This is a genomic window from Gilliamella sp. LMG 34362, assembly GCF_984569125.1.
This window is the reverse complement of sequence record NZ_OZ474902.1, coordinates 806,066-863,736: the sequence shown is the minus strand read 5'-3', so window position 1 is coordinate 863,736 and position 57,671 is coordinate 806,066. Positions and strand designations below refer to the sequence as shown.

At 34.7% G+C, this 57,671-nt stretch carries 57 protein-coding genes and 1 pseudogene (2 of these 58 running past the window's edge); 32 read left to right on the top strand and 26 right to left on the bottom strand.

Features of this window, described 5'->3' with window-relative positions:
* From ubiB to ribH, 6 genes are all read right to left on the bottom strand, one after another.
* Window positions 1-1,447 carry the 5' portion of a ubiquinone biosynthesis regulatory protein kinase UbiB gene (gene ubiB, locus AC5LWZ_RS04080; RefSeq protein WP_493464014.1) on the bottom strand. 95 nt of this gene lie to the left of the window's left edge, so only the first 1,447 of its 1,542 coding nucleotides appear in the window; its start codon is at window positions 1,445-1,447; the stop codon falls past the left edge of the window.
* Between the two features lie 14 nt (window positions 1,448-1,461).
* The gene (gene ubiE, locus AC5LWZ_RS04075) at window positions 1,462-2,238 is read right to left on the bottom strand and encodes a bifunctional demethylmenaquinone methyltransferase/2-methoxy-6-polyprenyl-1,4-benzoquinol methylase UbiE (RefSeq protein WP_493464013.1); all 777 of its coding nucleotides are present in this window, start codon (window positions 2,236-2,238) and stop codon (window positions 1,462-1,464) included.
* Window positions 2,239-2,300: 62 nt separating this feature from the next.
* The gene (gene nadR / locus AC5LWZ_RS04070; protein WP_493464012.1) at window positions 2,301-3,236 is read right to left on the bottom strand and encodes a multifunctional transcriptional regulator/nicotinamide-nucleotide adenylyltransferase/ribosylnicotinamide kinase NadR; all 936 of its coding nucleotides are present in this window, start codon (window positions 3,234-3,236) and stop codon (window positions 2,301-2,303) included.
* A 145-nt stretch (window positions 3,237-3,381) separates the two neighbouring features.
* Window positions 3,382-4,422, bottom strand: a complete 1,041-nt coding sequence (locus AC5LWZ_RS04065) for a TrmH family RNA methyltransferase (protein ID WP_493464011.1) — start codon at window positions 4,420-4,422, stop codon at window positions 3,382-3,384.
* Window positions 4,423-4,443: 21 nt separating this feature from the next.
* A complete protein-coding gene (gene nusB, locus AC5LWZ_RS04060) occupies window positions 4,444-4,863 on the bottom strand; it encodes a transcription antitermination factor NusB (RefSeq protein WP_493464010.1) in 420 nt (139 codons plus the stop codon).
* Window positions 4,864-4,867: 4 nt separating this feature from the next.
* Window positions 4,868-5,338: a 6,7-dimethyl-8-ribityllumazine synthase gene (ribH, locus tag AC5LWZ_RS04055; protein WP_065613982.1), complete on the bottom strand. Its 471-nt coding sequence runs from the start codon at window positions 5,336-5,338 to the stop codon at window positions 4,868-4,870.
* Window positions 5,339-5,697: 359 nt separating this feature from the next.
* On the opposite strand from ribH, the gene lpcA reads away from it, so the two are divergent.
* Window positions 5,698-6,273 (top strand): D-sedoheptulose 7-phosphate isomerase, encoded by a 576-nt coding sequence (lpcA, locus tag AC5LWZ_RS04050; protein WP_110448410.1) that lies wholly within the window; start codon window positions 5,698-5,700, stop codon window positions 6,271-6,273.
* A gap of 1 nt (window position 6,274) precedes the next feature.
* A complete protein-coding gene (locus tag AC5LWZ_RS04045) occupies window positions 6,275-7,054 on the top strand; it encodes a class II glutamine amidotransferase (protein ID WP_086358665.1) in 780 nt (259 codons plus the stop codon).
* Window positions 7,055-7,060: 6 nt separating this feature from the next.
* On the opposite strand, the gene mdtH is transcribed toward AC5LWZ_RS04045, so the two are convergent.
* The 6 genes from mdtH to pncB form a co-directional block, all read right to left on the bottom strand.
* Complete coding sequence (gene mdtH / locus AC5LWZ_RS04040) at window positions 7,061-8,242, bottom strand: multidrug efflux MFS transporter MdtH (RefSeq protein ID WP_493464009.1); 1,182 nt, start codon at window positions 8,240-8,242, stop codon at window positions 7,061-7,063.
* Entirely contained in the window at window positions 8,243-8,701 is a 459-nt protein-coding gene (locus AC5LWZ_RS04035) for a methylglyoxal synthase (RefSeq protein WP_086358663.1), read from the bottom strand.
* A 140-nt stretch (window positions 8,702-8,841) separates the two neighbouring features.
* Entirely contained in the window at window positions 8,842-9,987 is a 1,146-nt protein-coding gene (locus tag AC5LWZ_RS04030; RefSeq protein WP_198247943.1) for a porin, read from the bottom strand.
* A gap of 311 nt (window positions 9,988-10,298) precedes the next feature.
* On the bottom strand, window positions 10,299-11,468 hold the full coding sequence (locus AC5LWZ_RS04025; RefSeq protein ID WP_493464008.1) for a porin: 1,170 nt from the start codon (window positions 11,466-11,468) through the stop codon (window positions 10,299-10,301).
* Window positions 11,469-11,771: 303 nt separating this feature from the next.
* A complete protein-coding gene (gene asnS, locus AC5LWZ_RS04020; protein ID WP_086358660.1) occupies window positions 11,772-13,175 on the bottom strand; it encodes an asparagine--tRNA ligase in 1,404 nt (467 codons plus the stop codon).
* 167 nt (window positions 13,176-13,342) lie between these two features.
* A complete protein-coding gene (pncB, locus tag AC5LWZ_RS04015; RefSeq protein ID WP_144189027.1) occupies window positions 13,343-14,536 on the bottom strand; it encodes a nicotinate phosphoribosyltransferase in 1,194 nt (397 codons plus the stop codon).
* A 273-nt stretch (window positions 14,537-14,809) separates the two neighbouring features.
* On the opposite strand from pncB, the gene pepN reads away from it, so the two are divergent.
* Both pepN and AC5LWZ_RS04005 read left to right on the top strand, forming a co-directional pair.
* Complete coding sequence (gene pepN, locus AC5LWZ_RS04010; protein ID WP_493464007.1) at window positions 14,810-17,443, top strand: aminopeptidase N; 2,634 nt, start codon at window positions 14,810-14,812, stop codon at window positions 17,441-17,443.
* Between the two features lie 151 nt (window positions 17,444-17,594).
* Entirely contained in the window at window positions 17,595-17,927 is a 333-nt protein-coding gene (locus tag AC5LWZ_RS04005) for a rhodanese-like domain-containing protein (protein ID WP_086358657.1), read from the top strand.
* A gap of 28 nt (window positions 17,928-17,955) precedes the next feature.
* Here the strand turns inward: AC5LWZ_RS04005 and AC5LWZ_RS04000 are convergent, their stop codons facing one another.
* Window positions 17,956-18,804 (bottom strand): MetQ/NlpA family ABC transporter substrate-binding protein, encoded by an 849-nt coding sequence (locus AC5LWZ_RS04000; RefSeq protein ID WP_493464006.1) that lies wholly within the window; start codon window positions 18,802-18,804, stop codon window positions 17,956-17,958.
* Window positions 18,805-18,987: 183 nt separating this feature from the next.
* Here AC5LWZ_RS04000 and AC5LWZ_RS03995 point away from each other — a divergent pair, with 183 nt between their 5' ends.
* From AC5LWZ_RS03995 to citG, 16 genes are all read left to right on the top strand, one after another.
* A complete protein-coding gene (locus tag AC5LWZ_RS03995; RefSeq protein ID WP_294892773.1) occupies window positions 18,988-20,124 on the top strand; it encodes an amidohydrolase in 1,137 nt (378 codons plus the stop codon).
* A gap of 13 nt (window positions 20,125-20,137) precedes the next feature.
* Window positions 20,138-21,181 (top strand): methionine ABC transporter ATP-binding protein, encoded by a 1,044-nt coding sequence (locus AC5LWZ_RS03990; RefSeq protein ID WP_198201235.1) that lies wholly within the window; start codon window positions 20,138-20,140, stop codon window positions 21,179-21,181.
* Between the two features lie 98 nt (window positions 21,182-21,279).
* Window positions 21,280-21,879, top strand: coding sequence for a methionine ABC transporter permease (locus tag AC5LWZ_RS03985; protein WP_363317459.1), 600 nt, complete (start codon window positions 21,280-21,282; stop codon window positions 21,877-21,879).
* 299 nt (window positions 21,880-22,178) lie between these two features.
* Window positions 22,179-22,952 (top strand): phospholipid ABC transporter ATP-binding protein MlaF, encoded by a 774-nt coding sequence (gene mlaF, locus AC5LWZ_RS03980; protein WP_198201466.1) that lies wholly within the window; start codon window positions 22,179-22,181, stop codon window positions 22,950-22,952.
* Window positions 22,952-23,731, top strand: coding sequence for a lipid asymmetry maintenance ABC transporter permease subunit MlaE (gene mlaE / locus AC5LWZ_RS03975; RefSeq protein ID WP_086362848.1), 780 nt, complete (start codon window positions 22,952-22,954; stop codon window positions 23,729-23,731). The genes mlaF and mlaE overlap by 1 nt, the downstream gene beginning before the upstream one ends.
* An 11-nt stretch (window positions 23,732-23,742) precedes the next feature.
* A complete protein-coding gene (gene mlaD, locus AC5LWZ_RS03970) occupies window positions 23,743-24,327 on the top strand; it encodes an outer membrane lipid asymmetry maintenance protein MlaD (RefSeq protein WP_110448421.1) in 585 nt (194 codons plus the stop codon).
* Window positions 24,328-24,329: 2 nt separating this feature from the next.
* A complete protein-coding gene (mlaC, locus tag AC5LWZ_RS03965; RefSeq protein WP_110448422.1) occupies window positions 24,330-24,974 on the top strand; it encodes a phospholipid-binding protein MlaC in 645 nt (214 codons plus the stop codon).
* Between the two features lie 6 nt (window positions 24,975-24,980).
* Entirely contained in the window at window positions 24,981-25,253 is a 273-nt protein-coding gene (locus AC5LWZ_RS03960; protein ID WP_198222239.1) for an STAS domain-containing protein, read from the top strand.
* Between the two features lie 84 nt (window positions 25,254-25,337).
* On the top strand, window positions 25,338-25,595 hold the full coding sequence (locus tag AC5LWZ_RS03955; RefSeq protein ID WP_065613967.1) for a BolA family protein: 258 nt from the start codon (window positions 25,338-25,340) through the stop codon (window positions 25,593-25,595).
* A gap of 95 nt (window positions 25,596-25,690) precedes the next feature.
* A complete protein-coding gene (prlC, locus tag AC5LWZ_RS03950; protein ID WP_493464005.1) occupies window positions 25,691-27,718 on the top strand; it encodes an oligopeptidase A in 2,028 nt (675 codons plus the stop codon).
* Complete coding sequence (locus AC5LWZ_RS03945) at window positions 27,705-28,442, top strand: class I SAM-dependent methyltransferase (RefSeq protein ID WP_198201240.1); 738 nt, start codon at window positions 27,705-27,707, stop codon at window positions 28,440-28,442. The genes prlC and AC5LWZ_RS03945 overlap by 14 nt, the downstream gene beginning before the upstream one ends.
* A 15-nt stretch (window positions 28,443-28,457) precedes the next feature.
* On the top strand, window positions 28,458-29,147 hold the full coding sequence (gene rsuA, locus AC5LWZ_RS03940) for a 16S rRNA pseudouridine(516) synthase RsuA (protein ID WP_493464004.1): 690 nt from the start codon (window positions 28,458-28,460) through the stop codon (window positions 29,145-29,147).
* A 141-nt stretch (window positions 29,148-29,288) separates the two neighbouring features.
* A complete protein-coding gene (locus tag AC5LWZ_RS03935) occupies window positions 29,289-30,461 on the top strand; it encodes a Bcr/CflA family multidrug efflux MFS transporter (protein ID WP_493464172.1) in 1,173 nt (390 codons plus the stop codon).
* Window positions 30,458-30,988, top strand: a complete 531-nt coding sequence (locus tag AC5LWZ_RS03930) for a gamma carbonic anhydrase family protein (RefSeq protein ID WP_294892769.1) — start codon at window positions 30,458-30,460, stop codon at window positions 30,986-30,988. The genes AC5LWZ_RS03935 and AC5LWZ_RS03930 overlap by 4 nt, the downstream gene beginning before the upstream one ends.
* Before the next feature lie 91 nt (window positions 30,989-31,079).
* Window positions 31,080-34,055 carry a DNA translocase FtsK 4TM domain-containing protein gene (locus AC5LWZ_RS03925; protein ID WP_493464003.1) on the top strand — a complete coding sequence of 992 codons (2,976 nt, stop codon included), beginning with the start codon at window positions 31,080-31,082 and terminating at the stop codon, window positions 34,053-34,055.
* A gap of 26 nt (window positions 34,056-34,081) precedes the next feature.
* Window positions 34,082-34,981, top strand: coding sequence for a triphosphoribosyl-dephospho-CoA synthase CitG (citG, locus tag AC5LWZ_RS03920; RefSeq protein ID WP_198201248.1), 900 nt, complete (start codon window positions 34,082-34,084; stop codon window positions 34,979-34,981).
* Between the two features lie 38 nt (window positions 34,982-35,019).
* Here citG and AC5LWZ_RS03915 read toward each other — a convergent pair whose 3' ends face one another.
* On the bottom strand, window positions 35,020-35,154 hold the full coding sequence (locus tag AC5LWZ_RS03915; protein WP_255518885.1) for a hypothetical protein: 135 nt from the start codon (window positions 35,152-35,154) through the stop codon (window positions 35,020-35,022).
* 660 nt (window positions 35,155-35,814) lie between these two features.
* Here AC5LWZ_RS03915 and AC5LWZ_RS03910 point away from each other — a divergent pair.
* A complete protein-coding gene (locus tag AC5LWZ_RS03910; protein ID WP_493464002.1) occupies window positions 35,815-37,674 on the top strand; it encodes a beta-glucoside-specific PTS transporter subunit IIABC in 1,860 nt (619 codons plus the stop codon).
* 10 nt (window positions 37,675-37,684) lie between these two features.
* Window positions 37,685-39,085, top strand: coding sequence for a glycoside hydrolase family 1 protein (locus tag AC5LWZ_RS03905; RefSeq protein WP_493464001.1), 1,401 nt, complete (start codon window positions 37,685-37,687; stop codon window positions 39,083-39,085).
* Between the two features lie 59 nt (window positions 39,086-39,144).
* On the opposite strand, the gene AC5LWZ_RS03900 is transcribed toward AC5LWZ_RS03905, so the two are convergent.
* Together AC5LWZ_RS03900 and AC5LWZ_RS03895 are read right to left on the bottom strand one after the other, a co-directional pair.
* Window positions 39,145-40,284, bottom strand: a complete 1,140-nt coding sequence (locus AC5LWZ_RS03900) for an AAA family ATPase (RefSeq protein WP_294882644.1) — start codon at window positions 40,282-40,284, stop codon at window positions 39,145-39,147.
* Window positions 40,281-41,144 (bottom strand): RNA ligase family protein, encoded by an 864-nt coding sequence (locus tag AC5LWZ_RS03895; protein ID WP_173795297.1) that lies wholly within the window; start codon window positions 41,142-41,144, stop codon window positions 40,281-40,283. The genes AC5LWZ_RS03900 and AC5LWZ_RS03895 overlap by 4 nt, the downstream gene beginning before the upstream one ends.
* Window positions 41,145-41,446: 302 nt before the next feature.
* Here AC5LWZ_RS03895 and AC5LWZ_RS03890 point away from each other — a divergent pair, with 302 nt between their 5' ends.
* Both AC5LWZ_RS03890 and AC5LWZ_RS03885 read left to right on the top strand, forming a co-directional pair.
* A complete protein-coding gene (locus AC5LWZ_RS03890; RefSeq protein ID WP_493464000.1) occupies window positions 41,447-41,695 on the top strand; it encodes a GyrI-like domain-containing protein in 249 nt (82 codons plus the stop codon).
* Window positions 41,647-41,913 (top strand): GyrI-like domain-containing protein, encoded by a 267-nt coding sequence (locus tag AC5LWZ_RS03885; protein WP_493463999.1) that lies wholly within the window; start codon window positions 41,647-41,649, stop codon window positions 41,911-41,913. The genes AC5LWZ_RS03890 and AC5LWZ_RS03885 overlap by 49 nt, the downstream gene beginning before the upstream one ends.
* 6 nt (window positions 41,914-41,919) lie before the next feature.
* Here AC5LWZ_RS03885 and AC5LWZ_RS03880 read toward each other — a convergent pair whose 3' ends face one another.
* From AC5LWZ_RS03880 to AC5LWZ_RS03850, 7 genes are all read right to left on the bottom strand, one after another.
* Window positions 41,920-42,741 (bottom strand): transporter substrate-binding domain-containing protein, encoded by an 822-nt coding sequence (locus AC5LWZ_RS03880; protein ID WP_493463998.1) that lies wholly within the window; start codon window positions 42,739-42,741, stop codon window positions 41,920-41,922.
* Window positions 42,742-42,803: 62 nt separating this feature from the next.
* Window positions 42,804-43,229, bottom strand: coding sequence for a GNAT family N-acetyltransferase (locus AC5LWZ_RS03875; RefSeq protein WP_493463997.1), 426 nt, complete (start codon window positions 43,227-43,229; stop codon window positions 42,804-42,806).
* Between the two features lie 18 nt (window positions 43,230-43,247).
* Entirely contained in the window at window positions 43,248-44,006 is a 759-nt protein-coding gene (locus tag AC5LWZ_RS03870) for an amino acid ABC transporter ATP-binding protein (protein WP_198201259.1), read from the bottom strand.
* A complete protein-coding gene (locus AC5LWZ_RS03865) occupies window positions 44,003-44,743 on the bottom strand; it encodes an amino acid ABC transporter permease (protein WP_065613951.1) in 741 nt (246 codons plus the stop codon). Before AC5LWZ_RS03865 ends, AC5LWZ_RS03870 begins: the two co-directional genes overlap by 4 nt.
* Before the next feature lie 26 nt (window positions 44,744-44,769).
* Window positions 44,770-45,726, bottom strand: a complete 957-nt coding sequence (locus AC5LWZ_RS03860) for a glutathione S-transferase family protein (RefSeq protein ID WP_493463996.1) — start codon at window positions 45,724-45,726, stop codon at window positions 44,770-44,772.
* A 159-nt stretch (window positions 45,727-45,885) separates the two neighbouring features.
* Window positions 45,886-46,587 carry a response regulator gene (locus AC5LWZ_RS03855; RefSeq protein WP_173795327.1) on the bottom strand — a complete coding sequence of 234 codons (702 nt, stop codon included), beginning with the start codon at window positions 46,585-46,587 and terminating at the stop codon, window positions 45,886-45,888.
* Between the two features lie 20 nt (window positions 46,588-46,607).
* Window positions 46,608-48,197, bottom strand: a complete 1,590-nt coding sequence (locus AC5LWZ_RS03850; RefSeq protein ID WP_110448437.1) for an ATP-binding protein — start codon at window positions 48,195-48,197, stop codon at window positions 46,608-46,610.
* Window positions 48,198-48,478: 281 nt separating this feature from the next.
* Here AC5LWZ_RS03850 and AC5LWZ_RS03845 point away from each other — a divergent pair.
* From AC5LWZ_RS03845 to citX, 7 genes and pseudogenes are all read left to right on the top strand, one after another.
* Window positions 48,479-49,768, top strand: a pseudogene (locus tag AC5LWZ_RS03845) (2-hydroxycarboxylate transporter family protein); the annotation flags it as partial.
* Between the two features lie 84 nt (window positions 49,769-49,852).
* On the top strand, window positions 49,853-50,698 hold the full coding sequence (locus AC5LWZ_RS03840; protein ID WP_493463995.1) for a fumarylacetoacetate hydrolase family protein: 846 nt from the start codon (window positions 49,853-49,855) through the stop codon (window positions 50,696-50,698).
* 4 nt (window positions 50,699-50,702) lie between these two features.
* Window positions 50,703-51,737: a [citrate (pro-3S)-lyase] ligase gene (gene citC, locus AC5LWZ_RS03835; protein ID WP_493463994.1), complete on the top strand. Its 1,035-nt coding sequence runs from the start codon at window positions 50,703-50,705 to the stop codon at window positions 51,735-51,737.
* A gap of 21 nt (window positions 51,738-51,758) precedes the next feature.
* The gene (citD, locus tag AC5LWZ_RS03830; protein WP_198201266.1) at window positions 51,759-52,049 is read left to right on the top strand and encodes a citrate lyase acyl carrier protein; all 291 of its coding nucleotides are present in this window, start codon (window positions 51,759-51,761) and stop codon (window positions 52,047-52,049) included.
* On the top strand, window positions 52,046-52,933 hold the full coding sequence (citE, locus tag AC5LWZ_RS03825) for a citrate (pro-3S)-lyase subunit beta (RefSeq protein ID WP_065577565.1): 888 nt from the start codon (window positions 52,046-52,048) through the stop codon (window positions 52,931-52,933). Before citD ends, citE begins: the two co-directional genes overlap by 4 nt.
* Before the next feature lie 12 nt (window positions 52,934-52,945).
* Complete coding sequence (gene citF / locus AC5LWZ_RS03820) at window positions 52,946-54,475, top strand: citrate lyase subunit alpha (protein ID WP_081298768.1); 1,530 nt, start codon at window positions 52,946-52,948, stop codon at window positions 54,473-54,475.
* Window positions 54,476-54,515: 40 nt separating this feature from the next.
* Window positions 54,516-55,085 (top strand): citrate lyase holo-[acyl-carrier protein] synthase, encoded by a 570-nt coding sequence (citX, locus tag AC5LWZ_RS03815; RefSeq protein WP_198247960.1) that lies wholly within the window; start codon window positions 54,516-54,518, stop codon window positions 55,083-55,085.
* 82 nt (window positions 55,086-55,167) lie between these two features.
* On the opposite strand, the gene metB is transcribed toward citX, so the two are convergent.
* Window positions 55,168-56,334 carry a cystathionine gamma-synthase gene (gene metB, locus AC5LWZ_RS03810; protein WP_493463993.1) on the bottom strand — a complete coding sequence of 389 codons (1,167 nt, stop codon included), beginning with the start codon at window positions 56,332-56,334 and terminating at the stop codon, window positions 55,168-55,170.
* 179 nt (window positions 56,335-56,513) lie between these two features.
* Here metB and metJ point away from each other — a divergent pair, with 179 nt between their 5' ends.
* Entirely contained in the window at window positions 56,514-56,831 is a 318-nt protein-coding gene (gene metJ / locus AC5LWZ_RS03805) for a met regulon transcriptional regulator MetJ (protein ID WP_034904598.1), read from the top strand.
* A gap of 62 nt (window positions 56,832-56,893) precedes the next feature.
* Here metJ and rpmE read toward each other — a convergent pair whose 3' ends face one another.
* Together rpmE and degS are read right to left on the bottom strand one after the other, a co-directional pair.
* A complete protein-coding gene (gene rpmE / locus AC5LWZ_RS03800; protein ID WP_110448444.1) occupies window positions 56,894-57,109 on the bottom strand; it encodes a 50S ribosomal protein L31 in 216 nt (71 codons plus the stop codon).
* 141 nt (window positions 57,110-57,250) lie between these two features.
* Window positions 57,251-57,671, bottom strand: partial view of an outer membrane-stress sensor serine endopeptidase DegS gene (gene degS, locus AC5LWZ_RS03795; RefSeq protein WP_110448445.1) — the 3' end only. The gene runs 632 nt beyond the window's last position; 421 of the gene's 1,053 nt are visible here — the last part of the coding sequence; its start codon lies beyond the right edge, outside the window; it ends in the stop codon at window positions 57,251-57,253.

Below are 57,671 nucleotides of genomic sequence, written 5' to 3'. Positions count from 1 at the left end.
GATTAATTTGTTTTAATTGGTTACGCATCTGTTTAGTCATACGAGCCTGATCACCTAATCTTACTGGCAGATCAACTAGGATGTTTTTCCATTCTGGTAACGAGGACCATACTTGCTGAAATAACGTTTTAACACTGTACTTATCTTCATACCATTTTTCAAGAAATGGCTTAGCCGTTTGCCATAAGTCGAGTTCTGGATATAGCTGACGTCCTAATCCTTCTATATAAAATAAGGTTTTTTCAAGTAATGTTAATTGCGGCTGAATATCCATTTCAAATTGACGAGCAACTTGAAATAAAGCTAATAAAATTTGAGAAAATGAAATTTCACCTAATGGTTTGGCAAATGCAGGTTCACACACACTACGCATAGCCATTTCTAATGCCGTTGCATCCGTTGTTTCTGGCACCCAACCAGAAGCAATATAAATTTGTGCAATTCGTCGATAATCTTGATTGAAAAAGGCGAGAAAATTTTCAGCTAAATAACGCTGATCATCTTCAGTTAGTACACCAACAATTGCACAGTCTATGCCAATATAACGGGGATTTTGCGGTTCAGAAATATCAACAAAGATATTACCTGGATGCATATCAGCATGGAAAAAATTATCCCGAAACACCTGTGTAAAGAAAGCTTGAACACCACGTTCGGCGAGCAATTTCATATTGACACTATTTCGTTTAAGTTCATCAATATTAGCTATTGGTGTACCATAAATTCGTTCTTCTACTAAAATATTTGTTCGACAAAGATCTTGATAAACATAAGGAATATACAAAATCTCACTATTTATGAAATTATCCCGTAAACGAGCAGTATTATAAGCTTCTTTTTGTAGATCAAGCTCTTTCAAAAGTGTATTTTCATAATCACTAACAATTTCAACCGCACGTAACTTTTCACCAAATTTAATCCGTTTAGTAAATTGATTAGCAGCCCAATACATCAAGCGAATATCGGATTTAATTATAGGTAAAATATTCGGGCGTAAGACTTTAATCACAACTTGGGCGTGGCTGCTTTTTAAAGTTGCAGTATGCACCTGAGCAATAGAAGCAGAAGCTAATGGTTTTTCCTCAAAATCGGTAAAATAATCATCTATAGAACAACCAAGAGCTGATTCAATAATTTGTCTGGCAATATGTCCATCAAAAGGAGCTACTTGATCTTGTAATTTGGCTAATGCATCAGCGAGATATTTCGGTAATACATCTCGCCTTGTTGACACCATTTGTCCAAACTTTATCCAAACCGGACCTAACTCTTGTAAGGCTAGACGCAATCTTTCACCAACATCTTGTTTTTTTGCTTTAGATCTAACCCAAAATAGACTAATCAACAACAATTTAAACCATGTTGAGGTTCGATGTTTTGGTAATAGTTCATTTAATCGATAAGCTCGAAATACCGTTAAGATTTTATAAATTCGAAGAAATGTCATTCTTTTTTATCACATTAAAATTTAAAACCAGTATGTAAAGCCACAATGCCACCTGTCATATTGTGATATTTCACATCGACAAATCCAGCATCCTCCATCATTTTTTTTAAGGTTTTTTGATCTGGATGCATTCTGATAGATTCAGCTAAATATCGGTAACTATCAGCATCATTCGCGACAATTTTGCCCATCAACGGTAACATAGTAAATGAGTATAGGTCATAAGCTTTATTTAAAATCTGGTATTGCGGTTTAGAAAACTCAAGTATTAATAAGCGTCCACCAGGTTTTAACACTCTCCACATAGATTGCAATGCTTTTTGCTTATCAGTGACATTGCGTAAACCAAATGAGATAGTAATACAATCGAAATAGTTATCAGCAAATGGCAGTTCTTCTGCATTAGCTTGTACATATTCAATATTATTAAATAGACCTTTGTCTCGAAGCTTATCTCTACCAACTTTTAGCATAGATTCATTGATATCAGCTAATACAACTAAGCCATCATCACCGACAATTTGTGAGAATTTAGCCGTCAAATCGCCAGTACCACCGGCAAGATCCAAAACTTTTTGACCTTTACGAACACTACTATACTCAATAGTGATTTTTTTCCAGATACGATGAATACCAAATGACATAAGGTCATTCATAACATCATATTTATCAGCAACAGAATGAAAAACTTCTGCTACCCGTTTTACTTTATCTTGCTTTAAAACTTGAGTGTAACCAAAATCAATTTTATCTTGATTTTCATCATTTTGCTGTGAAGATGAGTGAGACATAAAAATTTACCTATCATAAATAGTTAGCTTATTTTAGCATAAGCTAACCTAAATGTGATGGACTAAATTAATAACGATTCAACCATTTGAGAAACAATTTCGAAATGTTGTAATGGTGTGGAGTTTGCTGGCAAGTCATTTTCGTGAATGACCAGATCAAACTGATAACTATTTTTTAAACCATTTAATACTTCATTAGATTTAGCAAAAATTTGATTATAGTAATTAGCCAATGTATCAAAATCAATCGATGTAAAGATTAATTTATTAGCATCTTCAACAGCTTTGGACATACGTTCTACTTGCAACATGGCTATCCTAAGATAATCATTTTCACTCAAATAACGTTTATTTTCAGCTGTAGATATTTCTCGTTTAATATAGTTAATATAACCATTTGAAACATATTGTGTGTTATAAATATTAGCTAATTGTATCGGCAATTCATTAAATTTATCATGTCCTATAATCGCTACTTTTTTAACAAAAAAAGGTTTCGCTGCCTTAGCAATATAAGACCAGTTTTGATAAGGGTTTTCTCGAATTTGTGTCGCACTAATGTTAACAAAATCACGATCAGCATCAACAATAACTACAGGGCAACCAAAATAGCGTTCATGCTGTTTTACATCTTGAGATTCACTAGTAAACACCACCGTAGGTTCGATTTTATGTTCCAATAAAATACGTTTTATACTATCACTCCAATCTTGCCAACCATTGGGATAATAGTTAATACCAGCTTCATCAGCGATATGAATGTGAATATTATGTCTATCTTTAAAGGTTTCTTTTAACCATGAGAAGCGATCACTTACTTGAGGCTGTCTAGGCAGGCGACTTTTTTCAAACAGTTGTTTATCACGTATTGCTTCACACCCCAACATGACATGCAGTTCATCAACTTGGGTCAATGCTTTTTCAATAAGATAAATATGACCACTATGTAACGGATAGAACTTACCAAAAATTAAACCAACTCGATGTTTAGATGACATAATCATTACCAATCAATTTCAAAACTGGATACTAATGTACAGAAAAAACAACCATTTTCTAACCAATTGATGCTATTTAATATGATAAAATTACAAAAGTGTTAACTTCATCAATTAAATTCATCAATTGTTAGAATCATACCAATTAAGATTGATATTTTATAGCCGATAACACAATCCCTGTTGCTACAGAAATATTTAAAGCCGACATATTATCATTGCCTTGCAAATGGACAATGTTATCAGCACAGTTAATTAATTTGTTATTAATTTGTTGAAATATGACTAAGGCAATTTTCTTGGTAAATTTGAGTTGTGATAACTCTGTTGATGAAATCGATTTTAATTGACATGGTAATAACGCAATAACTTGATAACCATGTTGTTTTAACAGATCAATAGATGCTATAAAATCATCACTTTTAATAGATTCAATTGCTTCAATGCCACCTTCAGCAACACGCATTGCGGCACCACTATCGAGTAAGTTTGTTTGCCGTAAAATTACGCCATTAACGCCAAAAAAAGCTGCACTACGCATCAACCCACCTAAGTTATGCGGATTATTCACATCATCAACAGCAATAATGCAATTCTGAACCTGATCATCATATTCATCTAAATAATCAAGCAAAGTGAGTGGAATGCGTTTTTTAACAATTAAACAAACACCACCATGATGTGGAGTTTGTGTGATTTTAGTAATTTGCTCTGTTGAAACAACATCATAACCAAGACGTTGTTTGACTAACCAATTAATTAATTCTTTAAATTGATAAGTCATTTCTTGGGTAATAAATAATTTAACAATAGCCAAACGTCGGTGCTTAAATACCGCTTTACAACTATTTTCGCTGTAAACTAATGTCTCTTCCTTTTTTTGACGGTAGCCATCATAACCGAATGTTGGTACTTGTTCATTATCTCGAACTTTTTTTTGCCATGGGGAATCATGCTCATCTGCTAAATCAAACTGTGCTTTAGCTTGTTTTACCGTTTTATTAAATTTTTTTGGTTTAAAGGTTTCGATCCGGTCATGTTTTGCTTTCGAATTAGACTGAAAACCATCATTATTACGTTTATTTTTATAATCACCACGTTCTTTGGCTGAACGGTTTTTTACTCTTGCTTCGCTATTTTTAGCATAAAAAATAGTGGGCTTACTTTTTTCACTAGTATCGTTCATATTATTCCCAATTAAAGACAGTTATCGTGTACGAATGGTTGGTGCAACTTTATCTAATACACCATTAACAAATTTATGGCTATCTTCTGCGCCAAAGGTTTTAGTAAGATCGATAGCTTCATTGATAACAACTTTATAAGGGACATCATGTCGCTTCATTAATTCATATATAGCAATTCTTAATACGGCTAATTCAATTTGACCTAGCTCTTCAACAGTTCTTTCTGTTAAATAAGGGGTCATCTTCTCATCTAATTCTGTGGTATTTTTGGCAACACCATGCAGTAATTCTCTAAAATATTTGGTGTCGACACCTTTCATACCTTGTTCAGCCATGAAGCTGCTCTCAACATCAGCAAGATCATTTCTAGAAATTTGCCAAGAGTAAATAGCTTGAACTGCACACTCTCTTGCTCGACGACGAGGATTAACTAACGCCACTAAATTACTCCTTAATTGTTTTAATCACATTTAACATTTCAAGTGCGGTTAGTGCCGCTTCAGCACCTTTATTGCCCGCTTTAGTTCCTGCTCGTTCAATGGCTTGTTCGATACTTTCAGTTGTTAAAATACCAAAACCAACTGGTATCGAAAAGTCTAAACTCGCATTTAATAGCCCTGAACTTGATTCGCCAGCGACAAAATCAAAATGAGCGGTACTACCACGGATAACCGTACCCAATGCAACAATTGCATCATATTTTTTTGACTGTGCAGCAACTTTAGCTGCTAAAGGAATTTCATAAGCGCCCGGCACCCAAATAACGGTAATATTGTTATCGTCTACTTCACCGATACGAGTAAGTGCATCTACGGCACCATTAACTAAACTTTCATTAATAAATTGGTTAAAACGCGCCACAATAATCGCTACTTTGGCTTCAGGTGCAGCAACTTTACCTTTAATTGTTTGCATATTCATTCCTTACCGATTGATTCTTGATGCAATTTTATAATCTCTTTTAGAGATAAAAATTATTAGGCAATTATACCACAAATTAAAGGCTTATCCTATTAGCAAAAGAGGATTTAATCTTTTTAATACTAGCTTTAATTAAAATAGTTATTAACTATTTATTGTATGAAAATAGTTAATTTATCAAAGGTTATTTTTGCATTTATCCATAATTATTTTTTAGATAACTATCCTATTATTTGTTTGTAGAAAATTGAAATATTTTACATATTATAAAAAATTTATTGTTATTGCTTGCAAGCTGTTATTAACGAATTACAATGGTTATGGAAAAGCTTTTTATTAAAGAGGTATTATTAATGTACATTAACACCATTCGTGATGAATTAAATCAGGCAATTGACGTATTGGCCAATTTCGTTGCAAACGATGAAAATTTAAAAAAAATCCAGCAAGCCGCCGTTTTAATTGCAGACTCATTTAAACAAGGTGGAAAAGTACTTTCATGCGGTAATGGTGGATCGCATTGTGATGCGATGCATTTTGCTGAAGAATTAACCGGACGTTTCCGTGACAATCGTCCTTCATATCCAGCCATTGCCATATCTGATGTTAGTCACATCTCGTGCGTGGGCAATGATTATGGTTTCGATTACATATTTTCTCGTTACGTTGAAGGCGTTGGACAAAAAGGTGATGTATTATTAGGCATTTCAACTTCAGGGAATTCAGCTAATGTACTTAAAGCAATTGAAGCCGCTAAACAAAAAGGTATGAAAATTATCACACTGACAGGTAAAGATGGCGGGAAAATGAATGGATTAGCGGATGTTGATATTCGCGTACCACATTTTGGCTATGCAGATCGTGTTCAAGAAATCCATATCAAAGTAATTCATATTTTGATTCTACTTATTGAAAAAGAGATGGCTTAATATGTGCGAATTATTGGGTATGAGTGCCAATGTGCCGACCGATATTTGTTTTAGTTTTACCAGCTTAATCAAACGTGGGGGCGATAAAGGTCCTCATAAAGATGGCTGGGGCATAACCTTCTATGAAGGTAAAGGATGTCGAACGTTTAAAGATCCGCAACCATGTAGTTTTTCACCCATTGCTAAATTGGTTCAACAATACCCAATAAAATCAACTGCTGTTATTGCTCATATTCGCCAAGCTAATCGCGGTGGTGTTGCACTAGAAAACACTCATCCTTTTACTCGAGAACTATGGGGTAAAAATTGGACTTTTGCACACAATGGACAATTAACTGATTATGAAAAATTAGATACAGGAATATTTCAACCGGTTGGATTAACTGATAGTGAATATGCTTTTTGCTATTTAATAAATGAATTACATAAAAAATACCCACAGCAACCAACCAATAATATTGAACTTTTTGAATATATTAGAGAGTGTGCTATTAAATTAACCCAATTAGGTATTTTTAATATGCTACTGTCAGATGGTGAATATGTGTTTGCCTACTGTTCAACTAATCTACACTGGATCACCCGAAAAGCACCATTTGGAAAAGCCAAGTTAATTGACGAAGATGTTGAGATAGATTTTCAAAAACATACGACACCAAATGATGTTGTAACAATAATTTCAACCATGCCGTTAACTTCGAACGAAATATGGACTAAATTAGCTAGTGGTGAAGCAATTTTATTTAAAAATGGCGAAATTAGCCAATCTTTCTCATCTTGACCTTAGTCATAGGTGCTCGTTTTTGAATAAATATTCTAAATATCCAAAAGTTAATAGACCGACTAAAGTTAAGATTACCCATGGTAAATGCGGTAAACCGATTTGGATGGCCACATCATAAAGCCAACCAGCACCGGTATAACCAATAAAGCCACCTAATGCCAATCCCAACCGACTAAACCCCATATAGCTACCTTTAGCTTTAGGGTTTGTTAAAACAGTTGCTAATGTTTCTCTAGCTGGTTCAGCAATAATCGCACCAAAATAAAACAATGCTATAAGAGAGAGTAGAATCGATAATTGTGATGTAAAGCCAATAATAATAAAAGCAAAAGACATCAACAATAATCCAAATTTAAGACGTTGATCTAATCTAAAATATTTTTCACTTATTCGAGCAAGAGGATAAAGCAAACATAGCGATATTGTTGCTTGGATAGCATACATCCATTTTACATAGCTAGGACTACCTGACACATTGGTAATGGTTAAAGGTAACATCAACATGATTTGCACCCACAGCACATAATAACCGGTTAAAGTAAGTACATAATGAGTAAATTTTCTATCTTTAAGAACCATTTTCATTCCGTTAATAATCGGAGCTTTACCAATTGCGATATGATAGGCCGGTAAGTACATCAGATTAAAGATACCACATAAGAAGAAGATAAAAGCGCCACACCAACACACTAATTGAAAATCATAATCGATTAGAATGCCACCGATAAGAGCGCCAATAACTGCGCCTGCATTATCTTGTATCATTAGTAGAGAAATAAACTTGCCTCGTTCATGAGGACGAGTAAATTTGATAGTTAATCCCATTCTAGGGGGATCAAATAGCAAACCGCCCAATGCCGAAAGTAAACAAGATATTAATAATAACCAATGTTCTGTTGCTAGTGCCATTGAGATAAATCCAATTGATCGCAAAAACATACCAGTTATTATCATTGGTTTAGCACCAAAGCGATCTGCGATTGCCCCACCAATCAAACCAAATCCTTGCTGAACAAATTGACGAAAACCTAAAGCAAAACCAACAAATAACGCACTCCACCCAACTTGACTAACAAAGTGAGTAGAGACCAATGGAAATACTACATAAAATCCCAACACAATAAACAAATTATCTAACAATAATATGTATCGACCTGTTTTACGAACTTGTGAAGGAATTGGCATCTATTTTACTCTTTCGTTTAAATAACCTTGATAATCAGGAATTTCAATTTCCACTTCTTGAGTAAATATTGAGGATTGTATTAAAGCGTTAGCGGTAGCTTGATTAGTGGCTACTGGAATATTCCAAACTGTTGATAAGCGTAATAGAGCTTTTACATCTGGATCATGTGGTACAGCATTAAGTGGATCCCAGAAAAAGATCAGAATATCAATTTTACCTTCAGCAATTAAAGCTCCGATTTGTTGATCCCCCCCCATTGGACCACTGAGCATAGGCGTTATAGTTAATCCCGTTTCTTTCTTAATTAATGTTCCGGTTGTTCCTGTACCACACAGGTTGTGATGCGAAAGTTCTTGTCGATTTTTTTTGCACCAATTTAATAATGCTTCTTTTAAGTGATCATGTGCCACTAAAGCAATATTTTTTTTTGCAGGTAATTTTCGAGTAATGTACTGCATCAATATAGTCCTAATTGATTATTATTTCATTATTTTTATCAGACTTATTATTAAAGCGCAAGCGGTATTTATTGAAAAATAGATAACAAAAAAGGCACCTAAGTGCCTTTTATTTAATCTTAAGAAAAAGATAAAGATAATTAGAATTGATAAATTAATCCTAATGCTACAGTATCTTTAGCTGTTGCTTTAATTTGTGATTTAGTGAATGTACCATCTTCGTATAAACCTCGACGAGCACCAATATCATCTTTATCTAACAAGTTAATTTTATAATCAACAATTGCTGATAAGTTTTTATTAAAGTCATAGGTTAAACCAACATCGACATATTTAGCTAAATCATTACCTTTAAGACCCGCATCACCACTTCTTGAGAAGTTTGATGCATCTTGTACTTTATGTTGAATATAAGCAACAGAAGGAGTTAAACGACCCACTTCAAAGTCAATACCGTATTGAGCAACTAATTCAAACCCTTTAGTTTTCAAATCAGAGGTGTTTTCTGTAGTTGATGCTTTTTCCCAACCGTATTTTTGTTTACCTTGAATATAAAGCGCAGCTAAATATAGATTATCATTATCATATTTAACACCAGCTGACCATGCTTTAGCATCTTTATGACCACCCGTTTGTGCATAGCCGGCACCAATTGATAAACCTGTATCAAGCACGTCCCAATCAATTACTGAACCCCAAGCTTCAGCACTATCATGGCCAGTACGGTCGTGATTATTTAGATATTTAGTTGAACTATTATCACCATTATCGGCATATTGCACAGCAAAACGTAAACCGTTAACTAAACCAAAGAAATCTGAGTTACGATAAGTAGCCACTGCTTTGGTTCTTGCTGTTAATGCATAGATATCATTATTTGATGCATCGCCACCAAACTCAGGTAGAACATCAGTATATGAAGTTAAGGTTTTTAATACACCGTCGTTACGGCCATAATCAAATGAACCAAAATCACCAAAATTTAGACCTGCATAAGCATAACGAGTTTCGTTATCAGCATCAGCTCCTGTTTTAGCTTCATATTCCCAGCGACCATAACCACTCAAACCATCAGTGATTTGTGTTTGTCCTGACATCCCTAAACGAGCAGTGGTTTTGTCACCTTCACCAGTTTGATTATTACGATCAGTAATATAGTTTAAGGCATAAACTCGACCATAAAAGTCAACTTTATTACCATCTTTGTTCCACACTTCAATTGAAGCGCTTGCTGTACCTGCAACTAATAGAGCAGGAATAGCGATTGCTAATAGATTACGTTTCATTTAGTTACCCTCTTAGGTATTTTATTATTAAAGATACAAAATATTTTGTTCTTGATTTAATAAATAGCTGCTGTTAATTAGCAACTAAGTTATTACTGGGATATCTATTATTATTGTTAAATACTAGATTTTTATTGCAAACATTATGGATTAATAACGTTTGTAAGATATTATTCTGCGAATTGAGTCTATTCTATGACTTAAAATAATATTTTTTTAAGCATAAAATGTTTTTTTAGATAACATGACGTTCAAGAGATGAAAAAAAAGGCACCTAAGTGCCTTTTATTGATATTTAAGATATCAAGAAATTAGAATTGGTAAATTAAACCAACACCTAATACATCTTTAGTACCTGGTTTATTTAAGTGACGATCACGTTGAGTTTCAGTATTTAACGCTGCACCAATGTCTTTACGATCTAACAAGTTGAATTTATATTCAACAATCGCACTGAAGTTTTTGTTAAGATCATAAGTCGCACCTAAAGATACATATTTAGCTAAAGGTGAACTAACTTTATGACCGATATAACGGACATTACCAACAACGTCATTCACTGAATCAAGTTTAGCTTTATGTTGAACATAAGCTAATGATGGAGTGATACGACCAACTGGTAAGTCAATTCCGTATTGAGCTACTAATTCAAAACCTCTAATTTTTGCATCAACATCTTTTTCATATACTACACGGTCAGCATCATCTAACCATTGACGTGTCACACCTTCTTTAAATTTAGATTGGAAATAAGTAGCTGCTAAATATAAGTTATAATTATCATATTTAAGACCAGTAGCCCAAGTACTTTGACGATTATAACTATTTGAAGTTTGAGCATAACCCGCACCAGCAGTTAAACCAGTATCAAAAATACGCCATTGGATATTTGCGCCATAAGCTTCACGAGATACATCATCATGTTTGATAGAATCAGTCCAATTTTTATTAGAGTTATCACCATTATCAGCATATTGTAATGCAAAGCTTAAGTCATCACTTAAACCGAAGAAGTTGTTGTTACGGTAAGTCGCAACAGCTTTAGTACGAGCTGAAAGTACGTTCCAATCGTTGTTTGCTGCGTCACCACCGAATTCTGGTAATACGTCAGTATAAGCAGTAATCGCTTTTAACACACCGTCGTTACGACCATAGTCGAATGAACCTAAGTCACCAAAGTTTAAACCAGCAAATGCATAACGAACTTCGTTATTTGAATTTTTACCAGCTTTAGCTTCATATTCCCAACGACCATAACCAGTAATACCGTCAGTGATTTGAGTTTGACCAGACATACCTAAACGAGCTGAAGTATCATCACCTTCATCTGCTTGACCACGGTCAGTAATGTGGTTAGCGGCTTTTACTCGGCCATAAAAGTCAACTTTATTACCGTCTTTGTTCCATACTTCGATAGAAGCATTTGCACCAGCTGCAACTAAAAGAGCAGGGATAGCGATTGCTAATAGATTACGTTTCATTTCTTACCCTCATGGTTATTTCTATAAAAAGACACGCCTTTGGGTTGTGTCAATTTTTACAATGATTATTCATCCAAAAATAATGTTTATAACTAACGTTTTTAACTATTATTTTCATCTTACTTTTTACAGTAGTGTAAATTATGTATAAAAATTTATTAAAATCAAGTGAACTTTTAGTTAAACGTGATGTCTAAGCTTAAAACAGCGTCTGTTTGATTATTTTTTAATCATTTGTAAAGTTTTGTTAATTCAATATTTGCTATCAACTGACCAAAAGTCAGTTGATAATTTGTACAAATTTTAGAAATTTGCATTACGTGGAGTTCTAGGGAAAGGGATCACATCACGAACATTCTGGACGCCAGTGACATAAACAATAAGACGTTCAAAACCTAATCCAAAACCTGAGTGAGGTACAGTACCATAACGACGTAAATCTCGGTACCACCAATAATCTTCTTTTTTAAGACCTAATTCATCCATACGTTTATCTAACATATCCAAACGTTCTTCACGTTGTGAACCACCAATGATTTCACCAATGCCCGGTGCTAATACATCCATTGCCGCAACAGTTTTACCATCATCATTCATACGCATATAAAACGCTTTAATATCTTTAGGATAATTTTTGACAACGACTGGCGCTTTAAAATGTTGTTCAGCTAAATAACGTTCATGTTCAGACGCCAAATCAATACCCCAGCTTACTGGATTTTCAAATTTAGCATCACAGTTTTGTAAGATAGTAATAGCATCAGTGTAGTCCACTTGGGCAAAATCAGCATTAATAAAGCTTTCAAGACGATTAATAGCATCTTTATCAATGTGCTGTGCGAAAAACTGCATATCATCAGCTCGTTTTTCAAGAACTGTTTTAAAGACATATTTCAACATATCTTCAGCAAGTTTGGCATTATCGTTAAGATCAGCAAACGCCACTTCTGGCTCCATCATCCAAAATTCAGCTAAATGGCGTGTAGTATTTGAGTTTTCAGCTCTAAAAGTGGGACCAAAGGTATAGACTTTTGAAAGTGCACATGCATAAGTTTCTGCATTAAGTTGCCCAGAAACAGTTAAAAAAGCTTCTTTACCAAAAAAGTCTTTATCAAAATCAACCTTACCATTATCTGTTTTAGGTAGATTTAACATATCCAGTGTTGAAACGCGGAACATTTCACCGGCACCTTCAGTATCAGAGGCAGTAATAATTGGTGTTGAAAGCCAGAAAAAACCTCGTTCATCAAAAAACTGGTGAATAGCTTGTGCTAAGGTATGTCGTACACGAGTAATCGCACCAACAATATTGGTTCTTGCGCGTAAATGAGCAACTTCGCGAAGATACTCTATTGAGTGACGTTTAGCGGCCATTGGATAAGTTTCAGGATCATCAACAAAACCATAAACTTCAACTTGCGTTGCTTGTAGTTCATATTTTTGTCCTTGACCTGGAGATTCAACAACTTTACCAGTCACTTTTACTGAACAACCAGCAGTTAAACGCAAAATATCTTGTTCATAATTTGGTAAGTCTTTTTCAATTACCGCTTGAATTGGATCAAAACAAGAACCATCATACACAGCCAAAAATGAGATACCGGCTTTAGAATCACGGCGAGTTCTTACCCAACCTTGAACTGAAATGGTGCTACCAACAGCAATTTTACCTTGTAGCACGTCAACAATAGGAGCAACAGAATTCATTTTAATTATCCATCTCTATTTATTATTTATATAGTAAGTAATCTTAAAAGTAATATATAAGCTGAGTTTTAATATTCATTTAAGTATTATCAAAAATTGATAGTACAGATTATTTATAAGACTATATCACTTTGTTTAATTATTAATATTAATCATCAATATGATTATTAATGATTGACTTTAAATGTTCTTTTTAATTCGTCAATAAAAGCCAAATCTTGTGAAATTGTTTTACCAGGACTATCAGATAATTTAGCTACAGCTTGATTATTACATTCCGTTAGTTTTAATACAATGTTTAACGATTTGGTATTTACTTCTGTAGACGGAATATCACAAGCAAGAAAACCACCGATACCAAAGGATAATTTCACTCGATGATTAAAGTGTCGATAAATTTTCAGCGCTTTATCAAAGTTTAGACTATCAGAGAACACCAGTAATTTTGTTTTAGGATCAATTCCTAATTGCTGATAATGGCTAATCGCTTTTTCACCCCATTCAATCGGATCGCCCGAATCATGGCGTAGTCCTTGATAATGAGATGCAAAATAGTAGTCAAAATCACGTAAAAAAGCATCCATAGTAATACAATCTGTCAACGCAACACCCAGATCATCAGGATATTCATCTAACCAAACTTGCAAGGCCGTTTTTTGGCAATCATGCAAATTAGGGCTTAATCGTTGATGGGCTTGGAACCATTCATGGGCTTGCGTGCCAACTGGAGTTAACCCTAAACGATATGCCAATAAATAATTACTAGTACTATGAAAATTGCTGAAATGGTTTTGTAAATAACTTACAACGGCCTCTTGGACAGCAAAAGAGTAACGTCTCCGTGTACCAAAATCCAGCAAATTAAAACCAGACATATCAAGATCATTAGTTTGCTCATCAAATCTGGCTAATTTATCTTTAAGCCTTGCTAATGCTTGTTCAACGCCGATATTTGGCGAACGATCTTTGTGAACTATTTCGCTAATAACCGCCAGCAATGGCACTTCCCACAAAATAACATCAACCCATTTGCCTTCAATTTGAATCACCAGCAAACCATCTTCGTTTTTAATGGTTAATAACTGACTATTAAAACGCCAGTTTTTTAACCAGTTTAAATAATCAGATTTAAAAAAGGTAATACCAGATAAATAGGCGAACTCATCATCGGTAAGTGTTAAAGACTCCATTAATTTAACTTGATGAGCAATTTGATCGGCATATTGACCAAGTAGATCATCACTACGACAGCGAAACTGAGCAACGACAGTCGCGTCAGGATAATGATGAAAAACGGCCTGCTGCATATGCAACTTATAAGCATCAGTATCTAATATTGATGTAATTATTGCGGGTAACATGTCTATCTATTATCAGTTCTTTAAAGAAAATTCTGATGATTATAGCAGAATAATAATTAAGATATAAATTAATTATCTAATAAGATTATTTTTAATAGGCTATAATAGTTCATATAGACATTTTGGTAAAATTAATCGAAATTCATTCCAAAATGATAAATAAATATAATTCATTCTATTTTAGAAAAATAATCATAGATACTGATGGGTATTAACCCCGTTTTGATTAATTTGAATACATAATTAGCACACCACTTACAAAGGTATATAAACATGAGTACAACGACAACTGATATACAACCGACTGCTAAATATCGTCATGACTATAAAACTCCAGACTTTACTATTACTGACATCGATCTTGATTTCGATTTAGCGGCAGAAACAACGACAGTTATCGCCCGTAGTCATATCATCAAAAAAAATTCTCAAGTTAACGATTTAGTATTAGATGGCGAAGAACTTAAATTAGTTTCGGTAAATATTGACGAACAACCTTGGTCTGATTATCAAATCACCAAAACGGGATTAACAATTAAAAATGTCCCTTCCGAATTTAGCTTAACTATCGTTAATCAAATTAAGCCTATCGATAATACTGCACTAGAAGGATTATATGTTTCTGGTGATGCTTTATGCACGCAATGTGAAGCAGAAGGTTTCCGCCACATTACTTACTACCTCGATAGACCTGATGTTCTAGCACGATTTTCAACTAGAATTACTGCTAATAAACAACAATATCCTTATTTATTATCTAATGGTAATCGCATTGCACAAGGAGAACTTTCCGACGGTAGACACTGGGTGCAATGGCAAGATCCATTTCCTAAACCGGCCTATTTATTCGCATTAGTAGCCGGTGATTTTGATATTTTAAAAGATCACTTTATCACTCGTTCTAATCGAAAAATTGATCTTGAAATTTATGTCGATAAAGGCAATTTAGATCGTTCACAATGGGCGATGACCAGTTTAAAAAATGCCATGCGCTGGGATGAAAGCCGTTTTGATTTAGAATATGATTTAGATATCTTTATGATTGTAGCAGTTGATTTTTTCAACATGGGAGCAATGGAAAATAAAGGCCTTAACATTTTCAATTCTAAATATGTCCTTGCTAAACCACAAACTGCCACTGATGATGATTATATCGGTATTGAATCAGTAATTGGTCACGAATATTTTCATAATTGGACCGGTAACCGAGTCACTTGTCGTGATTGGTTCCAACTTAGCCTAAAAGAAGGATTAACAGTATTTAGAGATCAAGAATTCACTTCTGATCAAGGACTCAGATCGGTAAAACGCATTGCTGATGTCAAACTGTTACGCACAGTACAATTTGCTGAAGACGCAAGCCCGATGTCTCATCCTATTCGTCCTGAACAAGTAATTGAAATGAATAATTTCTACACAGTTACCGTATACGAAAAAGGTGCAGAAGTGATTCGTATGATGCATACATTATTAGGTGAAGCTAACTTTCAGGCTGGTATGAAACTTTATTTTGAACGCCATGATGGTAGTGCAGCAACTTGTGATGATTTTGTTGCAGCTATGCAAGATGCATCGGGAATTGATTTAACTCAGTTTAAATTATGGTATAGTCAGTCAGGCACACCAGTGTTAACAGTGACTGACAGTTACAATTCACAAAATCAACAATATACATTAACTGTTGAGCAACATACGCCGGCAACGCAAGATCAAAGCCAAAAACAGGCGCTACATATTCCATTAGATATCGAACTTTATCAGCAAAATGGTGATGTGATTGCATTGCAATATCAAAATAAACCTATTCATCACGTACTAAATGTAACCCAATCCAAACAAGAATTTGTTTTTGATCATGTTTCAGAAAAACCAATTGTTTCACTATTAAGAGATTTTTCAGCTCCAGTAAAACTCAATTACAATTATCAAGATCACGATCTTATATTCTTAATGCAACATGCCAGCAATGCTTTTAGTCGTTACGATGCAGCGCAAATGTTATTAGCAAAATATGTGCGTATGAATGTAAATAATTATCATCAGAATTTATCAATGACAATTCCTGAGCCAGTATTAGATGCTTTTAGAGGAATATTACTATCAGATACCGCTGAACCAGCACTTATAGCACAAATACTGACTTTACCTTCGGAAAATGAATTGGCAAATCTATTTGATATCGTTGATCCGATGGCTATTTATCAAGTTCGTCAATTCTTATTAGGTATCTTTGCTAATGAACTCTATGATGAACTAACTGCGGTTTATCATCATAATCAAACTGCACAATATCAGATTGAACATGCTGACATTGGTAAACGCATGTTGAAAAACTGCTGTTTATCATTATTAGCTTATGCTGACGATAAATCGCTAGCGAATACTTTAGTTGAACAACAATATCAACAAGCCAATAATATGACAGATTCATTAGCGGCGCTTACCACAGCAGTAAAAGCGCAATTAACATGTCGACATACATTACTCTCCGATTTCGATGATAAATGGTATCAAGATGGTTTAGTAATGGATAAGTGGTTGGCTTTAAATGCGACAAGTCCAGAGCAAAATGTATTATCAACAGTGAAAAAATTGCTTAATCATCGCTCTTTTTCACTCAATAATCCAAATCGAATAAGAAGTCTAATTGGTGCTTTTGTTAACAATAACCCTGTTGCTTTTCATGCTGAAGATGGCAGTGGCTACCATTTCTTAGTTGAAATATTAATGGAACTAAACCAGAAAAACCCACAAGTGGCATCAAGACTTATTGATCCACTTATTCGATTAAAACGTTATGACGAAAATCGTCAGAAAAAAATGACAGCTGCTTTAGAAAGCTTATTAAAACTAGATAACTTATCTAAAGATCTGTATGAAAAAATCACTAAAGCGTTAGCTGCATAATAAATTAACAGCATTATAAGGAGCAAAATCCCACCTTGTTATTGATCAATAAGATTTAGTTAAGGTGGGATTTTTAATTAAACAACAGCAAATTTGCTACCAAAAACCCCGTTCCTCAAAATTTTTGCCGAAATTAAAATGAGTTTGAAAAATGACAATGATAAAAGAAATTAGCCCATTACAACTAAAACAAAAAATCGAGAGTAAAGCACCACTCTATTTACTTGATGTCCGAGAAGCTAATGAAGTCGCTATTTGTATGCTTAACGGCGCCAACCATATTCCAATGAATTTAATACCACTTTATTTAGATAAAATTCCTGACGAAGTAGATATTGTGATTTATTGCCATCATGGCGTAAGAAGCCTCAATGTAGCTAACTATTTAGTCGAAAATGGTTTTGATAGTGATTTTCTATATAATTTAACTGGTGGCATTGACGCATGGGCACAACTCATTGATACCAGTATGCCTAAATATTAAATAGCCCGTATTTAAACGGGCAAACTTATTATTCTTGAGGCATGACCCAATAACCATTTTGGTTGTGTTCTTTCATATATTCTTTAAATTGCTGCGACTGATAAATACGCTTTATATCTTTTGCCCACTGGCTATTTTCATTACCACCATTAACCACCACCATGATTTCTAAATCAGGGATAATTGTTTCTGATAACAGCGCTCTTTTCGAATCTATATTGGCAGAATAAACGATACTTCCAGGAATAACAGCAAAGTCTAACTCATTTAAGACTCTTGGAATATTGGCAGAATCCATTTCAACAATATCCACACCAGCAATATTTTCGGCAATATCATTTTTGCTAACAATAATTGGATTAGTATTTGGTTTTAACTTAATCCAACCGGCTTTTTCCAATAAATTATATGAGCGAGCCGCATTTGAGGCATCTTGAGGAATACCAATTTTAGCACCAGAAAAGACATTTTTGATTGAAGTATATTTATTAGAAAATATTGCCGCAGGCACTGAAGGTACATGCACTACCGGTTTTAAATTTGCTTTACGTTGACTATTAAAGACATCCATATAAGCAGTATGTTGAGCAACAGTTAAATCAATACTTCCTTCGCTTAATGCTACATCAGATTCTAATAAATGAGGAAAATTAACTAATTTAACTTTATAACCTTCAGCTTCAAGTATTGGTTTAACAGCATCTTTGAACAGATCATTATACGGCCCTGGTGATACGCCCATACTGATCTCTTTTTTAGTTTGATTATCAACCTTAGATGATGAGTTATCACATGCAGTAATTAAAAAAATAGAACTAAATAATGCTAATAGTGCAACATTGTTAACAAATTTTTGTTTGATAAAACTTATTTTCATTTGAACTATCCTCAGTGAAATGTAAATTTAACAAACACTCTAACATAGAAATAACAATTCATTTATTCCATGTACTTCTATCTTATAACTTTTTGGAATAAGTTATAAAAAACGATTATTAGAGCAAAAAAATCAGCTGTGTTACCGTAAAAGTATCAAAAATTGATATCTATTGGATATGCCATGACTGACACGATTGCCCCTATTATTGAGCAACTTTTTCTGGATTTACATAAAAATCCAGAACTTTCCAATCAAGAATTTGAAACAACAAAAAAGTTAAGAAATTGCTTAGAACAAGCTAATATTCGTATTTTAGAACTGGGGGCAAAAACAGGCGTTATCGCCGAAATTGGCTCAGGAAGCCCTGTTGTTGCCTTACGAGCAGATATTGATGCCCTACCCATAGATGAACAATCTGATTGTCAATACCGTTCAACCAAACAAGGCGTTATGCATGCTTGTGGTCATGACTTGCATACATCAGTGTTAATGGGAGCTGCTTATTTATTAAAAGCTAATGAACAGCAACTAAAAGGAACAGTCCGGTTACTTTTTCAGCCCGCCGAAGAAAATTTTAGTGGTGCATTACATTTTATCGAAATCGGTGCACTCAATGGGGTTGATGCCATTTTTGGTATGCATAATAATCCTAACTTAACCACTAAGCAAATGGCTTCACGAGCAGGCCCATTTTCGGCTAATGTAGACCGTATTGAAATTACGGTAAAGGGAATTGGAGCACACGCTGCAAGACCTGAATCAGGTATTGATCCAATTGTCATTGGTGCACAGATTGTTAATGCGATACAAACAATTTCCAGTCGTACCATAAGTGGGCTCGACCCCGTAGTGGTTAGCATTACCAAATTCTTAGGTGGAAACACTTGGAATGTGATCCCTGAAATAGTTGAAATGGAAGGTACCGTAAGGACACTTACCCCCGATATAAGGCTAAAGGTCAAGCAACAACTAACTAGCATTGTCGAAAATATTGCCTTTAGTATGGGCGCTGAAGCCGAGTTAAGATGGTTTGATGGACCACCATCAATTATAAACGTGGCTAAATGGGTCGAGTTTTGCCAAAACATTGCAAAACAGGAAGGTTATGAGGTTGTTGACTTTCAACCACAACTCGGCGGTGAAGATTTTGCTCACTACTTATATCATGTTCCCGGTGCATTTATCAATCTTGGCTCGCAAAGCCCCTATGCACTACACCATCCTAAATTTTTAGTTAATCGCAATATGATAATGCCAGCAGCTAATTATCTCGCAAATCTTGCGCAACTCGGATTGATTGAATTAGCCAAACATTGATAGGTATAACATAATGATAAAATTTGAAAATGTATCGAAACAATATGAACGCAATGGAATTACGACTCAAGCATTACAAAATATCAATTTAACCATCCAAAAAGGCGATATTTACGGCATTATTGGCTATAGTGGTGCAGGAAAAAGTACACTTGTACGTCTTATAAATTTTCTGGAAAAACCGACACAAGGCAATGTTATTATTCAAAACCAATCATTAAATCAATTATCAAATCCACAACTACGACAAGTACGTCGTAAAATTGGTATGATTTTTCAGCATTTCAATCTACTTGAATCGAAAACTGTATATGAAAACATTGCTATCCCTTTAGTATTAATCAAAAAAAACAAACAAGCGATTAAACAAAAAGTCTATGAACTGCTTGAGTTTGTTGGCTTAAGTGATAAAGCCGATAGCTACCCTAAAGAGCTATCAGGCGGCCAAAAACAACGTATTGGCATCGCTAGGGCTTTGGCCAATGATCCCGATATTTTACTTTGTGATGAAGCTACATCAGCACTCGATCCACAAACCACGCAATCAATTTTGGAATTAATCAAAAAAATTAATGATCAATATAAAATTACCGTGGTATTAATTACCCATGAAATGCATGTTATAGAACAGGTTTGTCATAAAGTCGCGGTGATGGAAAAAGGTAAAATTATTGAACATGGCAATGTACTTGATGTGTTTGGTCATCCCAAACATAAAACCACACAAAATTTTGTTAGCTCAGTAATTAATGATCAAATCCCAGCGGGAGTGGTTGAAAATCTCTTAGAGATAGAAGGAGATAAAAACAATATAAAATTGTTTAAGCTTGAATTTCTGGGTCGTTCAGCCTCAGAACCTGTTATGAATTCGTTAATATTACAACAAAAAGTTGTCGTCAATATTTTGTTTGCCCATATGTCAGAAATTGAAAAAACTGTATTGGGCAGCATGTTTGTTCAACTAAAAGGTAGTGATAGTAATATCGAACAATCGGTACATTTTCTTCGTGAACATGGGGTAAACGTTACAGAAATCCAACATTGGGAGAGCAACTAATGGAAATAGTAAATGATATTATAAATTATTTAAGCACAACTTTTGCAACCAACGTAACTAGTGCACAATTTGCTCAAGCATCTTATGAAACTTTGTATATGGTAGTTTTTGCTTTAACATTAGGATCATTAATTGGCGTGCCATTGGGTATTTGTTTAGTCACTACTCGACCGTCTGGATTGCTTGAAAATAAAAAGATTTATCAGATAATTAATCCAATTATCAATCTCGTTCGCTCATTACCTTTTATTATCTTGCTAGTGGCAATTCTCCCCTTAACCAAATTAATAGTTGGTAGTTCAATAGGCACAACTGCAGCAATTGTGCCATTAACCTTCTATGTAGCACCATATATTTCTCGATTAGTCGAAAACTCATTGCTCGATGTAAATAGTGGTATTATTGAAGCAGCTGAATCAATGGGCGCAACGCCAATACAAATTATTTGGCATTTTATGCTACCAGAGGCATTTAGCTCTTTAATTTTAACCCTAACTACTGCGACAATTGGTTTAATTGGTGCAACTGCGATGGCTGGAGCCATCGGTGCTGGCGGTATTGGTGATCTAGCCGTTTCATACGGTTATCAACGATTCGATACAACGGTTACCTACATTTGTGTCGTGATTTTAGTTATTGCAATTCAGTTTGTACAAAGTACTGGTAATTATTTGGCTCGTAAAGCTCGACATGAGTAATAACAACAACCAATAATAAATTGATAATAGTGGGTACTCTAATAACAGTACCACTATGAAATTTAAATAAAGCTCCAATTACGTAAACTAACATTAAGTTTTTAAGATAAAGTATTAGCATAAAAAGATGAACAATAAAATTCCTTATGTTTTATACTTATTATTGCTAAAATTACCAATTCATTTAACGCATTTGTTTATTTACAATAATCAAGTAGAATACTCAAAATTCAATTATAGTAGTGTAGGAACTCATTGTGACTGACACATTACAGCAAAATTTGGTCGAAATTCACGATATGTCTTTTTATCGTGGTACTCGGCCTATTTACAAAAATATGAACCTAACGGTACCCAAAGGCAAAGTCACCGCTATCATGGGGCCATCAGGCATAGGTAAAACTACGCTATTAAGACTTATTGGTGGGCAATTAAAACCACAAGCTGGTCAAATTTTATTTGATGGTGAAGATGTGCCTAGTATGACACGCTCACGGCTATATGAAGTCCGTAAACGCATGAGCATGCTATTTCAATCAGGTGCATTATTCACTGACTTATCGGTATTTGATAATGTTGCTTATCCATTACGTGAGCATCTAAATTTACCTGAGCCAGTTTTACATAATTTAGTCTTGATGAAACTACAATCAGTAGGCCTTCGTGGCGCTGCCAATATGATGCCTTCCGAATTATCTGGAGGTATGGCTCGGCGTGCCGCGTTAGCCAGAGCTATCGCTCTCGATCCGGATCTCATTATGTTTGATGAACCATTCGCTGGACAGGATCCGATATCAATGGGAGTGATCGTTAAGCTTATTGCTGAACTCAATCAATCGCTTGGCTTAACCTGTATTGTAGTTAGCCATGATGTTAATGAAGTGTTAAGTATTGCTAACTATGCATACATTGTTGCTGAACAACATATTATTGCTGGTGGAACATCTCAAGAATTGCGTAATAATGATGATCTACGCGTTAAGCAATTCCTTGAAGGTTTAGCCGATGGTCCAGTACCCTTTCATTATCCGGCTGTTGATTACAAATTAGACCTAAGTAGAGGTGCAAACTAATGTTGAACTTAATTGCAAAACTTGGTCAATCAATAATTAATATTATTGCTATGTTAGGCCGCTCAGGAGTTATGCTATTTGGTGCACTTATCGGTAAACCTCAATTTAGCAAACAATTTCCATTACTTGTTAAACAATTTTATTTTGTCGGTGTACAATCGCTTTCCATTATTATCGTATCTGGTCTTTTTATAGGTATGGTATTGGCGTTACAAGGTTATTTTATTTTAACTACCTTTGGTGCCGAAGCAAGTTTAGGGATGCTAGTTGCCCTTGCTTTATTACGAGAGCTTGGTCCTGTGGTTGCTGGATTACTTTTTGCCGGCCGAGCTGGTTCAGCCCTAACTGCCGAAATAGGATTAATGAAGGCCACTGAACAATTGTCAAGTATGGAGATGATGGCGATCGATCCATTAAGAAGAATTATTGCACCACGGTTTTGGGCGGGATTTTTCTGTATGCCATTTTTAACCGCAATTTTTGTCGCTGTTGGTATTTTAGGCGGTGTATTAGTCGGTGTTGATTGGAAAGGTATTGATGCTGGATTTTTTTGGTCTTCTATTCAAAGTAATGTCGATTGGTGGCACGATTTAGGCAATTGTTTTATAAAAAGCTTTGCTTTTGCAATCGCTAGTACATGGATTGCATTATTTAATGGTTATGATTGCGTACCAACATCAGAAGGAATCAGTCGGGCAACAACCAACACTGTTGTCTATTCATCATTAGTTATTTTGGGGTTAGATTTTATTTTAACCGCATTAATGTTTAGTAATTGAGGTCATTAAACATGAGTCGTAAAGTTGAAATTACAGTAGGATTATTTATGGTACTGGTGATCTGCTCAGTACTCTTTTTATGCTTTAGAGTTACTGATCCAACATCTTTTGCTAGTCATAATTCTTACCGTGTTTATGCAGTATTTGATAATATTGGTGGATTAAAGGTAAGATCACCAATTAAAATTGGTGGGGTAGTAATTGGTCGTGTCAGTAATATTAGTTTAAAATCAGATAATGGTGATGTTTATAAACCTTATGTTACTATGGATCTCGATTCCCAATACGATAAAATTCCGAGTTCTAGTTCACTTTCTATCAAAACTTCAGGCCTATTAGGTGAACAATTCATTGATATTAATTTTGGGTTAGATCAAAACATTGAACAGGAATTAGATGCTTTAGATGCAGAAGATGCCACTGCACCAACCAATAATAATGTCAACAAGAAGCCTGTTTATCTTATAGACGGTTATGTGATTAACAATACTAAACCAGCAATGGTTATTGAAGATTTAATTGGACAGTTTTTATATAGTGCTGGTGGATCGTCAGATAAAGACAAAAAACAAGATACTAACGAAAGTAAGGAGTAATTATGTTAACCAGATTGAAACAAAGTTTATTTTTAATACTTGCATTAATGATAAGTACAGCAGCGTTTGCAGAAAATGACCCATATAAAGATATGCAAGTTGCAGCAGACAAAATTTTTAGCACTATGAAAGCGCAATCAGCGACGCTTAAATCAAATCCAAATAAACTTAAAGATATTGTCAGAGCTGACTTACTACCTTATGTACAAGTTAAATATGCTGGTGCACTCATTTTAGGTAATGCGTATAAAACGGCAACTGACACACAACGTACGGCTTATTTCAAAGCTTTCGAAAACTATCTAGTTCAAGCCTTTGCCCAGGCACTTTCAATGTATAACGGTCAATCTTATCAAGTTGAAACCTCAAAAGATTTAACCGGTAAATCGTTAATTTCTATCCGCGTATTACTAAATCAACCAGATAAAAATCAACAACCGTTACGAATTGATTTCCAATGGCGAAAAAATACCGTAACGGGTGAATGGAAAGCTTATGATTTAATAGCTGAAGGCGTAAGTATGATTACAACCAAACAAAATGAATGGTCAACAATTTTACGCCAAGATGGAATTGATGCATTAACTAAACAGTTAAATGATCTATCTAATCGCAATATTGATCCAAACGCTAAACAAAAAGGTTAGTTCATCATGTCGCGAATCCAAGCAGAAAAACAACAAAATATACTTAATTTAATCGGTGAGCTTGATGCTCACTCATTAAATGATTTATGGTCAACACAAAATACACTTTTAAATGGTGTAACGGATATTAATGTAACTCAAGTTACCCGCGTTGACTCTTCTGGGCTCGCGACACTGGTCTATTTTTGTAACCAATATAATATCAAATTAACCGGGATCAGCCCCCAGTTACAAACATTAATTGAACTTTATGATTTGCAAACGGTTATTAATCAGTAACTGTTTATGCAAATTCATAATAAAAACCCCCCTTTCCTCAAAATTTTTTTAATAAACAAAATATAGATAATAAGAGTTTAAATAATGGATAAGCAAGAAATTATAGCTAAATTAAAAAGTTCACTCGACCTCGATGATGTTCATGTAATGACAGATGATGGCAGCCACTTTCAAGTTATTGCAGTTAGTGAAATCTTTGCCGAATTAAGTCGAGTAAAAAAACAACAAGCTATATATGCACCTTTAGCCGAATTTATTAATGATAATCGGATCCATGCATTATCAATCAAAACATATACACCGACTGAATGGCAACGTGAGCGTAAATTAATGGGTTTATAATTAAACCCAATCAGCATTTTGACTTGAATTAAGGTTTTTAGCCACAACATAATGTTTTATTAAGAACCATAATCATTCGCATAAGGTATCGCAGTATGACTAACCCACTATTAAGCAATTCATCATTACCCCAATTTTCAAAAATTAAACCTGAGCATGTTCTGCCTGCTATTCAAGAGACATTAAACAACTGTCGTAAAACAATCGAATCAGTATTGGAACAAAATAGTGAATACACTTGGGATAACCTAATACAACCCATTGATGAAATGGATGAAAAATTTAGCCGAGCGTGGTCACCAGTTAGTCATCTTAATTCAGTAAAAAATAGTCCTGAATTACGTGAAGCTTATGAAGCTTGTTTACCACTACTCTCGGAATACAGCACTTGGGTTGGACAATATAAACCATTATATCAAGCTTACAAACAACTTAAAAATAGCAAGCATTATGAAAATTTAAGTAAGGCACAGAAAAAGGTGATCGACAATGCCTTACGTGATTTTGAATTATCTGGAATCGGCTTATCAGATGATAAACAAAAACGTTACGGTGAAATTGTTGCTAAACTTTCAGAATTATCATCGCAATATAGTAACAATGTATTAGATGCAACAATGGGATGGTCCAAACTAATTACTAATGTTGACGACTTGTCTGGATTACCTGAAAGTGCCTTAGCAGCAGCAAAAGAACAGGCAAAAGCTAAAAATCAAGAAGGTTGGTTACTGACTTTAGATATGCCAAGTTATTTACCGATTATGACTTACTGTGATAATCGAGACTTACGCTTTGAACTTTATCAAGCATATAATACTCGCGCATCCGATCAAGGGCCTAATGCAGGTAAATGGGATAATACCGATATTATTAAACAAATTTTATCACTTCGTGATGAACTCGCTAAATTACTCGGTTTTGAAACTTATGCTGACAAATCATTAGCGACCAAAATGGCTGAAACTACTGCTCAAGTTACTGTCTTTTTAACTGATTTAGCTAGCAAGGCCAAACCGCAAGGTGAAAAAGAGTTAGCCGATTTAAAAAGATATGCTTATGAGTTCTTTGGAGCTAGTGATATTAAACCTTGGGATATCGCTTATTACAGCGAAAAACAAAAACAACATCTATATACTATCAATGATGAAGAGCTTCGTCCCTATTTCCCTGAACAACGTGTCGTTAGTGGATTATTTGAAGTCGTACGTCGTATTTTTGGTATTACCGCTAAACAACGCCATGACGTAGAAGTTTGGGCGCCAGAGGTAAAATTCTATGATCTTTATGCTGCTAATGGAGAATTAAAAGGTAGTTTTTATCTCGACCTATATGCCCGTGAGCATAAACGCGGTGGAGCTTGGATGGATGATTGTATTGGCCAAATGCGTTTTGCCGATGGTCACTTGCAAAAACCTGTAGCTTATTTAACCTGTAACTTTAATCGCCCAATTGGTGACAAACCAGCTTTATTCACCCACAATGAAGTCACCACGTTATTCCATGAATTTGGTCATGGATTACATCATATGTTGACTGAAATTGAAGTGTCGTCGGTAGCAGGTATTAATGGAGTTCCATGGGATGCCGTTGAATTACCAAGTCAATTTTTAGAAAATTGGTGCTGGCAACCTGAAGCTTTAGAATTTATATCCGGTCATTATCTAACAGGAGAACCTTTACCTAAAGAGATGTTAGATAAAATGCTAGATGCTAAAAACTTCCAAGCAGCATTATTTATTTTACGTCAATTAGAATTTGGTTTATTTGATTTTAAACTACATAGTAACAAAGCACCGGATATTTTAGAGACATTAAAACAGGTCAGACAACAAGTTGCAGTAGTACCTACTGTTGATTGGGGACGGTTCCCGCATGCGTTTAGCCATATTTTTGCTGGTGGTTATGCGGCTGGTTATTATAGTTATCTTTGGGCGGAAGTTTTATCAGCAGATGCATTTTCTCGTTTTGAAGAAGAAGGGATTTTTAATGAATCAACCGGTAATGCATTTCTCGATAATATTTTGTCGCAGGGTGGCAGTGATGAACCTATGACACTGTTTAAAAATTTCCGTGGCCGTGAGCCACAACTTGAGGCATTACTTCGTCACTATGGAATCCACTAATATCAATACTGCTCAGCTAAAACAATTAGCTGAGCAGTGGTTATCTGATCATATCAAACTTCCATTTGTTTTAGTTAGTCAAGCTCATCAACTTGAGTTACAAAAAACCGATGAGCCAAAATTAGGGGCAGTCGCAGTTAATTTTGTGTCAGGCACAATGGCACATCGCCGTCAATTTGGTGGTGGTCGTGGTGAGGCAATCGCTAAAGCCGTTGGCGTTAAAGGTAATTACTTACCAACCGTTATAGATGCCACTGCTGGATTAGGACGAGATGCCTTCGTATTAGCTTCTATTGGCTGTCAAGTTACAATGTTTGAGCGTCATCCTGTGGTCGCCGCCTTACTCGCTGATGGCCTTGATCGTGCTTATCAAGATCCGACTATTGGTCAATTATTACAAAAACAGTTACGTTTAATTTATAATTCAAGCTTACATGGACTCAGCTTATATCAAGATAAACCTGATGTTGTGTACCTTGATCCGATGTTTCCACATCGACAAAAAAGTGCATTAGTCAAAAAAGAGATGCGTATTTTTCAACAATTAGTCGGTAGTGATCTTGATGCCGAAAGTTTGCTCGAACCGGCAAGGCGATTAGCCAAAAAACGAGTTGTTGTCAAACGGCCTGATTATGCACCATTTTTAGCCAATCAAAAACCAACGGCTGAAATTAAAACTAAAAATCATCGTTTTGATATTTATACACCATTAGATTGTATATAGGAACAGTATTTAAATATGCGACTGGATAAATTTCTTGCTCACCATTTAGGTGTGAGTCGAACAATAGTCAGTAAAGAACTTAAAGCCCAAAAAGTTACCGTTAATGGTGATATTGTCAAATCAGGGGCTTATCATATCTCACCAGATCAAATTGTAGAATATGATGGTTTCGAAATCGTACCTATTACCGAAAATCGCTACTTTATGCTCAATAAACCACAAGGGTATGTCTGCTCTACTGATGATCCAGATCATCCAACTATCCTCTATTTTATTGATGAACCTATGGCAGAAAAACTGCATTCAGCAGGCAGACTGGATCTTGATACCACTGGTTTGGTTTTATTAACCGATGATGGTAAGTGGTCACATCGTATAACATCACCTAAACATCATTGTGAAAAAGTTTATCAAGTGACGGTTGAACAACCACTTACCGCTAATCTTATTGATATCTTTAAACAAGGCATTCAGTTAAAAAGTGAAAAAACTCTGACCGAACCAGCTAAATTGATTATCATTGACGATTATCATGCAGAACTCACTATAAGCGAAGGGCGATATCACCAAGTAAAACGAATGTTCACAGCGGTAAATAACCATGTCACCCAATTACATCGCAAACAGATCGGCAATATTGTTCTTGATATACCTGAAGGTGAATATCGGCCACTTACTCAGGACGAGATCAATTCGTTTAATTAGTATTTTTGATTAGATTGAATAAATAATGATTTTTTTGCTAAATTTTAGCTCCAAAGGAATGACGACGTGCAAACACAAGATCCGCAAATAGAAATCAAAGTTTCTAAACAAGCACTCATTTTTATTCTTGGTTTGATTTCAATGTTGATGCCATTATCCATTGATATGTATTTGCCAAGTATGCCAACTATTGCCGAAAAATTTAATGTTGCTGACTCCACTGTACAATTAACGATAAGTTGTTATTTATTAGGATTTTCACTAGGCCAACTTTTATTTGGCCCCCTAACCGATAGCTATGGACGACGAAAAGTTTTAACTTTTGGGCTAATTATCTTCATCATTGCTGCATTATGTTGTGGTCTAGCTGCTAATATAAATCAATTAATTACTGCCCGCTTTTTTCATGGCATAGCGGCATCGGCAACTACCATTGTCATTAATGCATTAATGAAAGATATTTATCGTGATCGTGATGAGTTTTCAAAAATGATGTCTTTTGTCATGCTCATCTCCAATATTGCCCCACTACTTGCACCAATTATTGGCGGTTTTATTCTATTTTGGTTTGACTGGCAAGCAAACTTTTATGTTCTTAGTTTAATGGCTATCATCTGCCTAGGCTTGGTAACAATCAATATCCCAGAAACCTTAGCCAAATCGAAACGTGATAAATTTAGCATCATTAGAATTTTAAGTAATTTCATTGCATTATTTAGACATAGGCAAGTATTTACTTATATGATGATTGGCGCATTTTCTGGAGCAGGACTATTCTCATTTCTCAGTCTGGGGCCATTTGTTTATATTAATTTACATGGTGTTGCTTCAATCAATTTTGGTTATTACTTTGCTATAAATATTTTAGTTATGATATTTATGAACACCCTAAATAGCCGTCTGGTACGACGAGTTGGCTCGATAAAAATGATACAATTAGGATTATTAATTCAGTTTGTAATGACAATTGGTATGGCAATTACCAGTATATTTTACTTAGGATTTTTCTTTTTAGTCATATTTATTGCTGGTTATATCGGTTGTATTTCAACCATAGGAGGGAATTGCATGGCGGTAATTCTTGATTGTTATTCTCATATCGCCGGAACCGCATCCTCACTTGCAGGCACGATTCGCTTTGCGGTTGCCGGCGCTATTGGTGTTTTACTTTCTACACTCGTTTCAACACAGACTACAACCTCAGTTACGAATAATTTAACTGAATGGTTGATGGTTGGTTCAATGGTGATCTGTAACTTCTTAGCCGTCGGTTTATTTTTGAGTGTTAGAAATATAACAAGGAAAAAAACATGATTTATCAATTAGACAACTTAAAACCACAAATTAATCCAACTTGCTTTGTTGCCAACTCTGCCGATATTATTGGTGATGTGGTTTTAGATGAAAATGTATCTATTTGGTTTAATGCAGTTTTACGTGGTGATATCGCCAAGATACATATTGGTAAAAACAGTAATGTTCAAGATAACTCTACGATTCATATTGAAACTAAAGTTCCATGTATTATTGGTGAAAACGTAACAATTGGCCATAACGTCATTTTACATAGTTGCACGGTCGAAGATAATGTTTTAATTGGTATGGGTAGCACAATTTTAAATAATGCTAAAATTGCCAAAAATTGCTTAGTAGGCGCTAACTCGCTGGTTACTCACAGCTTACCATATGAAGAAGGTTGCCTAATTATGGGATCTCCAGCTAAAATTATTCGTAAATTGACTGAGAAAGAAATTCTAGCCAACATTACAAATGCTCAACACTATGTATTAAATGCGCAAAGATTTAATCAAACCTTGATCGAATTGAATTCATATCAATAAATTACTTTTTATCTCTCATTCACGCTATAAGTGGGTTTAATTTATGATAAAATAGCTAAAATTTTAATTAAAATAGCTTTTAGGTACGTGTTTGAAAAAATTTAAAATTACTAGAAGACAGATTATTATTCAATTAATTCTATTAACATTAATAGGATTGTCTGTTTGTTTATTTTTATCACTTTTTACTTACAACCCATCGGATCCGGGGTGGTCACGTACGGCTTGGCATAATCCTATTAGCAATTTTGGTGGTTATATTGGTGCATATGCTGCTGATATCGTATTTCAATTTTTTGGACTGATTGCTTATAGTTTACCTATTATTATTATTTTCTTTTGCTTACAGTTAATGGGCTATTTTTATCGTCATAGTAATGAACCAATTAACTATTTCAGTGTTTCATTTCGAATTATTGGTATATTAGCTTTTGTACTTAGTTGTTGTGGTTTTTTTACCTTAAATATTCGTGACCCAGAACAATTCCAAGCCGGTGGTTATCTAGGCTCAATAGTTATTGAAAGTTTGTTACCAGTTATGAGCAGCTTAGTAACCTCTTTAGCTTTACTAGCAACAACCTTAGCTTGTGTTACATTATTGACTGGCTTTTCTTGGCTTTATCTATTTGAAAAAATCGGGGCGTTAGTTATGTTAATACTATCGCCAATAAAATGGTTATTTACGCCAGATAAAGTGACACAATCAGTTGAGCAAAATCAAAATGATGAAGCATCTATAGAAGAAAAAGAACCACAGATTGATTTACATCTTGATATGGATGGTAGTAGCCAAGATAGTCTTGAACTAACCAACTTGGCTACGAATACTGCAGAAATAGCCGCTAAAATAGATACGGAGAAAGCCGAATCAACAATAGATCCAGATCCGATTTCATTACAAAATGATGAAAAATTCATAAAAACGGCAGCACAATTATTACAAACGATCGAAGCTAACACTACAACTACAGACGAAACTCATGATGTAACTGAAAAGGTAAACAAAAAAGACCTTGATCCTGATGCAATATTAGCGCGAATGGAAACCATTTTAAAAAATATGAATGAAGGTGGTACAACTAATTCTACTAATTTGGCGGAATCTAATGAGCAAAAGGATAGTCAAGATATCATTCAACCATTCGAAGAAGATAAATACACGATTGCCGATGCGCCAAGTAAACCGTTATTTACTATGGAACATCATGAACCTGAAATAGATATAAATCATCCTACTTTTAATAACGAGAGTGTGATAGAACCAACTGTAATAAAACCAGTTGAGGATGAAATATCACTAAGCATTACCCCAGAATATAATCATTATCAAACCAATGATATTCCAGACAACTTTGAGATACCTGAGGATGTTGATATCTCACTTCTTAAACAAGAAAATCCTACTATAGATGATATTTATTTAAATGATGTTGCTATCGAAGAAACGACACAACCACTAATCTCTTTAACTCAAACGGCACCGATTATCGATGAAAATACCGAAGAAGATAATGAAGATGAGGGAGAAAGCTTAATTCATCCGTTATTACAACGTAATGATAAACCTTTACCCAAGCCAACTACCCCATTACCGTCGTTAAGTTTATTAACGCCACCACCAACGACACGAATTGAAGTTGATCATGTTGCCTTAAATGCAATGTCACAGCAAATTGAAAAAAGTTTATCGGATTATCGAGTAAAAGCACGCGTTGTTGATTATTTACCAGGACCAGTGATTACGAGGTTTGAAATTGAACTAGCTCCGGGTATCAAAGCTGCCAGAATATCAACACTGGATCGAGATTTAGCTCGTTCCTTATCTATGCCATCAGTGAGGGTTGTAGAAGTAATACCTGGTAAACCTTATGTCGGTATTGAATTACCTAATCAAAATCGACAAACCGTTTATTTCAGAGAAGTATTAGATAGTCCACAATTCAAAAACGCTCAATCTCCACTTACTGTCGTTTTAGGAAAAGACATTGCTGGACAATCGGTGGTTGCTGATTTAGCAAAAATGCCTCACTTATTAGTCGCAGGGACAACAGGTTCAGGGAAATCGGTTGGTGTTAATGCCATGATATTAAGCATTTTATACAAATCACAACCGGAAGATGTTAGGTTCATCATGATTGATCCTAAAATGTTAGAGCTCTCTATCTATGAAGGAATACCACACCTATTAACTCAAGTCGTCACCGATATGAAAGATGCGGCAAATGCGCTTAACTGGTGTGTGAATGAAATGGAAAAACGCTATCGATTAATGTCAGCGTTAGGGGTGCGTAACATTGCTGGTTTTAATGAGAAAATCAAGCTCGCTGAAGAGATGGGGCGACCAATTCCTGATCCACTTTGGAAACCAACCGATAGTATGGATCTAGAAATGCCGACGCTTGAAAAACTTCCATATATTGTGGTTATGGTTGATGAATTTGCCGATTTAATTATGGCTGTTGGTAAAAAAGTTGAAGAGTTAATTGCTCGACTAGCACAAAAAGCCCGAGCTGCAGGTATTCATTTGGTACTAGCAACTCAAAGACCTTCTGTTGATGTTATTACCGGTTTAATTAAAGCCAATATACCAACCCGTATTGCATTTACAGTTTCAAGTAAAATTGACTCACGAACCATTTTAGATCAAATGGGTGCGGAATCTCTGCTTGGTATGGGTGATATGCTCTATTTAGCACCTAATAGCTCTATTCCTGTTCGTGTTCATGGCGCTTTTGTCCGTGATGAAGAAGTTCATGCCGTCGTACAAGATTGGAAAGCCCGTGGTAAGCCTAAATATATTGAAAATGTAACAGTCTCCACCGACGATAGTGAAAGTGGTAGCTTTGATACTATTGATGAAGAACTTGATCCATTGTTTGATCAAGTGGTTTCTTTCGTCATTGAAACTCGTAGAGCATCAATATCCAGTGTCCAACGTAAATTTAGAATTGGTTATAACCGAGCCGCACGAATTGTGGAACAAATGGAAATGGAAGGCATTATAAGTGCACCTGCCCATAATGGTAATCGAGAAGTACTTGCTCAAGCATCTCATAATGATTATTAAGCTTAATTGTAAAGGCAGCCTATTCCATGAGTAATTATTTATCGCAAGTAATTAGCTTAGAATCGAAATTAATAAGTGAAAATTTTCTGAGCTCACCGACAATATTAGCGGTACAAGCATTAATTAGAGAGATCTGCTTATCACCCAAACCTGGATTGGTAGATATGAACAATAATGGCGCACATCACGATATGAGTTTTCAAACATTCATAACAAGTATTAATGCCATTTCAAATTGGTTTGAACGTTTTTATCATTATGGAAAACATAATGCCAACGTTGCAGCACCTGATTTTTTAGCAAATATTCGACCAATTGGCCTTGAATGTGAAACAGCAATGTTTAGTGCAACTAAACAGATTAATACGCATAAAGGTGGAATATTTGCCTTTGGTCTATTACTAAGTGCCATCGGTAAATTAGAGCAACTTAAATTACAGACAACTATTCCGATGATCTGTAATGAGGTAGCTAACATTTGCCACGGTATGGTTAATAACGAATTATCACAAAATAACCGCAGCCACTCAGTAGGAGAACGGCTTTTTAAACAACATAATCTTACTGGTGCAAGAGGCGAAGCTGAATCAGGATATACAACCGCACGTGAGATATCATTACCAATTTATCAAGACATGTTGAATAGTGGCTATGATGAAGAATCAGCCCTATTACAAGCAATGCTATACTTATTAGCTTACAATCAAGACACAAACCTAGTTTCTAGAGGAGGACTGGCCGGATTAGAATTCGTGCAAAATGAAGCAAGAGATTTAATCCAGCAAGGTGGCGTTTTGCATCCAAATGGACTAGAAATGATTGCTAAGTTAGATGACGAACTGATAAAACGCCACCTAAGTCCTGGTGGCTCAGCGGATCTTATCGCAGTTACATGGTTTTTATCTCATTATGCAGCTCAAAATTAACTAATTTTGCTTATAAAAGTTCTAATAAAAATTGATGGTTAAGCGGTAACCAATAAATTATTGATAAAAGCACCGTAACGATTGTCACGCCAGCTAAAGTAAAATAAACGGCCGTTATTAAGCATCATTTCAGGTTCATTCACTAACCCAAAATTAATAATGTAGTCATTCATTGTGTAAATATCCTAAGATAATCTAAATTAAAGCACTTCATACTTCAGTCTATCTCACACTTTATTTAATTACTAACTACGACGAGAACATTTTAATAACAGAAAAAATAAAAAATTAAATAATTATAACTAGAGTACTCATTATTGGATCGATAAAAGTATTGTAGTTGATAGCTATATTTCTGATCGAATTAAGCTAGGAAACAAAAGGTGATAATTAAAAAACAACCAACATAATCTTAATAATGATTAAAAAAGTAAGCGCTAACCAATATATAAGTAATAATTATCAATAAATTTATTACTATAAAATAAAGTATTTAATAAAGAATAATAGATATATTGCGCATACACAGAAAAAGAAAAAAGTTATTAAAATTTCTCTTAGCTTATTTGATTTATGCACTTTTATATACCAACAATTATCCTATTTACCAACATTTCTCATTAAATTATTTGGCAATAGTTAAGACAAACTTGTCTAAACTTATAAACTATGCTAGCTTGCAACCACTTCATAAAATGATAAAAATTAAATTTAATAGAAAAAAACAAATATTATCAATAATATTTATTTTTTTAATTAATATTAACGCAATGATTTTTAGTGTGTTTAGTTTTTTTCAACGTATAACCATTCTTTAAGTAATGGAGAAAATAATGGACTATCCCCAAATAGCCCAACAAATTTTACAATTGGTGGGCGGTAAAGAAAATATTATTAATTTTACCCACTGCTTTACTCGATTACGCTTCCAATTACACGATAACCAAACCGCTAATCGTGAAAAATTATTACAAACAGAAGGTGTAATTTCTGTTGTTGAAGGGAGTGGACAATATCAAGTGGTTTTAGGTAATAAAGTCACTAAAGTTTATGAGCAATTAGTCTCATTCATCGGTGATGTAAAACGAAATAATCAAACAGAACCTAAACTATCTTTAGCTGTAAAAATACTTAATGCTTTTGCCGCTATTTTCACACCAATTATTCCGGCTATCGCAGCATCAGGAATGCTAAAAGGAATTCTAGCTATTGCCGTTATGATTGGTAACTATTACTATCAGACTGATATTAAAAGCTATAACACCTATACTATTTTGCATGCGGCATCAGATGCAGTTTTCTATTTTATGCCAATTATATTAGGTTACACTGCGGCTAGAGTCTTCAAAGCTCATGAATTTATTTCCATGATTATTGGTGCTACTTTATGTTATCCATCAATCGTCAATTTAATGACCAGTAACACCGAGGTAACGCTGTTTGCAATCGAACTCACCAAAGCTAGTTACACATCAAGTGTTATACCTATTATATTAGCGGTGTTCATTTTAAGTTATGTACAAAGATTTCTAGATTATATTATTCCAGAAGTGTTAAAAATCATCATGGTGCCTACATGTTCATTGCTCGTCATGATTCCAGCTACATTACTTATTTTCGGCCCAATTGGTATCTATATCGGCGAATTTATAAACTGGGTCTATTACTACATTATGGGAGTTAGTCCTATCTTATTAGGTGCATTTATTGGTGGTGTATGGTGTATTTTAGTTATCTTTGGTGCCCACCGCGCTATCGTACCAATCGGCATTAATGATGTCGCCCAAACAGGACATCAAAGTTTACTTGCTTTTGCTGGTGCAGCTAATTTTTCACAAGCCGGCGCTGCTTTAGGTGTATTTTTTAAAACTAAAAATAAGAATCTAAAAACAGTTGCTGCTTCAGCGACAATAACCGCCTTATTCGGTATTTCCGAACCGGCTATTTATGGAGCAAATCTTAGATTGAAAAGACCAATGGTTTGTGCAGTTATATGTGGTGCACTCGCTGGTGGTTTAATGGGCTGGGGAGGTTCTTATGGAACCGCTTTTGCCAATCAAGGCATACTGACAATCCCGGTTTATGCTGAAGCCGGAACCAAAGCTTTCTTATGTTACTTAATTGGTATAGGTTTCGCTTTTTTTGGCTCATGCATTATGACGATGCTTGTTGGCTTTAACGATATCGCAAATGAAGAAGAGTCAAAGACAATTCAAACCTCATCTAGCCAACCATTAACAAATGATACAACCATTCTATCGCCAGTTGCCGGCGAAGTTATTGCGCTAAATCAAGTTAAAGATGAAGTATTTGCTTCAGGAGCGATGGGCAAAGGAGTAGCAATTTACCCTAAAGCTGGTGAAATCTTTGCCCCAGCAGATTGTACCATTACCGTACTCTACCCTACTTTACATGCAATTGGCCTAAAATTAGATAACGGTATTGAGCTACTGATCCATATTGGTATTGACACAGTTAACTTACAAGGTAAATATTTCCAGTCTTATGTAGAAACTGGTCAACATATTACTAAAGGAAGCAAAATTGTTTCCTTTAATATCGAAAAAATCGAACAACAATTTGATTTAACAACTTCGATTATTGTGGTTAATTCAGATCAATATAAACATATAGATTATTGTCAACTAACTCATGTTAGTAATAATGACAATTTATTATTTATTCAAGTTTAGAGGTTTAGTTATGAAAGCTTTTGCTAAGGATTTTTGGTGGGGAGCATCATCTTCTGCATTTCAAATTGAAGGTGGGTGGGATGCGGATGGGAAAGGAATGACCGTTGCCGATTACAATTCATTTCAACGCTCTACTATACAAGCCGACAGTAAAGTCGCCAGTGATTTTTATCATCATGTTGAAAGTGATATTGCGTTATTTAAAGAGTTAGGACTAAAAACTTATCGCTTTTCTATATCATGGGCGCGTATTATTCCCGATGGTGATGGTGAAATAAATCAAGCAGGCATTAATTTCTACAACAAAGTCATCAATGAATTAATCAAGAACGATATCATTCCGTTTATTACTCTTTATCATTTTGATTTACCATTCGCCTTAGTTGATAAATATAATGGTTGGCAAGATCGTCGTTGTGTTGATGCATTTAGACGTTATGCGCAAATATGTTATCAAGCATTCGGCGATCGAGTAAAACATTGGCAGATTAATAACGAACAAAATCTGATGATCCGTGTTAACGAAAGAATGAACATGTATAAAGTTGCGGCTCATGAGGTTGAAAAAGTGAGAGCTCAAATGGATTATCATATGTTTGTTGCTCATGCAATGGCAACCAATGACTGTCATGAACTAATTTCAGGTAGTAAAGTTGGGCCAGCGGTATCATCAACCATGACCTACCCTGCAAGTAACAAACCCATGGATGTTTGGGCGGCGAAAATGAATGACAATTTCAAAACCAACTATGCACTTGAAATGTACTGCTTTGGTGACTATCCTGGGTATTATAAAAATTACTTAAATCGTTGTGGTATCTATCCTATTACTCAATCAGAAGATGCGCAAATTTTAAAACAAGCTAAGCCAGATTTTATTGCCGTAAATTATTATCGGACATTAGTGGCTAGTTACCTACCAGAAGATGATAGCCATCCGTTTGGTAGCAAAGAAAAAGATATCGATTTTGATCTTTATGGTTATTTCAAGATCGAGAAAAATCCAAATTTGGTCGCCTCAACTTATGGTGCACAAATTGACCCTATGGGTCTAAGACTGGTATTAAATGAATATTATCGCCAATATCGTTTACCACTGATCATTACAGAAAATGGCTTAGGTACACCAGATATTTTAACTGCTGACAATAAAGTACATGATGATTATCGCATTGATTATATAAAATCGCATATCTTAGCTTGTCATGATGCGATTGAAGATGGTGTTGAGTTATTTGGATATTGTCCATGGTCAGTTATCGATTTACTAAGTTCACATCAAGGTTTCAAAAAACGTTATGGCTTTGTCTATGTCGATCGAGATGATCATGATTTAAAAACGCTTAATCGAATTAAAAAAGATAGTTTTTATTGGTATCAGCAAGTCATCAAAGATAACGGTATTAAATAATAATGCAAAACTAAACATGATGGGCGCTGAAAGGCCCATCATAATTTATTTAAATACTGCTAATTAACTAGATAAGTTACCTTATGTGCCTCTGTCGGTAATGGTACTTGCCATTTAGAAAGCATTTGAGTAATTTTCTTGTTTGGCAAGCTAGTATCTCGACTTGAATTACGTTGATATAATGTTTTTTCTGACTGCTCAAGATAAACAATTTCAACTTCGGCATGATAAGCATAAAGTAAATCCAATGCTTTTTCTCGCATATCTCGTGATAAGTGAGTAGCATTCCAAATAAATGACTGATTCTCTCTTAAGTATTGTTTTACCTTTGCTAATACAAATTGAATCACTAAACCTTCATTTTGACCATGCTTCAATTTAAGTTGATTACGAGCATCATCATATGATGCAACCGGTAAATTTGGATAGTATTTACTTATCCAGCTATTTTTACCTGATGCAGGCAACCCCGATAGTAAGATGACTTTAGGCCCTTTTTGAGGATATAACGCATAATCAGGTAACACATTGCTACCTCGAAAATATTGTATTCGCGTATAATCATCAATAAATTGCCGTGGTTGATATAAACACTCTTCTTCTAAAGCTAATTGTTTGAAGAGTTCAACTTCATCAACCATTCGAGCTTTATCAGCACTAATACGACCCAGTATATCTGCTTTAGCTTGCATACATAACATCCAAACAGGAAGTTGCCATGAAAGCCGATGAATTAACCATTGCGGTGATTTATAGTTATTATCATCACTTAAAGCATAAAATGGTATTTGATGCACTCGGATAATTCGACAAATTTTTTCCCGTAATTCAAAAGGAACGCCATTTCGCCATAATAATATTCGACTACTTATCTCGCCTTTTTGCGAATGTCGTGGTTGTGAAATTCGACCACTTATTTCATCAATAATTGTCGTTTCTGGTTTGGCAATATCATGTAATAAAGCAGTCATAAACAGTACAAACTTATCTTCATCAGAAGATGCTGCAAAATCATCTTGAGCAATTAAAGCCCTTAATACCATTTGAGTATGAATCCAAACATTTCCTTCACCATGATAAATCGGATCTTGTGGTGTAATAGTCAATTTATTCAACTCAGGAATACAGTCTAACCACTGGTCAAAGTTATCTTGGCTGATACTGTAGGCGATCTCTTGTTGTAACTGTGAATAACTCATAAATCACCTCCAAATACTAAGCCACTATTCCAATTTATTGTTAGTTGTGGCGAATAAAGCTCAACATTGTTAGCTAATTGATTAGGAATAAATGGTTGTTGTAAATGATGTTGCCCAGCATCTAATATAGCTTGCACAAAATCCTGCCTAACCCACTTCAAACGACCAGTTGTAGTATTTGCTGATTCGATTTTTAAATATAATCCTTCCATCAAATCAGAGTTATCACACTGTTGCCAAGCTTTGATTAAATCAAGCTTTTCTTGTGTGACAATTTTTTCAAAACAACTTCGCCAGTCAATTGTTTTAGCTAAAGAATTTTTCACGAGTGCTAATAAATCACTTAATTTTTCTGGTGCAATTCCCATAAACAATACCGGAACAGATAAAATAGGACCATCGGCCAATAATTCATGACGCTTTCGAGTCGATAAGAAACAATTATTATGCCTATCCCAAACATCAAATTCACAAAAATAATGTGGTAATGCATCATAAAAAATAGCGTGTTTTTTATGTAGCCACTCACCATACATAATATAGCGATCTTCTAAACGTTCAATTAACCAGCCTTCATGGACCGTTGCCCAATGTTTAAATAGATTAAATTGACGTTCGCGACTCCCTCCTATTAAGTAATGGCCACGTGATTGTAGTAATAGTTCACCACTTTCTGAAAAACTGATTGCACAGTTGGCCCCATCAAGTTTTTCTTCAACCACAATATATTGCCCTGCTAACTGATCGTAAGGTAGCTGTCCATGCTCACTATCGCCAAATTGTAAACGTGAACTTTGCAAATGTGGAGTTCGTGGGTATTTAATTAATTCTAAGTTTTGAATATAAGTTTCCATTGTCATTTTGTTTTCTCCAAAAAATTAGGGAAAACCGACAAGGCGAAGATCTATAGATTGAACTGCAACGTAGACGCTTTAGAAAAAGCTAAAAGACAATAAAATAGAAGATACCATGTCGGCATTAAGATAAAGTGTTAAATACAGGCATTTTGCCACCTCACAAAAAATATAAATATTAGATTAAAAAAACGGCGCCATTATCTTTTTCAGCAGATCTATTGTCAAGTGAAATTGGATTTTTTTATATATTTAATCAGTATTAAGATTCGACAAGATCACTATCATTGATAAATTTTGAGGTTTATATGGATGTCGAAATCGTATTATTCCCGATGACACAGTTAGCCGTTATTGAGCATTATGGCACGCCTGAGTTAAAACATGAATCAGTGAACAAACTCATAAAATGGCGACAAGAAAATCAGCTTTTAGATAATAAATATAGAAACTACGGCATTCATTATACCAATCCAAATCAACGCCGCCGGAACTACATCATGTCGATTTGGGTATCGCTATTGATGAACCTATTACTACTAACATTTATGGAGTAATAAATAAAACGATTCCCCAACTCCGCTGTGCAAAAACCAGAGATATTGGTTCGAGATATGATAATCAAGCTATTATTTATTTACTCAAACAATGGTTACCAAATAGCGGAGAAAAACTGGGAGATTTCCCCCCAATTTTTCATTATGTCAATGTTGGTCCGACCATTAAACTAGAACAGATGATAACGGATGTTTATTTACCGCTGTTAGACCATTGATATTCATTATTTAGGTGAATAATCAGCAGCAAAATAACGCTGACTAATTTGTGCTAGTTCACCACTACTAATAATTTTTTTGATACCTTCATTGATATCTTTGGTTAATTGTTCCCCTCTACTACTTTTACTAATTAAAAGATAACTAAATGGTGAAGCAATACGATCTTCATCTTCCTTACTTAGTTCAATTATTTTTAAATTGAGATGATGTTCACTAATATATTGCGATAACATTACTTTATCAATTAACTGAAAATCATATTGACCGCTTTCAACATGTTGTAAAACAGGTAATAAATCAGCTTCACTATAAACAATTTTGACAGGATTATTAGGGTTTTGCTGATTATAGGTTTCTAAAGCTGTAGCATAGTTTAGTCCAGGTGATACTTCTGTAGATTTTCCATTAAGATCACTAAAACGATTGATATTATTATTATTTTTAGCTACTGCGATTACATATTGATTTTTAAAGATTGGATCGGAATAAAAATACTTCTCCTTACGTTTTTCATTCATTGCATAATTATTAGCACCAACTTGATACCTTTGAGAATCAAGTCCTGCAAGTACCGATGGAAATTCTGTAATTTCAAAATTAATTTCATATTGTGGTTGTTTGGCAAATATGGCTTTAACCACATCGATATCATAGCCAGTCAGCTCTCCTTTATCATTGACTGTCGTAAAAGGACTTGGTGCGCCTGATGTTGCAATAACGATTTTTTCTACTTTAGTACTTTGGGTGTTTTTATTTTGATTATCACATCCAATCAGTGATAAAACAGCCAAGATCAAAAAGCTATACCATTTTTTTAGATTCATAACGCCGATCCTCTGTAGTTAAAATTAGTTAATATTATTAAAATGCTAGTCAATTAGGCTATCTAAATGAATCCCATTTCTTTCATTTGCTGCCGATGATCTGTTTGATATATGGCCATACCAGTTTTCATTAAATCAAAACCTAAGTTCTTATAAAATTCAACCGTTTGAGGATGTGTATAAAGAATAATATTACAATCCTTTACTTGTTCAATAAGCTTATCGACAATTAGCCTACCATATTGCTGACCATGTAAGTGTTTAGCCAAAGCAATGTTATAAATCGCTGCCTGACAAATTCCATCTGATAGTGCTCTACCCACCCCCACCACATGATTATTCTCCAATAAAAAAACTACCGCATAGCTTCTTTTAAAGACTTGTTCTTGAGTTATCGCATCGAACGAACTTAGGTCATAAAATGCCAGTAAATCAGCAACTTCTTGCCAATTAATATCATCACAGTGTTGTTGAATAATAATCCCCATTAGTACCTCATTTACTGATTAAATCTCATAATCCATTTGCATTGCTGAATAATATCTAGATAAAAAATCTTTTGTTCTTTGATGAACAGGATTTAAAAAAACTTGTTTAGGCGATCCATCTTCAATAATTTGCCCTTTATCTAAGAACAAAACTCGGCTGGCTATATCATGCACAAAACTCATTTCATGAGAAACTAATATCATCGTAATACCCGATTTTGCCGCCATTTTTATCGTTGCCAATACTTCGCCGACTAACTCAGGATCTAATGCAGAGGTAGGTTCATCAAGTAATAAAACCTTAGGATTCATGGCTAACGCTCTCGCAATAGCAACCCTTTGTTGTTGACCACCTGATAGTTGTTTTGGATAGTGGTTTACTCTATCAGCAAGACCAACTTCAACGAGTTTGTCGTAAGCAATTTTTTCAGCTTTCTCTCGAGAGTATTTTTTTACAATCAGTAACCCTTCCATAACATTTTCTAAAGCATTCTTTTGTGGAAAAAGATTAAACTGTTGAAAAACCATCGCTGTTTGTTGACGAAATTTAACAATTTGATCTCGTTTAGATTTACTGACATCAAACGACATGTTATCAATAGTGATATTACCAGCTTGAGGTTTTTCCAATAAATTTAAACAACGTAAAAGGGTCGATTTTCCTGCTCCCGATGCGCCAATAATTGCAACGATTTCATGTGGTTTAATAGCAAAATTAATTTGATTTAAAATGCAATTACCATGAAAAGATAAAGTGAGATTATTAACATGAATCATAGCCATTTCCCTCTTCGGTAACTTGGAGTATTTTTATCTTCACTAATCGTTAATCGGTTCTCTAAATATTTGACTAATAATTCAATTAATATGGTTAATGCCCAATAAATTAGAGCCAGTGAAATATAAACTTCAAAATAACGATAGCTATGACCAGCTAAAGTTTTACCTCTACCAGTCATTTCAGTTACCGAACAAACAAATGCCAGTGAAGTTCCTTTTAGTAATCCGATTAAAGTATTACCTAAGTTAGGCAGTGCAACTATAAATGCTTCAGGAATAACAATACGACGTAAAACTTGACTATATGTCATACCTAACGATTGTGCAGCTTCGATTTGCCCCTTATTTACAGATTGTAATGCGGCACGAATTGTTTCAGAGTTATAAGCTGCTTCATTAAAAGAAAAGGCTATCAATACAAACAATATTGCCGGAAGCCCATTAATATTAAAATCTGTATCAAAAAAGTAATTAACATAACGTAATAAAATTGGTAGGCCATAAAAACTTAAATAAAGTTGTACCAATAATGGGGTTCCTCTTATAAATGAAACAAATACCGCTGCTATTTGCGTTAATACCGGTATTTTATTCATTTTAATTATTGCAATAACTAGACCTAATATTACGCCAAGTAACATCGAAAAGATGGTGATAAAGAGTGTTACTGGCAAATAAGCCAGTAACGTCGGTATTTGGGTGAAAATCAATCCAAAATCAATAATATTTGGCATCTGCATTATCCCAATATTAAAATTAATTAACTAAATTGTTTATCTCGATTATGTGGTGTTTTCCAATTACTAACATCAGGCCCTAACGGCAAAATATCATAAGGATTATGGGCGTTATTACTCAAAAAATAACCTTTTTTAATCGCCTCAAAATCAGTCGTATTGCCAAAAGCGGGAATTTGATAGAGATCTCGGGCATAACCCCACAAATTAGGATAATCGATAATTCGATTTCGATTAGTGTTGAATGCAGCGTAATAGGCAACATCAAACCTAGCCAAAGTGACATATAAACGGATATCTGAATCAGTGATATTATCACCAAAAAGATAACGAGATTTGCTTAATCGTTGTTCTAATTTATCTAACTGGTTAAAAACGAGATGGTAAGCATGCTCATAAGCTGGTTGTGATCGAGCAAAGCCTGCTTTATAAACGCCATTGTTAACTTCATGAAATATCACATCATTCAATTTATCAATTTCAGTACGCAAATGTTCTGGATAGAGATCTGGTGCACCAGCTTTATGAAACGGCTTAAAAACAGTTTCCCAATAATTAGTTAATCTAAAATAATCATTGTTAACAACTTTGCCTGTTTTTACGTCAACTACAGTAGGTACTGTTGCTCGCCCATTATATTCTGGATCGGTTTTAGCATAAAGTTCCGGTAAATAACGAATCCCTAACACCGGATCAACGCCATTGGGATCAAGTGAAAACTCCCAACCATGTGGTGTTCTTATAGGAGAAACCTTACCTACACTAATAACATCCTCTAAACCCAATAACTTGATGGCTATCATTTGGCGATGAGCCCAAGGGCAAATTACAGCCCAAATCAGTCGATAACGACCTGCTTCAACAGGTAACAAGCCAGGTTCATTACCAAAGGGAGTGTCAAATCGGTTAGTTTGACGGACAAAAGCACCATCTTTACTGATTTCATTATTTTCAGTCGTTACTACTTTTCCTATAGACATACGCTTACTCCTATTCTTTGATACTGCAATTTAAATCATCCAACAATTGGATTAATTCAATCTAGCATCAAATATTTAGGCAATAAAATAATCAATAAGCATATTTATATAATCATAAATTATATAACGTAGGATTAATAACCAACTTTGCGAAAAAAATTACTTTCCTAATCTTTTATAAAGCCTTTCAGGACGACCTATTTTGCCATGGTTAAGCTCAACCGTTAATAATTTAGTTTGCACACAATATTCTAAATATCGTCTAGCGGTGGTTTTACTAATATTGGCTTTTTCGACAATTTGATCTACTGTTTGCGGTTCATTTGTTTGCATAAATAGATCTTTAACTTTTTGTAAGGTAATTTCTTCAATACCTTTGGAGTGGCGATTAATATCAACAAAGTCTTTAGTTTGTAGATTAAAAAGTTCATCAATACGTCTTTGATTCACATGTTTTTGCAAACTTTGACGATATAAAAACAGTTCAAAACGTTCAAGTGAATGTTTTAAGCGCTGATAAGATACCGGTTTGATTAAATAATCAAAAGCGCCAAAACGTATCGCTTTACTACAGGTATCCATATCACTCGCAGCAGTAATAAAAATAACATAACAATCTAAATTATTATTAATAATATATTCAAATAATTCAATTCCTTTTCCATCAGGTAGGTAATTATCTAATAAAATTAATGTTGGTTTTAATTTTTCAACCATCACTTTCGCTTCTTCCAAAGTTGCAGCGATTCCAATAACTTCTACTTTGGTGTCTCGTTGAATAAATTCGGCATTTAATTCAGCTAAAATGGGCTCATCTTCAACAATAAGAACTTTAATTGTATCTTCTTTTATTTCATACATACTTTATTCACCTCTGTTAACTACTTTGGTATAAAAACAGAAAAAATCGTTCCATAAGGTTCATTATCTTCAAATGTGATATATCCGTTAGCTTTTTTCACATATGTAGAAACTAAATGTAAACCTATACCATGTTCGTTCGAATTTTGTGAGGTTACCCCCGGTTGGAAAATTGAATTGCGGATTTTATCGTCTATACCACAACCCTGATCACTGACTTCTAAAACAATTTCATCGGTTCTATCACTTAAAAATAGATGGATAGATTTATCACCTTGATTATTTTTTAAACACGCATTAAAGGCATTGTCCAATAAATTACCTAATATCGACATAAATTCGGCTTCAGTTATCTTGGAAGGCAATGCTTCTAAATAGCAGGCGGGATCAAAAAACAATTTTAAGCCAATTTCATGCGACTTAGAATATTTACCAATTAATAAACCACAAATAGCCGGAACCTGAAAATGGCTGGTAATGAAATCTAGATTTTGTTGATTATCAGCAGAATGTAGCGCAATAAATGATTCCGCTTCTTCATATCGTTTCATATAAATTAAACCTGATAACGTTGCCATCCAGTTAAGGTGTTCATGTCTTAAGGCGCGCAAATTATCCACATACTGCGTAACTTGAGTTAATTGCATACTTAATAAATTAATATCATCATAATTTCGGAAGGTGATCACCCATCCTTGAATTTCATCATCAACAATTACGCGAATACGATTAGCAATAACGATAATATTATTGAAATAGCAAATATGGTCATGAACATCTTTAGTCTGATTGGTACTACCATAAAGAAAATCCGTTGATTTAATAAAATTAGATAAATCATGATTAAGCAGACTATTATCATCGATATCAATATTTAACATACGCCTTGCTGATTGGTTGATATTGATAATCTTGTAATCAAGATCAATGGCAATAATACCTTCAAATATTGATTCCATGATTGATTTCTGACTCTTTACCAATAGTGCAATTGCTTGAGGTTCTAAATTAAACATCTGTTTTTTGATAGCTCTAGCAAAGCATAAAGAAAATATAAACAGCGCAAAGAATAAAAATGAACAAAAAATAATGAATGGAATAAATTGTTTTATATGTGACGCATAAATATCATCTACCATATAACCAACCGAAACAATACCAATTACTTTTCCATTGCTAATAATCGGCGCTTTACCTCTTAGGGCTAAACCTAAAGATCCTTGACTTATTGTGGTGCTACTAATACCACTTAACACCTCCTGATTGTCATCACCAACCATGGGTAAATATATTGAATTATTAGCCGTATGAAATAACCGATAAGCTTTAGCATCACCTATAACAATATAACTCGCATCACTTTGTTCAAAAATATCTGAAACAAGTTTAGCGATTTGTTCAGTATCTTTATCTTCTACATATTTTATTAAGCTAGGAATCACAGCTAACTCTTTCGCCTGAATTTGAGCTTTTTCGCCTAAACTACGATATAAGGCATTTTCTGTCACATTCCATATGTAGCTTTGCAGCAATGCTAAAACCACCAATGAAAAGATTAAAAGAGATAAAAATAATTTTGTCGTAAATGACAGATGTATTCGTTTTCGCATTTTTATACTTAATAAATAATTGCTGTATCTGCTGAGGAGTGTAACACAGCATAAAAAAACTTAGAGCCTTTAAAACCATAAAAACCACACTTAATTTATGATTTATATCACAAAATTGATATTAATATTTTGTCACCATATGCGCCATTAAAACAAAGCAAATTTATTTTGGAGATAAAAAAAATATGGTGGATTTCAATTCAGTTGAAAAAACGCACAACAACAATGAAAAACATGAGATAAAACACGAAGATCAAACGAAAAAGTTTTGGCCATACGGATGGTGGAAACTTATGGATGATTATAAAATCGGTGTAATTCCTTTACCATTATTTATTATCGCGGGTATTCTTATCTTTGCTGAAGTATTAGTAACAGGTAAATTACCAAGTGAAATAGTTGTTATGGTAGTCACATGTGCTTTCTTTGGTTTTCTTTGTGGTGAAATAGGTAAACGTTTACCAATTGTTGGAAAAATGGGGGCAGCAGCAATTTGTGCAACCTTTATTCCATCAGCTCTAGTCTATTATGGCATTCTGCCTACTCCTGTGGTACAAGCAACAACCAAATTCTATAAAGATACTCACATTTTATATCTTTATATCTGCTGTATCATCGTTGGTAGTATTATGAACATGGATAAGAAAACGCTTATTCAAGGTTTCTTAAAAATCTTCGGACCAATGGTATGTGGTGAAATTGTTGGTATGCTAGTTGGTGTTGGTGTGGGTTATTTATTAGGCTTATCACCATTTGAAACATTCTTCTTCTTAGTATTACCGATCATGGCTGGTGGTGTTGGTGAAGGCGCAATTCCATTATCAATCGGATACGCATCTATTTTAGGTATGGAACAAGGTGAAGCACTAGGTCGAGTATTACCAATTGTTATGTTAGGTGGTTTAACCGGTATTATTTGTGGTGGTATCCTTAACCGTATTGGTAAAGCTTATCCTCATTTAACTGGTAATGGTCGCTTGTTACCAGCATCAGAAGATGACCAAATTATCAACAAAACGGCTAAAACAGAGTCGGTTATTGATGTGACAACTTTTGCATCTGGTGTATTATTAGCCGCTATCCTTTATATGGTCGGTATGATTGGCCACAAAGTAACCGGTATTCCAGCACCTGTAGGGATGCTATTTGCCGCAGTATTTGTTAAACTAGTATCAGGTGTTTCACCAAAAGTACTAAGTGGTTCGCAAGTAGTTTACAAGTTCTTCCAAACATCTGTAACCTATCCTATTTTATTCGCTGTGGGCGTGGCAATCACACCGTGGGATAAAATCGTTGCAGCTTTCACCGTAATCAACCTAATAGTTATTGTTTGTACAGTAGTGAGTTTAGTCACAACTGGTTTCTTTGTTGCTAAAAAACTAGGTATGTATCCAGTTGATGCGGCAGTTATCTCTTGCTGTCAAAGTGGTCAAGGTGGAACTGGTGACGTTGCAATCCTGACTGCAGCAGAACGTATGGAGTTGATGCCATTTGCCCAAATTGCTACTCGTATTGGTGGTGCAATTAACGTATCAGTATCCTTACTCATTCTAGGCAATTTTTTAGTATAGTTTTTTTCAAGAGCAACCTTAGTTATTACTAGGGTTGTTCTATTTTCTTATGTAGTTTCAATAAACAGCTTTTAAGGAGTATTCATGAAGCTTGTCAGTTACCTTGTTTCTGGTCGACCAAGTTTTGGTTTATATACTGATCATGGCATCGTAGATTTAGGCCAAAAACTAGGCGATAAATATCAAGATCTAAAATCTCTTCTTTCTGATAAAGATGGATTAGTTAACGCAAAAAACTTTTTAGACTCACCTAGTGATATCGATGAACAAGCAATAACTTATTTACCGGTAATTCCAAATCCAAACAAAATTTTGTGTGTAGGAATGAATTATGCGGAAAAACGAGCAGAATTTAATGAAACTAGTTCTGCCCCAACTTTATTTGTTCGTTTTCCTGATTCTCAAACAGGACATAAGACAAATATCGTTAAACCAACTATCAGCGATGAACTGGATTATGAAGGCGAATTAGCCATTATTATTGGTAAAGAGGCCTTCCGCATAAAATCAGAAGAAGCCTTATCTTATGTCGCAGGCTATAGCTGTTATATGGATGGTTCGATTCGTGACTGGCAATATACTTGGTACACAGCTGGTAAAAATTGGCCAAATACCGGGGCTTTTGGACCATGTTTAACAACTACAGATGAAATACCCGATCCTAAAGCGCTATCAATAGCAACTTATCTGAATGGAAAAGAGATGCAACATGATAGCATCAAGAATTTAGTACATACTGTACCTGATTTAATCTCGTATATTAGTACATTTACTAAATTATCACCGGGTGACGTTATTCTTACTGGATCACCAGGCGGGGTTGGAAAAAAACGAAATCCTCCAATATTTATGCACGATGGTGATACCATTGAAGTTGAAATTACCAATATTGGTCGTCTAACTAACTTTATCGTTGAAGAAAAAAGGTAGTTATATGTACGATTTAGTTGATTACAGTGTTGTTGATATATCTAAATCTGAACAAGATTATCAAGCAATTAAGCAATTACTATTGCAATCTGACCTCGATTTAGATCCACAAGTAACAACTTTCATTGTTGCAAAACTGAATAATAATTGTATCGCTTGTGCCGGTCTTGATCACAATATTATTAAGTGTGTAGCCATTGATCCTGATTATCGCGGCAACCAACTAAATCTAACTTTAATCGACTATACGATGAAATATGCCAATGACAACGGCTATTTTCATCTATTTTTATATACTAAACCTGAAAATACCGCTTTTTTTAAAGCATGCGGTTTTTATCCTATTGTTGAAATTTCTGATTTAGTCGTATTGATGGAAAACACACCGGTTGGGATTAAACAATATTGTAAACAATTATCGCAATACCAAAAGTCTGGTAACAAAATTGGCTGTATTGTGATGAATGCCAATCCTTTTACTAAAGGTCATCAATATCTTATTGAATTTGCAGCCAATCAATGTGATTGGGTACATGTATTTGTGGTTAATGAAGATGTATCACTGTTTCCGTTTCAGGTACGTTTACAGTTAGTAAAAGATGGCACAAAAGATATTAAAAATGTTACGGTTCATGCCAGTTCGTCATACATTATTTCTAAAGCAACTTTCCCTACTTATTTTTTAAAAGATAAAAGCAAAATTGACTATGCTTATATGGGAATCGATCTGTTAATCTTCCGTAACTTCATTGCTCCAGCATTAAATATCACTCACCGTTTTGTTGGTACTGAGCCACATAGTGAAGTAACTAATGCTTATAACCAAGCAATGAAATATTGGTTAGAAGATGACAAAGTTAGTTTGTCATCCAAGATTACTGTCATTGAGGTTGCTCGAAAACTCGAGGAATCAAACATTATATCAGCATCATTAGTGCGAAATTCACTGGCATTAAAAAATTATGAACAGGTTAAGAAATTAGTTCCTTCAACAACTTGGAATTATATTTCAGCTAATTTGGATAAATTAAATATTTAATTCTTTTCAAAAGGTAAAAACATGAAAATACAAAAAGAAGCCATGGCAGGAACTCTCGAATCCAGCGATTTGTTAGTTAAAGTCGTGCCAAATACTGGCATCGAAATTGTTATTAATAGTGATGTAAATAAACAATTTGGCGATCAAATTCGCGCTGTGGTTAATAACACATTAAATGAACTTAACTTAACTGATGGTTTAATCATTATTGACGATAAAGGTGCTTTAGATTGTGCAATAAAAGCACGGGTACAATGTGCTGTGTTACGCGGTGCAGAAGAAACTGAATTAGATTGGAGTAAATTACTATGAAAAAATTACGTCGCAGTATGCTGTTTCTTCCAGGTGCAAATGCAGCAATGTTATCTACATCTTTTGTCTATAAACCAGACTCAATTATGTTTGATCTTGAAGATGCTGTGTCTATCAAAGAAAAAGATTCAGCACGTCTACTCGTCGCGCAAACATTAAAATTACCTGTTTATAAAGAACATGGCATTGAAACTGTAGTTAGAATTAATGCATTAAATACACCATTTGGTCTTAAAGACTTAGAAGCCGTTGTGCGAGCTGGTGTTGATGTTGTTCGCTTACCAATGACCAATAGTGCTGAAGATATTCATGAACTTGAAGCGCATGTTGAACGAATTGAAAAAGAGTGTGGCCGAGAAGTGGGTAGCACTAAATTAATGGCTGCTATTGAATCAGCTCAAGCAGTAGTTAATGCAGTATCCATTGCCAAATCATCGCCACGTTTAATTGGTATCGCTCTTGCAGCATTTGATTATCTAGTAGATATGCAAACAGAACGCGGGGATGGTACTGAACTATTTTATGCACGCTGTGCTGTTTTACATGCTGCTCGTGTAGCCGGTATTGATGCTTTTGATGTTGTTTATTCAAATGTTAATGATGATGAAGGCTTTTTAAAAGAAGTCAGCCTAATTAAAAAATTAGGATACAACGGTAAATCATTGATTAATCCACGACAAATTGAGCTATTACATAATGCTTATGCACCTACTGCTAGTGAAGTAGAAAATGCTAAAAAAGTCGTTGAAGCCGCTGAAGAAGGTGAAAGAAAAGGGCTTGGAGTTGTTTCTTTAAATGGCAAAATGATTGATGCACCAATTATTGCTCGTGCGCAAAAAATCATTGAACTAGCTAAATACTCCGGTGTACGTAAAGAAATTTGATAGGATTGAAACATGACAACTTCTATAAACCAAAAAATTGCTGATTTATTAAAACAGCATCCTGATCTTAAAAATATCACACCATTTATTGATGCTAATGCAACCACACCTTATCTAAAAGATGAGTCTAAATATACCCGTAAATTGTGTGAGTCAATTGAGCAAGCAATAGAAAAGTGTGAACTTCGTGATGGAATGACTATCTCTTTTCACCACGCATTTCGTGAAGGCGATAAAGTTATCAACAAAGTTGTTGAAACCATTAGTAAATTAGGTATTAAGAACCTTACATTAGCTTCAAGCTCATTATTAAGCTGTAACGCAGCATTGATTCCTCACATTGAGTCTGGTGTAATTACTAAAATCTATACCTCAGGATTACGAGGAAAATTAGCTGATGCGATTTCACACGGCCTGATGGAAAATCCGGTACATATCCATTCTCACGGTGGTCGAGTCAAATTAATCCAAAGCGGAGAAATTAATATTGATATCGCATTCTTAGCTGTATCAACTGCTGACGAACAAGGTAATGCTAATGGCGTATCAGGTAAATCACAATGTGGCGCCCTTGGTTATGCTATGGTTGATGCTCAATTTGCTAAGAAAGTGGTTTTACTTACTGAAGATATTGTTGGTTATCCTAACCATCCAGCAAGTATCCGCCAAGATCAAGTTGACTATATTGTTAAAGTTGACGAAGTTGGTGATCCAACTAAAATTAGCGTTGGTGCAGCACGTATTACCAGTAACCCTAGAGAATTAATGATTGCACGCTATGCCGCTGATGTTATCGAAAATTCAGGTTATTTTAAAGATGGATTCTCAATTCAGACTGGTTCTGGCGCATCATCAACTGCAGCGACACGCTTTCTAGAAAATCGGATGCGAGCGAAAAATATCACAGCATCATTTGCTCTAGGTGGTATCACAGCCAGTATCGTCGATCTTCATGAAAAAGGCTTAGTAAAACGTTTACTTGATACACAAAGTTTTGATGGAGCTGCAGGACAATCTTTAGGTAAGAATAAAGATCATATTGAAGTTTCAACCAACGTTTACGCTAATCCTGCCTCAAAAGGAGCAAGTGTTGATGAATTAGATATTGTCATTCTTAGCGCACTCGAAGTAGATTTAGATTTCAACGTTAATGTACTAACAGGATCTGATGGTGTTATGCGTGGTGCATCCGGTGGTCACTGTGATACAGCCGCTGGAGCAAATCTAACTATTATCGTTGCGCCACTAATTCGTAGCCGAATTCCAACGGTAATAAGAAAAGTAACGACAATTGTCACACCAGGAGAAAGTGTAGATGTGTTAGTCACTGACCATGGTATAGCGGTAAATCCTGCTCGTCCTGAAATCGCAGAACGATTAAAAGCGGCTAATTTACCCGTAATGACTATTGAAGAACTTTATCAACGTGCTATTGCATTAACAGGTGAACCAAAACCAATTGAATTTAACGATAAAATTGTTGGGATTGTTCACTTCCGTGATGGCTCAATTATTGATGTTGTTCGTCAAGTCAAAGACTAATTAACTTTGTAATAGTAATAGCATAACAAAATTCTTAGTTATGCTATTACTCAACATCATTATGAATAATCCAACATTAAGATTCGACGATGGTATTAACATAACGCTTGAGCAAATGTTAATAGCCAAAGAAAACCGTGTAAACAATCAGCAACAAGTTTTTGAGCAATACCCTTATCCGCTAATATCATTAAGTTTAGTAATACCTGGACCAATCAAGAAAAGTAGTGGCACTGTATTCTTATTTAATGAAGCTGTACAAGCTATCCATCAGATGTTAAACCAACATAATATTTCTATTATCCATGAAAAATTTTATGAAAGCATAACTGGTGATGAAGCATTATTATCAATTGATTATAACGTTGATATGCTTAAACAACTGTGTATAAAAATTGAGGAGAGGCATTTTTTAGGACGATTATGGGATATTGATGTCATTGATCCTATTACACAAAAAAGTATTTCTCGGTCTAAATTCGAGCATCATTCTCGACAATGTTTAGTTTGCCATGATAATGCTAAAATTTGTGGTCGTAGTAAAAGGCATTCCATTAAAGAAATCCTCAGTGCCATTGCCAATAAAGTCAATGATTATCGAAATAATTAAACGAGCTTAAATATATAGCTATCTATATTAATAGAGTCGAAAAATAAACTATTTTCCAACTCTATTGATAAATTGATGACGGTTAAATATTGGCTAACGCTTGCTCTAAATCACCAATCAGATCATCGATATCCTCGAGACCCACAGAAATACGTAATAATTGATCGGATATACCCGCTGTTTTACGTGCTTCAGCACTAATTCCTGAATGGGTCATTGTAGCTGGATGACATATTAAACTTTCTACGCCACCAAGTGATTGCGCTAAGGTAAAAATATTCAGCGCATCTAGGAATTTAGGCATATCATCGGCAGCACAAGCTAATTCAAAACTCAACAGTGAACCAAAGCCTTTTTGTTGTTTTTTGGCAATGTCATGACCTAAATTTGTTGGTAACGAAGGATGAAAAACTTTAGCAATTTTAGGATGATTAACTAAAAATTCAACGACTTTTTCTGCATTTTCTTGTTGTAATCTAACTCTTGCAGTGAGGGTTCTTAAACCACGTAATAATAAATAACTATCAAATGATGAAGTTGATGTTCCGATATTATTTGCCCACCACAATACATCTGTAGCTAATTGTTGATCTTTAAATACTAATATTCCGGCTAATAGATCTGAGTGCCCATTTAAAAATTTAGTACAAGAGTGACTAACAATATCAGCCCCTAATTCCAGTGGTTTTTGCAAAATTGGTGTCATAAAGGTATTATCAACCAGAACTAACGCTCCAACCTCATGCGCCTGACGTGCAATATCAGCAATATCAACGACTCTTAATAATGGATTACTTGGCGATTCAATCAATACTAATTTAGGTTTTAAATTCAGCGCTTCTTTTAAAGCGATAGGATCGGATTGGTCTACAAATTTGGTTTTAAAATAACCTTTTTGACTCAAACTATTAAATAATCGATAACTACCGCCATAACAATCATGAGGAGCAACAACGGTATCATCTGGACTTAGTAACGCAACACTAATCAAATGAATAGCTGACATACCACAATTGGTTAAAATGGCATCTGCACCACCTTCTAATTTCGCTACCGTTTCCTCAACTAATCGTCTACTTGGATTAGATTTGCGACCATAATCAAATTTCCTTGGTGTTGCAAATGATTGATAGCGATAACACGTTGAAGGCGTAATAACAGGAACTACGCTACCAAATTGATCATCTGTATTTAATCCACCACGAACAGCAATAGTATCTTGGCTAAGACTTTTAGATTTATGAGCCATAATAACCTTCCTACAAACCATTTTATTTATTTTTAGATTTTGTTGTATAAGAATAACACAATAACAAAAGACGTCAACATGTCTAGACGTCTAACTATCTTGGTGTATAGATTGCAGCTAAGCAAAAAAAACGCTAAAATTATCCACATTATTTGTGATGTAATTGATTTGGTGAATAAATGATGGAATGGAACGGCGATTATATTAGCCCTTATGCTGAGCATGGTAAAAAAAGCGAACAAGTAAAAAAAATTACAGTCTCAATTCCGTTAAAAGTATTAAAAATATTAACTGATGAGCGAACTAGACGACAAGTCAATAATTTACGTCATGCAACGAATAGTGAACTTTTATGTGAAGCTTTTCTACACGCTTATACTGGTCAACCATTGCCTTGTGATGAAGATTTACAGAAAGATCATGATGATGGCATTCCATTACAAGCACAGAAAATGATGCGAGCTTTAGGTATAGATCCTGATTTAATTGATGAATGATTGAATAATAGATACAAAAAAGGCGCTTAAAGCGCCTTTTTACAACGTAAAAATTAGTAAAACTATTTTTTACCACCAACCATTGCAAAACGTTGTTTAAATTTATCAACACGTCCGCCAGTTGCTACATCACGTTGTTTACCTGTATAGAACGGGTGACATTCACCACATACGTCAAGATGAATATCATGACCAACAGTTGAATGAGTTTCAATTTTGTTACCACAAGAACAAGTAGCTGTAATTGCAGTGTATTCTGGATGGATACCTTCTTTCATAATAAACCTCTAAAGTTTGTTCGTATCGCTATATAAATGGCTTAATCGCAAAATCTATACACCATACGAGTGTTAAATAACATGATAAGGGTGCGAATTATACGTCCTATATCAAAGATAATCAAGTAATAAAAGGCCAATCTAAACCGGCAATTGACCAATAGTGATTTGCAACTGAATCTTTTCACCATTGCGTAAGACAATTATGGGGACGATTGTTCCCGGTTTCAACTCAGCAATTTGATCCATGGTTTCAACAATCGATTTTACTGGCTTATTATCAACCATTATTAAAATATCATTAGCTTGTACACCAGCCTGCAAAGAAGGCCCTTCAGCATTAGTGACTAAAATACCTAACACTTTCGGCAGATCACTTGTATTTTGTGTTGGTGCAAATTCTAAACCATCAATGCCAATATAGCCTCGAATCACTTTGCCATCTTGAATTAATTTATTCATTATTTTAACAGCTAATGCAGTTGGAATGGCAAAACCAATACCTTCCGGCACATCATTACCTAGATTTTTGGCAAATGTCAGAGTGTTAATACCCATCAAT

Excerpts from the sequence above, each read along its gene's own strand:
- ubiE (WP_493464013.1), bottom strand. The coding sequence starts at position 2,238 with ATGTCTCACTCATCTTCACAGCAAAATGATGAAAATCAAGATAAAATT.
- nadR (WP_493464012.1), bottom strand. The coding sequence starts at position 3,236 with ATGTCATCTAAACATCGAGTTGGTTTAATTTTTGGTAAGTTCTATCCG.
- AC5LWZ_RS04065 (WP_493464011.1), bottom strand. The coding sequence starts at position 4,422 with ATGAACGATACTAGTGAAAAAAGTAAGCCCACTATTTTTTATGCTAAA.
- ribH (WP_065613982.1), bottom strand. The coding sequence starts at position 5,338 with ATGCAAACAATTAAAGGTAAAGTTGCTGCACCTGAAGCCAAAGTAGCG.
- lpcA (WP_110448410.1), top strand. The coding sequence starts at position 5,698 with ATGTACATTAACACCATTCGTGATGAATTAAATCAGGCAATTGACGTA.
- AC5LWZ_RS04045 (WP_086358665.1), top strand. The coding sequence starts at position 6,275 with ATGTGCGAATTATTGGGTATGAGTGCCAATGTGCCGACCGATATTTGT.
- mdtH (WP_493464009.1), bottom strand. The coding sequence starts at position 8,242 with ATGCCAATTCCTTCACAAGTTCGTAAAACAGGTCGATACATATTATTG.
- AC5LWZ_RS04035 (WP_086358663.1), bottom strand. The coding sequence starts at position 8,701 with ATGCAGTACATTACTCGAAAATTACCTGCAAAAAAAAATATTGCTTTA.
- AC5LWZ_RS04030 (WP_198247943.1), bottom strand. The coding sequence starts at position 9,987 with ATGAAACGTAATCTATTAGCAATCGCTATTCCTGCTCTATTAGTTGCA.
- AC5LWZ_RS04025 (WP_493464008.1), bottom strand. The coding sequence starts at position 11,468 with ATGAAACGTAATCTATTAGCAATCGCTATCCCTGCTCTTTTAGTTGCA.
- asnS (WP_086358660.1), bottom strand. The coding sequence starts at position 13,175 with ATGAATTCTGTTGCTCCTATTGTTGACGTGCTACAAGGTAAAATTGCT.
- pncB (WP_144189027.1), bottom strand. The coding sequence starts at position 14,536 with ATGTTACCCGCAATAATTACATCAATATTAGATACTGATGCTTATAAG.
- pepN (WP_493464007.1), top strand. The coding sequence starts at position 14,810 with ATGAGTACAACGACAACTGATATACAACCGACTGCTAAATATCGTCAT.
- AC5LWZ_RS04005 (WP_086358657.1), top strand. The coding sequence starts at position 17,595 with ATGACAATGATAAAAGAAATTAGCCCATTACAACTAAAACAAAAAATC.
- AC5LWZ_RS04000 (WP_493464006.1), bottom strand. The coding sequence starts at position 18,804 with ATGAAAATAAGTTTTATCAAACAAAAATTTGTTAACAATGTTGCACTA.
- AC5LWZ_RS03995 (WP_294892773.1), top strand. The coding sequence starts at position 18,988 with ATGACTGACACGATTGCCCCTATTATTGAGCAACTTTTTCTGGATTTA.
- AC5LWZ_RS03990 (WP_198201235.1), top strand. The coding sequence starts at position 20,138 with ATGATAAAATTTGAAAATGTATCGAAACAATATGAACGCAATGGAATT.
- AC5LWZ_RS03985 (WP_363317459.1), top strand. The coding sequence starts at position 21,280 with ATGGTAGTTTTTGCTTTAACATTAGGATCATTAATTGGCGTGCCATTG.
- mlaF (WP_198201466.1), top strand. The coding sequence starts at position 22,179 with ATGTCTTTTTATCGTGGTACTCGGCCTATTTACAAAAATATGAACCTA.
- mlaE (WP_086362848.1), top strand. The coding sequence starts at position 22,952 with ATGTTGAACTTAATTGCAAAACTTGGTCAATCAATAATTAATATTATT.
- mlaD (WP_110448421.1), top strand. The coding sequence starts at position 23,743 with ATGAGTCGTAAAGTTGAAATTACAGTAGGATTATTTATGGTACTGGTG.
- mlaC (WP_110448422.1), top strand. The coding sequence starts at position 24,330 with ATGTTAACCAGATTGAAACAAAGTTTATTTTTAATACTTGCATTAATG.
- AC5LWZ_RS03960 (WP_198222239.1), top strand. The coding sequence starts at position 24,981 with ATGTCGCGAATCCAAGCAGAAAAACAACAAAATATACTTAATTTAATC.
- AC5LWZ_RS03955 (WP_065613967.1), top strand. The coding sequence starts at position 25,338 with ATGGATAAGCAAGAAATTATAGCTAAATTAAAAAGTTCACTCGACCTC.
- prlC (WP_493464005.1), top strand. The coding sequence starts at position 25,691 with ATGACTAACCCACTATTAAGCAATTCATCATTACCCCAATTTTCAAAA.
- AC5LWZ_RS03945 (WP_198201240.1), top strand. The coding sequence starts at position 27,705 with ATGGAATCCACTAATATCAATACTGCTCAGCTAAAACAATTAGCTGAG.
- rsuA (WP_493464004.1), top strand. The coding sequence starts at position 28,458 with ATGCGACTGGATAAATTTCTTGCTCACCATTTAGGTGTGAGTCGAACA.
- AC5LWZ_RS03935 (WP_493464172.1), top strand. The coding sequence starts at position 29,289 with ATGTTGATGCCATTATCCATTGATATGTATTTGCCAAGTATGCCAACT.
- AC5LWZ_RS03930 (WP_294892769.1), top strand. The coding sequence starts at position 30,458 with ATGATTTATCAATTAGACAACTTAAAACCACAAATTAATCCAACTTGC.
- citG (WP_198201248.1), top strand. The coding sequence starts at position 34,082 with ATGAGTAATTATTTATCGCAAGTAATTAGCTTAGAATCGAAATTAATA.
- AC5LWZ_RS03915 (WP_255518885.1), bottom strand. The coding sequence starts at position 35,154 with ATGAATGACTACATTATTAATTTTGGGTTAGTGAATGAACCTGAAATG.
- AC5LWZ_RS03910 (WP_493464002.1), top strand. The coding sequence starts at position 35,815 with ATGGACTATCCCCAAATAGCCCAACAAATTTTACAATTGGTGGGCGGT.
- AC5LWZ_RS03905 (WP_493464001.1), top strand. The coding sequence starts at position 37,685 with ATGAAAGCTTTTGCTAAGGATTTTTGGTGGGGAGCATCATCTTCTGCA.
- AC5LWZ_RS03900 (WP_294882644.1), bottom strand. The coding sequence starts at position 40,284 with ATGAGTTATTCACAGTTACAACAAGAGATCGCCTACAGTATCAGCCAA.
- AC5LWZ_RS03895 (WP_173795297.1), bottom strand. The coding sequence starts at position 41,144 with ATGACAATGGAAACTTATATTCAAAACTTAGAATTAATTAAATACCCA.
- AC5LWZ_RS03890 (WP_493464000.1), top strand. The coding sequence starts at position 41,447 with ATGGATGTCGAAATCGTATTATTCCCGATGACACAGTTAGCCGTTATT.
- AC5LWZ_RS03880 (WP_493463998.1), bottom strand. The coding sequence starts at position 42,741 with ATGAATCTAAAAAAATGGTATAGCTTTTTGATCTTGGCTGTTTTATCA.
- AC5LWZ_RS03875 (WP_493463997.1), bottom strand. The coding sequence starts at position 43,229 with ATGGGGATTATTATTCAACAACACTGTGATGATATTAATTGGCAAGAA.
- AC5LWZ_RS03870 (WP_198201259.1), bottom strand. The coding sequence starts at position 44,006 with ATGATTCATGTTAATAATCTCACTTTATCTTTTCATGGTAATTGCATT.
- AC5LWZ_RS03865 (WP_065613951.1), bottom strand. The coding sequence starts at position 44,743 with ATGCCAAATATTATTGATTTTGGATTGATTTTCACCCAAATACCGACG.
- AC5LWZ_RS03860 (WP_493463996.1), bottom strand. The coding sequence starts at position 45,726 with ATGTCTATAGGAAAAGTAGTAACGACTGAAAATAATGAAATCAGTAAA.
- AC5LWZ_RS03855 (WP_173795327.1), bottom strand. The coding sequence starts at position 46,587 with ATGTATGAAATAAAAGAAGATACAATTAAAGTTCTTATTGTTGAAGAT.
- AC5LWZ_RS03850 (WP_110448437.1), bottom strand. The coding sequence starts at position 48,197 with ATGCGAAAACGAATACATCTGTCATTTACGACAAAATTATTTTTATCT.
- AC5LWZ_RS03840 (WP_493463995.1), top strand. The coding sequence starts at position 49,853 with ATGAAGCTTGTCAGTTACCTTGTTTCTGGTCGACCAAGTTTTGGTTTA.
- citC (WP_493463994.1), top strand. The coding sequence starts at position 50,703 with ATGTACGATTTAGTTGATTACAGTGTTGTTGATATATCTAAATCTGAA.
- citD (WP_198201266.1), top strand. The coding sequence starts at position 51,759 with ATGAAAATACAAAAAGAAGCCATGGCAGGAACTCTCGAATCCAGCGAT.
- citE (WP_065577565.1), top strand. The coding sequence starts at position 52,046 with ATGAAAAAATTACGTCGCAGTATGCTGTTTCTTCCAGGTGCAAATGCA.
- citF (WP_081298768.1), top strand. The coding sequence starts at position 52,946 with ATGACAACTTCTATAAACCAAAAAATTGCTGATTTATTAAAACAGCAT.
- citX (WP_198247960.1), top strand. The coding sequence starts at position 54,516 with ATGCTATTACTCAACATCATTATGAATAATCCAACATTAAGATTCGAC.
- metB (WP_493463993.1), bottom strand. The coding sequence starts at position 56,334 with ATGGCTCATAAATCTAAAAGTCTTAGCCAAGATACTATTGCTGTTCGT.
- metJ (WP_034904598.1), top strand. The coding sequence starts at position 56,514 with ATGATGGAATGGAACGGCGATTATATTAGCCCTTATGCTGAGCATGGT.
- rpmE (WP_110448444.1), bottom strand. The coding sequence starts at position 57,109 with ATGAAAGAAGGTATCCATCCAGAATACACTGCAATTACAGCTACTTGT.